At 63.8% G+C, this 56,038-nt stretch carries 54 protein-coding genes (1 of these 54 cut by a window edge); 24 read left to right on the plus strand and 30 right to left on the minus strand.

What is annotated here, in order from left to right; genetic code table 11:
• From lpdA to TRIHO_RS03430, 11 genes are all read right to left on the minus strand, one after another.
• A partial coding sequence (gene lpdA, locus TRIHO_RS03385; protein ID WP_068240420.1) for a dihydrolipoyl dehydrogenase occupies positions 1–1,349 on the minus strand: 1,349 nt, incomplete at its 3' end.
• Between the two features lie 103 nt (positions 1,350–1,452).
• Positions 1,453–1,863 (minus strand): MAPEG family protein, encoded by a 411-nt coding sequence (locus TRIHO_RS03390; RefSeq protein ID WP_068240422.1) that lies wholly within the window; start codon positions 1,861–1,863, stop codon positions 1,453–1,455.
• Between the two features lie 4 nt (positions 1,864–1,867).
• On the minus strand, positions 1,868–2,560 hold the full coding sequence (locus tag TRIHO_RS23640; RefSeq protein ID WP_131811169.1) for a hypothetical protein: 693 nt from the start codon (positions 2,558–2,560) through the stop codon (positions 1,868–1,870).
• Positions 2,561–2,562: 2 nt separating this feature from the next.
• The gene (odhB, locus tag TRIHO_RS03395; RefSeq protein ID WP_068240424.1) at positions 2,563–4,074 is read right to left on the minus strand and encodes a 2-oxoglutarate dehydrogenase complex dihydrolipoyllysine-residue succinyltransferase; all 1,512 of its coding nucleotides are present in this window, start codon (positions 4,072–4,074) and stop codon (positions 2,563–2,565) included.
• A gap of 14 nt (positions 4,075–4,088) precedes the next feature.
• Positions 4,089–7,040 (minus strand): 2-oxoglutarate dehydrogenase E1 component, encoded by a 2,952-nt coding sequence (locus TRIHO_RS03400; RefSeq protein ID WP_068240426.1) that lies wholly within the window; start codon positions 7,038–7,040, stop codon positions 4,089–4,091.
• 230 nt (positions 7,041–7,270) lie between these two features.
• Positions 7,271–8,158 carry a succinate--CoA ligase subunit alpha gene (gene sucD / locus TRIHO_RS03405; RefSeq protein WP_068240428.1) on the minus strand — a complete coding sequence of 296 codons (888 nt, stop codon included), beginning with the start codon at positions 8,156–8,158 and terminating at the stop codon, positions 7,271–7,273.
• A gap of 19 nt (positions 8,159–8,177) precedes the next feature.
• Positions 8,178–8,519 carry a hypothetical protein gene (locus tag TRIHO_RS03410; protein ID WP_131811170.1) on the minus strand — a complete coding sequence of 114 codons (342 nt, stop codon included), beginning with the start codon at positions 8,517–8,519 and terminating at the stop codon, positions 8,178–8,180.
• An 89-nt stretch (positions 8,520–8,608) separates the two neighbouring features.
• On the minus strand, positions 8,609–9,802 hold the full coding sequence (sucC, locus tag TRIHO_RS03415; RefSeq protein WP_068240431.1) for an ADP-forming succinate--CoA ligase subunit beta: 1,194 nt from the start codon (positions 9,800–9,802) through the stop codon (positions 8,609–8,611).
• Positions 9,803–10,081: 279 nt separating this feature from the next.
• Positions 10,082–10,324, minus strand: coding sequence for a hypothetical protein (locus tag TRIHO_RS03420; protein WP_068240433.1), 243 nt, complete (start codon positions 10,322–10,324; stop codon positions 10,082–10,084).
• A gap of 291 nt (positions 10,325–10,615) precedes the next feature.
• The gene (gene mdh / locus TRIHO_RS03425; protein WP_068240435.1) at positions 10,616–11,578 is read right to left on the minus strand and encodes a malate dehydrogenase; all 963 of its coding nucleotides are present in this window, start codon (positions 11,576–11,578) and stop codon (positions 10,616–10,618) included.
• A 543-nt stretch (positions 11,579–12,121) separates the two neighbouring features.
• The gene (locus tag TRIHO_RS03430; protein WP_068240437.1) at positions 12,122–12,433 is read right to left on the minus strand and encodes a hypothetical protein; all 312 of its coding nucleotides are present in this window, start codon (positions 12,431–12,433) and stop codon (positions 12,122–12,124) included.
• Positions 12,434–12,776: 343 nt separating this feature from the next.
• Between TRIHO_RS03430 and TRIHO_RS03435 the strand changes: the two genes are divergently transcribed.
• From TRIHO_RS03435 to TRIHO_RS03505, 15 genes are all read left to right on the plus strand, one after another.
• Positions 12,777–13,631, plus strand: a complete 855-nt coding sequence (locus tag TRIHO_RS03435; protein ID WP_068240438.1) for an HpcH/HpaI aldolase/citrate lyase family protein — start codon at positions 12,777–12,779, stop codon at positions 13,629–13,631.
• Between the two features lie 39 nt (positions 13,632–13,670).
• Positions 13,671–14,219: an NnrU family protein gene (locus TRIHO_RS03440; protein WP_068240440.1), complete on the plus strand. Its 549-nt coding sequence runs from the start codon at positions 13,671–13,673 to the stop codon at positions 14,217–14,219.
• Between the two features lie 3 nt (positions 14,220–14,222).
• On the plus strand, positions 14,223–14,426 hold the full coding sequence (locus TRIHO_RS03445) for a DUF1737 domain-containing protein (protein WP_068240441.1): 204 nt from the start codon (positions 14,223–14,225) through the stop codon (positions 14,424–14,426).
• Between the two features lie 2 nt (positions 14,427–14,428).
• A complete protein-coding gene (locus TRIHO_RS03450) occupies positions 14,429–15,460 on the plus strand; it encodes a MaoC family dehydratase (RefSeq protein ID WP_068240443.1) in 1,032 nt (343 codons plus the stop codon).
• A 64-nt stretch (positions 15,461–15,524) separates the two neighbouring features.
• Positions 15,525–16,103: a histidine phosphatase family protein gene (locus TRIHO_RS03455; protein ID WP_068240445.1), complete on the plus strand. Its 579-nt coding sequence runs from the start codon at positions 15,525–15,527 to the stop codon at positions 16,101–16,103.
• Positions 16,104–16,278: 175 nt separating this feature from the next.
• Positions 16,279–16,950, plus strand: coding sequence for a DUF1194 domain-containing protein (locus TRIHO_RS03460; protein ID WP_106406148.1), 672 nt, complete (start codon positions 16,279–16,281; stop codon positions 16,948–16,950).
• Between the two features lie 163 nt (positions 16,951–17,113).
• Positions 17,114–17,503: a succinate dehydrogenase, cytochrome b556 subunit gene (gene sdhC / locus TRIHO_RS03465; protein ID WP_068240446.1), complete on the plus strand. Its 390-nt coding sequence runs from the start codon at positions 17,114–17,116 to the stop codon at positions 17,501–17,503.
• A gap of 11 nt (positions 17,504–17,514) precedes the next feature.
• A complete protein-coding gene (gene sdhD, locus TRIHO_RS03470; protein ID WP_068240448.1) occupies positions 17,515–17,886 on the plus strand; it encodes a succinate dehydrogenase, hydrophobic membrane anchor protein in 372 nt (123 codons plus the stop codon).
• A 23-nt stretch (positions 17,887–17,909) separates the two neighbouring features.
• The gene (sdhA, locus tag TRIHO_RS03475) at positions 17,910–19,718 is read left to right on the plus strand and encodes a succinate dehydrogenase flavoprotein subunit (RefSeq protein ID WP_068240450.1); all 1,809 of its coding nucleotides are present in this window, start codon (positions 17,910–17,912) and stop codon (positions 19,716–19,718) included.
• Entirely contained in the window at positions 19,718–20,536 is an 819-nt protein-coding gene (locus tag TRIHO_RS03480) for a sulfotransferase (RefSeq protein ID WP_232367704.1), read from the plus strand. Before sdhA ends, TRIHO_RS03480 begins: the two co-directional genes overlap by 1 nt.
• Positions 20,533–21,468 (plus strand): hypothetical protein, encoded by a 936-nt coding sequence (locus TRIHO_RS03485; protein WP_232367705.1) that lies wholly within the window; start codon positions 20,533–20,535, stop codon positions 21,466–21,468. The genes TRIHO_RS03480 and TRIHO_RS03485 overlap by 4 nt, the downstream gene beginning before the upstream one ends.
• Positions 21,469–21,584: 116 nt before the next feature.
• Positions 21,585–22,364: a succinate dehydrogenase iron-sulfur subunit gene (locus TRIHO_RS03490; RefSeq protein WP_068240452.1), complete on the plus strand. Its 780-nt coding sequence runs from the start codon at positions 21,585–21,587 to the stop codon at positions 22,362–22,364.
• A gap of 374 nt (positions 22,365–22,738) precedes the next feature.
• Complete coding sequence (locus TRIHO_RS03495) at positions 22,739–22,936, plus strand: hypothetical protein (protein WP_068240566.1); 198 nt, start codon at positions 22,739–22,741, stop codon at positions 22,934–22,936.
• 274 nt (positions 22,937–23,210) lie between these two features.
• A complete protein-coding gene (locus tag TRIHO_RS03500; protein ID WP_232367706.1) occupies positions 23,211–24,383 on the plus strand; it encodes a type III PLP-dependent enzyme in 1,173 nt (390 codons plus the stop codon).
• A gap of 97 nt (positions 24,384–24,480) precedes the next feature.
• A complete protein-coding gene (locus tag TRIHO_RS03505) occupies positions 24,481–25,338 on the plus strand; it encodes an urea carboxylase-associated family protein (protein WP_068240456.1) in 858 nt (285 codons plus the stop codon).
• A gap of 161 nt (positions 25,339–25,499) precedes the next feature.
• Here the strand turns inward: TRIHO_RS03505 and deoD are convergent, their stop codons facing one another.
• The 3 genes from deoD to TRIHO_RS03520 all read right to left on the minus strand — a co-directional run bounded on the left by deoD (position 25,500) and on the right by TRIHO_RS03520 (position 28,674).
• Positions 25,500–26,204 carry a purine-nucleoside phosphorylase gene (deoD, locus tag TRIHO_RS03510; RefSeq protein ID WP_068240568.1) on the minus strand — a complete coding sequence of 235 codons (705 nt, stop codon included), beginning with the start codon at positions 26,202–26,204 and terminating at the stop codon, positions 25,500–25,502.
• A gap of 14 nt (positions 26,205–26,218) precedes the next feature.
• The gene (locus tag TRIHO_RS03515; RefSeq protein ID WP_068240458.1) at positions 26,219–26,539 is read right to left on the minus strand and encodes an H-NS histone family protein; all 321 of its coding nucleotides are present in this window, start codon (positions 26,537–26,539) and stop codon (positions 26,219–26,221) included.
• Positions 26,540–26,670: 131 nt separating this feature from the next.
• A complete protein-coding gene (locus TRIHO_RS03520; protein WP_068240459.1) occupies positions 26,671–28,674 on the minus strand; it encodes a protein meaA in 2,004 nt (667 codons plus the stop codon).
• 176 nt (positions 28,675–28,850) lie between these two features.
• Here TRIHO_RS03520 and TRIHO_RS03525 point away from each other — a divergent pair, with 176 nt between their 5' ends.
• The 5 genes from TRIHO_RS03525 to TRIHO_RS03545 all read left to right on the plus strand — a co-directional run bounded on the left by TRIHO_RS03525 (position 28,851) and on the right by TRIHO_RS03545 (position 35,286).
• A complete protein-coding gene (locus TRIHO_RS03525; RefSeq protein ID WP_068240461.1) occupies positions 28,851–30,305 on the plus strand; it encodes a 1-acyl-sn-glycerol-3-phosphate acyltransferase in 1,455 nt (484 codons plus the stop codon).
• A gap of 123 nt (positions 30,306–30,428) precedes the next feature.
• The gene (gene ccrA, locus TRIHO_RS03530) at positions 30,429–31,709 is read left to right on the plus strand and encodes a crotonyl-CoA carboxylase/reductase (RefSeq protein ID WP_068240462.1); all 1,281 of its coding nucleotides are present in this window, start codon (positions 30,429–30,431) and stop codon (positions 31,707–31,709) included.
• Between the two features lie 501 nt (positions 31,710–32,210).
• Positions 32,211–32,930: a helix-turn-helix transcriptional regulator gene (locus TRIHO_RS03535; RefSeq protein WP_068240570.1), complete on the plus strand. Its 720-nt coding sequence runs from the start codon at positions 32,211–32,213 to the stop codon at positions 32,928–32,930.
• A 59-nt stretch (positions 32,931–32,989) separates the two neighbouring features.
• Positions 32,990–34,549 (plus strand): ATP-dependent DNA helicase, encoded by a 1,560-nt coding sequence (locus tag TRIHO_RS03540; RefSeq protein WP_068240464.1) that lies wholly within the window; start codon positions 32,990–32,992, stop codon positions 34,547–34,549.
• A complete protein-coding gene (locus TRIHO_RS03545) occupies positions 34,546–35,286 on the plus strand; it encodes an SDR family oxidoreductase (RefSeq protein ID WP_068240466.1) in 741 nt (246 codons plus the stop codon). The genes TRIHO_RS03540 and TRIHO_RS03545 overlap by 4 nt, the downstream gene beginning before the upstream one ends.
• Before the next feature lie 138 nt (positions 35,287–35,424).
• Here the strand turns inward: TRIHO_RS03545 and TRIHO_RS03550 are convergent, their stop codons facing one another.
• The 16 genes from TRIHO_RS03550 to paaA all read right to left on the minus strand — a co-directional run bounded on the left by TRIHO_RS03550 (position 35,425) and on the right by paaA (position 49,540).
• Positions 35,425–36,231 (minus strand): TIGR02186 family protein, encoded by an 807-nt coding sequence (locus TRIHO_RS03550; RefSeq protein WP_082705007.1) that lies wholly within the window; start codon positions 36,229–36,231, stop codon positions 35,425–35,427.
• The gene (locus TRIHO_RS03555; RefSeq protein ID WP_068240468.1) at positions 36,228–37,145 is read right to left on the minus strand and encodes a sulfite exporter TauE/SafE family protein; all 918 of its coding nucleotides are present in this window, start codon (positions 37,143–37,145) and stop codon (positions 36,228–36,230) included. The genes TRIHO_RS03550 and TRIHO_RS03555 overlap by 4 nt, the downstream gene beginning before the upstream one ends.
• 215 nt (positions 37,146–37,360) lie before the next feature.
• Positions 37,361–38,368, minus strand: a complete 1,008-nt coding sequence (locus TRIHO_RS03560; protein ID WP_068240470.1) for an ABC transporter permease — start codon at positions 38,366–38,368, stop codon at positions 37,361–37,363.
• Positions 38,368–39,462, minus strand: a complete 1,095-nt coding sequence (locus tag TRIHO_RS03565) for an ABC transporter permease (RefSeq protein WP_068240472.1) — start codon at positions 39,460–39,462, stop codon at positions 38,368–38,370. Before TRIHO_RS03565 ends, TRIHO_RS03560 begins: the two co-directional genes overlap by 1 nt.
• Positions 39,463–40,992 (minus strand): ABC transporter ATP-binding protein, encoded by a 1,530-nt coding sequence (locus TRIHO_RS03570; RefSeq protein ID WP_068240474.1) that lies wholly within the window; start codon positions 40,990–40,992, stop codon positions 39,463–39,465. It lies immediately after the preceding gene.
• Positions 40,993–41,201: 209 nt separating this feature from the next.
• On the minus strand, positions 41,202–42,197 hold the full coding sequence (locus tag TRIHO_RS03575) for a BMP family lipoprotein (protein WP_068240476.1): 996 nt from the start codon (positions 42,195–42,197) through the stop codon (positions 41,202–41,204).
• A gap of 135 nt (positions 42,198–42,332) precedes the next feature.
• Complete coding sequence (gene rimI / locus TRIHO_RS03580) at positions 42,333–42,758, minus strand: ribosomal protein S18-alanine N-acetyltransferase (RefSeq protein ID WP_068240478.1); 426 nt, start codon at positions 42,756–42,758, stop codon at positions 42,333–42,335.
• Positions 42,751–43,422 carry a tRNA (adenosine(37)-N6)-threonylcarbamoyltransferase complex dimerization subunit type 1 TsaB gene (gene tsaB, locus TRIHO_RS03585; RefSeq protein ID WP_068240480.1) on the minus strand — a complete coding sequence of 224 codons (672 nt, stop codon included), beginning with the start codon at positions 43,420–43,422 and terminating at the stop codon, positions 42,751–42,753. The genes rimI and tsaB overlap by 8 nt, the downstream gene beginning before the upstream one ends.
• Before the next feature lie 19 nt (positions 43,423–43,441).
• Entirely contained in the window at positions 43,442–44,005 is a 564-nt protein-coding gene (locus TRIHO_RS03590) for a NifU family protein (RefSeq protein WP_068240482.1), read from the minus strand.
• A 171-nt stretch (positions 44,006–44,176) separates the two neighbouring features.
• Positions 44,177–44,632, minus strand: coding sequence for a universal stress protein (locus TRIHO_RS03595; RefSeq protein ID WP_068240484.1), 456 nt, complete (start codon positions 44,630–44,632; stop codon positions 44,177–44,179).
• A 105-nt stretch (positions 44,633–44,737) separates the two neighbouring features.
• A complete protein-coding gene (locus TRIHO_RS03600; protein ID WP_068240486.1) occupies positions 44,738–45,598 on the minus strand; it encodes a branched-chain amino acid aminotransferase in 861 nt (286 codons plus the stop codon).
• Positions 45,599–45,712: 114 nt separating this feature from the next.
• Positions 45,713–46,783 carry a 2Fe-2S iron-sulfur cluster-binding protein gene (locus TRIHO_RS03605; RefSeq protein WP_068240488.1) on the minus strand — a complete coding sequence of 357 codons (1,071 nt, stop codon included), beginning with the start codon at positions 46,781–46,783 and terminating at the stop codon, positions 45,713–45,715.
• A 25-nt stretch (positions 46,784–46,808) separates the two neighbouring features.
• Positions 46,809–47,285, minus strand: coding sequence for a 1,2-phenylacetyl-CoA epoxidase subunit PaaD (paaD, locus tag TRIHO_RS03610; protein ID WP_068240490.1), 477 nt, complete (start codon positions 47,283–47,285; stop codon positions 46,809–46,811).
• Positions 47,286–47,412: 127 nt separating this feature from the next.
• The gene (gene paaC / locus TRIHO_RS03615) at positions 47,413–48,174 is read right to left on the minus strand and encodes a 1,2-phenylacetyl-CoA epoxidase subunit PaaC (protein ID WP_068240491.1); all 762 of its coding nucleotides are present in this window, start codon (positions 48,172–48,174) and stop codon (positions 47,413–47,415) included.
• Complete coding sequence (paaB, locus tag TRIHO_RS03620; protein WP_068240493.1) at positions 48,174–48,458, minus strand: 1,2-phenylacetyl-CoA epoxidase subunit PaaB; 285 nt, start codon at positions 48,456–48,458, stop codon at positions 48,174–48,176. The genes paaC and paaB overlap by 1 nt, the downstream gene beginning before the upstream one ends.
• 89 nt (positions 48,459–48,547) lie before the next feature.
• Entirely contained in the window at positions 48,548–49,540 is a 993-nt protein-coding gene (gene paaA / locus TRIHO_RS03625) for a 1,2-phenylacetyl-CoA epoxidase subunit PaaA (RefSeq protein ID WP_068240495.1), read from the minus strand.
• Positions 49,541–49,876: 336 nt separating this feature from the next.
• Between paaA and TRIHO_RS03630 the strand changes: the two genes are divergently transcribed.
• The 4 genes from TRIHO_RS03630 to TRIHO_RS03645 form a co-directional block, all read left to right on the plus strand.
• Positions 49,877–51,685 carry an acyclic terpene utilization AtuA family protein gene (locus TRIHO_RS03630; protein ID WP_068240497.1) on the plus strand — a complete coding sequence of 603 codons (1,809 nt, stop codon included), beginning with the start codon at positions 49,877–49,879 and terminating at the stop codon, positions 51,683–51,685.
• Positions 51,686–51,749: 64 nt separating this feature from the next.
• Positions 51,750–53,366 (plus strand): carboxyl transferase domain-containing protein, encoded by a 1,617-nt coding sequence (locus TRIHO_RS03635; RefSeq protein ID WP_068240499.1) that lies wholly within the window; start codon positions 51,750–51,752, stop codon positions 53,364–53,366.
• Complete coding sequence (locus TRIHO_RS03640) at positions 53,363–55,417, plus strand: ATP-binding protein (protein ID WP_068240501.1); 2,055 nt, start codon at positions 53,363–53,365, stop codon at positions 55,415–55,417. Before TRIHO_RS03635 ends, TRIHO_RS03640 begins: the two co-directional genes overlap by 4 nt.
• Positions 55,418–55,512: 95 nt before the next feature.
• Positions 55,513–56,038 carry the 5' portion of a GntR family transcriptional regulator gene (locus tag TRIHO_RS03645; RefSeq protein ID WP_068240502.1) on the plus strand. The gene runs 125 nt beyond the window's last position, so only the first 526 of its 651 coding nucleotides appear in the window; its start codon is at positions 55,513–55,515; its stop codon lies beyond the right edge, outside the window.

The raw sequence follows: 56,038 nt of genomic DNA on the forward strand, positions 1-56,038 counted from the left end.
GCCTCGGAATAGGTCGGATGCGCGTGGCAGGTCAGGGCGATGTCCTCGGCGGAGGCGCCGAATTCCATCGCCACGCAGATCTCGTGGATCAGATCGCCGGCGCCGGGGCCGATGATGGCTGCGCCCAGCACCCGGTCGGTCTCGGCATCGGTGATCAGCTTGACGAAACCACCCTCGGCCTGATGCACCGCCTTGGCGCGGGCGTTGCCCATGAAGTTGAACTTGCCGACCTTGACCTTGCGGCCCTCGGCCTTCAGCGCGTCTTCGGTCTGGCCGACGGTGGCCACCTCGGGCGTGGTGTAGACGACGCCAGGAATGACGCCGTAGTTCACGTGGCCATGTTTGCCCGCGATCACCTCGGCGACGGCCATGCCTTCGTCTTCGGCCTTATGGGCCAGCATCGGCCCCTCGATGACGTCGCCGATGGCGTAGATGCCCTGGACGTTGGTGGCCCAGTGGCCGTCGGTGGCGATCTGGCCGCGTTCGGTCATCTTGACCCCCAGCGCATCAAGGCCGAGGCCCTCCGCATAGGGTTTGCGCCCGGTGGCAACCAGCACCACATCGGCGTCGAGGGTTTCTTCGTCGCCGCCCTTCTTGAGCTGGTATTTGACCTTGCCCTTGGTTTTGGTGGTCTCGACGCCCTGGACGGCGGCCCCCATGATAAAGGTGAGGCCCTGCTTTTCCAGGATCCGCTTGAAGCCACGCTGGACGTCCTTGTCCATGCCGGGGCAGACTGCGTCCATATATTCGACCACGGTGACCTCGGTGCCGAGGCGGGCATAGACCGAGCCAAGCTCAAGCCCGATAACGCCGGCGCCGATCACCACCATTTTCTTGGGCACCTTCGGCAGCGCCAGTGCGCCGGTGCTGTCCACCACGATGCCGCTGTCGTTGTCGACCTCAACACCCGGCAGGGCGGAGGGCACGGAGCCGGAGGCGATGACGATATTCTTGGCCTCATGGGTGTCGTCGCCGACCTTGACCTTGCCCGCCTCGGGGATCGAGGCCCAGCCCTTGAGCCAGTCGATCTTGTTCTTCTTCATGAGGAATTCAACGCCGCCGGTGTTCTGGCCGATGACCTCATCCTTGTAGGATTTCATCTGGTTCCAGTCGACCGAAGGAGATTTCCCCTTGAGGCCCATGGCGCCAAAATTGTGTTCTGCTTCGTGCAGCATATGGGTCGCGTGCAACAGCGCCTTGGAGGGGATGCAGCCGACGTTGAGACAGGTGCCGCCAAGGGTCTCGCGGCCTTCGACGATGGCGGTCTTGAGGCCCAGCTGGGCGCAGCGGATGGCGCTGACATAGCCGCCGGGGCCTGCGCCGATGATGATGACGTCATAGGATGCCATGGGTCATGTGCTCCTTAATGTTGGGTTGGTGGAGAGGCTGACAGAGGGGCGCTGCCCCCGGCCCTGCGGGCCTCCCCCGAGGTATTTGAGAAAAGATGAAGGGTCATAGCAGTGCCGCGATCAGCATCAGGGCGGTGGCGAGGTAGCCGACGGCCCAGATGAAGCTGCGCCAGGGCACCCAGCCAAAGGCGTAGGCGGGGATATAGGCCAGCCGCGCGGCGAGGTAGGCATAGGCGCAGGCGGTGGTAAAGGGCGCGCTGCTGTCGGTCAGGGTGACAGTGACGCAGGCGACGGTGAAGAGGATGAGACCTTCGAAGTGGTTGTTCATCGCCCGGTAGAGCCGCGCGGTGCGTCTGGAGACCTGATCCTGCAGATCGCCGCCTAGCCGGTCGCGGTCGCGCGGGCTGAGGGTCTTGCCCTGGCCGAGTTCCAGGTTGGCCGGCACCGCCATCAGGGCGATCTGGAAAACCTGCAGGAGCGCGGCGAGGGTGAGGGCGGTGAGTTCAGGGGTCATTTTTTCAGTCAACACTTGGCGGTGGGAGGCGCTTTTGAGGAGGTGGCGGAAGCTTTGGCACTGCGGGCTCGCTAGGAAGGGCTAATATTTGCAGCTTTTCCTGGTGAGCTTCTTCTTGCAAGCCGATGAGTTGCGCTATGGTTGCAATTGCGTGCGGCGCATCCGCAAGGAACGAAGTCGTCCCGACGAGCGCCGCTGCACATAAAGAGATTGCTTTAAGTGTATTGTTGTAGTCGAGTTTTTCCGCTTCGACTTCTGAACGTAGTCTTTTCAGAAGAGAAAAGACTTTCTCTTTGCGATGATCGGCTAACTCAGACTGGCGAACGATGTCGGTTAAGCGATCTACTTCAGAAATAAGCCGACCTCGCACCGCAGATGAAACTGGAAGCACATCGGCCTGCCCAGACTTACGAGGCTGAAATGATAGTTGCGCTGCCAACGCCGCCGCTTTCGCTCGGAACTCATCGAACTCGTCTAGAGCGTTGCCTACGGAAATAGCAGAGAGCGTTTCCGGCCGGATGGCTTGGGCCGTTACGCTCAGGACGTGGGAATATTCCAGCATTGCCCAAACTGGCAGCCCGCTTTCGTAGTCTTGAGAGTCTAATAGGCGCCTTTCCAATAGATCACGTAATTGCAGCCAACGAGCAATTGGCTCATTGGGTAGATCCTCATAGTCGTTGGCTGCAATTAATGCCAAGCTTACAGATCCATCAGCAACCGGCGGGGATCTTCCAGCGCTTCTTTGACGCGCACGAGGAAGGTCACAGCGCCTTTGCCGTCGACGATCCGGTGGTCATAGGACAGCGCCAGATACATCATCGGGCGGATTTCCACCTTGCCGTTGATCGCCATCGGACGGTCCTGGATCTTGTGCATGCCCAGGATACCGGACTGCGGCGGGTTCAGGATCGGTGAGGACATCAGCGAGCCATAGACACCCCCGTTGGAGATGGTGAAGGTGCCGCCTTGCATTTCCGCCATCGACAGCTTGCCGTCACGGGCGCGCGCGCCTTTCTCGGCAATTGCTTTTTCGATGTCGGCAAAGGACATCGCATCGGCGTCGCGGATGACCGGAACCACCAGGCCCGTGGGCGTGCCCGCGGCGATGCCCATGTGGACGAAGTTCTTGTAGACGATGTCGGTGCCGTCGATTTCGGCGTTGACCTCGGGGACCTCGCGCAGCGCGTGGCAGCATGCCTTGGTGAAGAAGGACATGAAGCCCAGTTTGACGCCATGCTTCTTCAGGAACAGGTCCTTGTACTCGTTGCGCAGGGCCATCACCTCGGTCATGTCGACCTCGTTGTAGGTGGTCAGCATTGCGGCGGTGTTCTGGCTGTCCTTCAGACGCCGGGCGATGGTCTGACGCAGACGGGTCATCTTCACCCGTTCCTCGCGGGCAGCGTCATCTGCGGCCACGGGCGCGCGTGGCGCGGCGGGGGCCGAGGCGGCGGCAGGTGCTGATTTCGCAGCCGCGATTGCGCTTGCGACGTCTTCTTTCATGATGCGCCCGTCGCGGCCTGTGCCTTTGACGTTGGCGGCGTCCAGCCCGGCTTCGGCCATCGCCTTTTCCGCCGATGGCGCATTGGCGACGTCCTTGGACGCGGCGGCCGGAGCCGCAGCTGCGGCTGGCGCTGTGGCCGGGGCCGCCGCTGCCGACGCCTCACCGCCAGAGATCACGCCGAGTTTGGCGCTGGCATCCACGGTTGCGCCCTCTGGGGCGGTGATCTCGGCCAGAACGCCGGCGGCGGGGCTTGGCACTTCGACCGAAACCTTGTCGGTTTCCAGCTCACAGAGCATTTCGTCCTGCGCGACCGTGTCGCCGACCTTCTTGAACCAGGTGGAAACGGTCGCCTCGGTGACGCTTTCGCCCAGGGTGGGCACCATCACATCGACAGAGGCGGCGGCGCTGTCGCCCTTGGCGGGGGCGTCTTCTGCGCTGGTCTTCGGCTCGGGCGTCTCGGGGCCTGCTTCGCCGGCTTCGGCGATATTGGCCAGCAGCGCATCGACGCCGACGGTGTCGCCTTCGTTCGCGACAATCTCGGCCAGGGTGCCAGAGGCCGGGGCGGGGACCTCGACGGTCACCTTGTCGGTTTCCAGCTCACAGAGCATCTCGTCCTGGGCCACGGGATCGCCGGCCTTCTTGAACCAGGTGGCAACCGTTGCTTCGGTGACAGATTCGCCCAGGGTGGGCACGCGCACTTCGGTGGTCATGATCTCAATCTTCCTCAGATGCTCAGCGCTTCGTCGACGAGCGCCGCTTGTTGGGCTTTATGTTCACTGGCCAGACCCGTCGCGGGCGAGGCCGATGTGGCGCGACCGACATAGGTCGGACGGGTGTGCTTGGCTTTGATCCGGGTCAGGACCCATTCGATATTGGGTTCGATAAAGGTCCAGGGGCCCTGGTTCTTGGGTTCTTCCTGGCACCAGACCATGTCGGCATCCTTGAACCGCTCAAGCTCCTTCACCAGGCTGATCGCCGGGAAGGGGTAATATTGCTCGATCCGCATGATGTAGACATCGTCGATGCCGCGGGCGTCGCGTTCTTCCAGCAGGTCGTAGTAGACCTTGCCCGAACACAGCACGACGCGCTTGATCTTCTTGTCGGCGACCAGTTTGGTGTCCGACGCGCCGGTTTCCGCATCATCCCACAGCACCCGGTGAAAGGACGACCCGGTGGTGAACTCATGCGCCTTGGAGACCGCCAGCTTGTGACGCAGCAGCGATTTCGGCGTCATCAGCACCAGAGGTTTGCGGAAGGTGCGGTGGATCTGGCGACGCAGGATGTGGAAATAGTTCGCCGGCGTGGTGCAGTTGGCGACGATCCAGTTGTCCTGGCCGCACATCTGCAGGAACCTCTCCAGACGGGCGGAGGAGTGCTCCGGCCCCTGGCCCTCAAACCCATGCGGCAGCAGGCAGACAAGGCCCGACATCCGCAGCCATTTGCTCTCGCCCGAGGAAATGAACTGGTCGAACATGATCTGCGCGCCATTGGCAAAGTCGCCAAACTGCGCTTCCCACAGGGTCAGCGCGTTGGGTTCCGCCAGCGAGTAGCCATATTCAAACCCGAGAACCGCATATTCCGACAGGGCGGAATCGATGACTTCGTATTGCGCCTGTCCCTTGCGGATGTTGTTGAGCGGATAGTAGCGCTCTTCGGTTTCCTGGTTCACGATGCCGGAGTGGCGCTGCGAGAAGGTGCCCCGCGTGCTGTCCTGCCCGGACAGGCGAACCGGATAGCCCTCGGTCAGCAGGGAGCCAAAGGCCAGCGCCTCGCCGGTGGCCCAGTCAAACCCTTCGCCGGTCTCAAACATCTTTTTGCGCGCATCCAGGAAACGCCCGATGGTCTTGTGCACCGGATAGCCCTCGGGCAGCGTTGTCAGGCCGCGCCCGACGCTGTCCATGGTTTTGGGCTTGATGGCGGTTTCGCCGCGCTGATAGTCCTCTTTTTGCTTATCGAGGTGCGACCAGCGCCCGTCCAGCCAGTCGGCCTTGTTGGGCTTAAAGCTTTTGCCCGCTTCGAATTCCTCGTTGAGCCGGGCCTGGAAGGCCGCCTTCATGTCCTCGATCTCGCCCTCGGGGATCAGCCCGTCCTTGACCAGACGTTCGGTATAGAGCGACAGCGTCGTCTTGTGGCCCTTGATCTTCTTGTACATCAACGGGTTGGTGAACATCGGCTCGTCGCCTTCGTTGTGACCAAACCGGCGGTAGCAGAAGATGTCCAGCACCACATCCTTGTGGAATTTCTGGCGGAATTCGGTGGCCACCTTGGCGGCATGCACCACCGCCTCCGGGTCGTCGCCGTTGACGTGGAAAATCGGTGCCTCGACCACCAGCGCGTTGTCGGTGGGATAGGGCGAAGAGCGCGAGAAATGCGGCGCCGTGGTAAAGCCGATCTGGTTGTTCACGACGATATGCATGGTGCCCCCGGCCCGGTGGCCGCGCAGACCTGACAGCGCGAAACATTCCGCTACCACGCCCTGGCCGGCAAAGGCCGCGTCGCCATGCAGCAGGATCGGCAGAACCGTGGTCCGGTCGGAATCGTTCATCTGGTCCTGCTTGGCGCGGACCTTGCCGAGCACAACCGGGTTCACCGCCTCCAGGTGAGAGGGGTTGGCGGTCAGGCTGAGGTGCACCTTGTTGCCGTCAAACTCCCGGTCCGACGACGCCCCGAGGTGGTATTTCACATCGCCGGACCCATCGACGTCCTCGGGTTTGAAGCTGCCGCCCTGGAATTCGTTGAAGATCGCCTTGTAGGGCTTTTGCATCACATTCGCCAGGACCGACAGACGGCCCCGGTGGGGCATGCCGATGACGATATCCTTGATGCCGAGGTTGCCGCCCCGCTTGATGATCTGCTCCATCGCAGGGATCAGGCTTTCGCCGCCGTCCAGGCCAAACCGCTTGGTGCCCATGTATTTGACATGCAGGAACTTTTCAAAGCCCTCGGCCTCGACCATCTTGTTCAGGATCGCCTTGCGCCCCTCGCGGGTAAAGCGGATTTCCTTGTCGTAGCCTTCGATCCGTTCCTTCAGCCAGGCGGATTGCTCGGGGTCGGAAATATGCATGTATTGCAGCGCGAAAGTGCCGCAATAGGTGCGTTTGACAATGTCCACGATCTGGCGCATCGACGCCACCTGCAGCCCCAGAACGTTGTCGATGAAGATCGGGCGATCCATGTCGCTGTCGTTGAAGCCATAGCTCTTTGGGTCCAGCTCCGGGTGCGACGCGGCAGAGCGCATGCCCAGCGGGTCCAGATCCGCCGCCAGGTGGCCGCGAATACGGTAGGCGCGGATCAGCATGATCGCACGGATCGAGTCCAGAACCGCGCGCTGGATCTGGTCGTTGGAAACCGCAACGCCCTTCTCAGCGGCCTTTTCCTTGATCTTCTTGCCGGCCGCCTTGGTTTCCACCGGGGCGGGCCATTCGCCCGTCAACGCACAGGTCAGATCATCCTCGGGGGCGGGCGGCCAGTCGGCGCGCGCCCAGGACGGCCCGGCGGCCTCGTTCTTCACATCCTGATCGGCATCGCCCATGGCGCGGAAAAATTCCGCCCAGGCGGCATCGACCGCATTGGGATCATTGGCATACTGGGCGTAAAGCTGCTCCAGGTATTCCGCGTTATGCCCCTGCATGAAGGAGGACGCATGAAAAGTGTCGTTGGGGCTTTGGTCGGTCATGGGGGGGTGCCTCTTGTGCGTTTGGACCGTAAGCAATCAGCCCCGTCGCCTAGGACTGAAAGCCCGAAAAGGGCGAAATGTTTCGTTTCAATACAGTGGCGGATCCTGCGGCGAAGGCGGCCATTCGGCCGCATCGGCAACAGCATCCATAGGGTGTCCGGGGGCGGGCGCAAAACGCCCACCCCGCAAGGTTCTGACCGACCCGAGCGTTGTCTTGGGTCGCTGTGGCATCAGCCCTTCGCGATGGCGGCCTGAACCGCTTCGCCGAGGGTGGCCGGGCTGTCGGCAACGACGATGCCTGCGGCTTTCATCGCTTCGATCTTGTCCTCGGCACCGCCTTTGCCACCGGCGACAATCGCGCCCGCGTGACCCATGCGGCGGCCCGGAGGCGCCGTGCGGCCGGCGATGAAACCAGCGATTGGCTTCCAGCGGCCTTTTTTCTTCTGCTCGGCGATGAATTCCGCCGCTTCTTCCTCGGCAGAGCCGCCGATCTCGCCGATCATGATGATCGACTGGGTTTCCGGATCGTCGAGGAACATGTCCAGCACGTCGATATGCTCGGTGCCCTTGATCGGGTCGCCGCCGATCCCGACAGCGGTGGACTGGCCAAGACCGATGTCGGAGGTCTGCTTCACCGCCTCATAGGTCAGGGTGCCGGACCGGGACACAACACCGACCGAGCCACGCTTGTGGATGTGGCCGGGCATGATGCCGATCTTGCAGGCATCGGGGGTGATCACGCCGGGGCAGTTGGGGCCGATCAGGCGCGATTTGGAGCCTTCCAGCGCCCGCTTGACCTTCATCATGTCCAGCACCGGAATGCCTTCGGTGATGCAGACGATCAGTTCCATCTCGGCGTCGATCGCCTCCAGGATGGAATCGGCGGCAAAGGGCGGCGGCACGTAGATGACCGACGCATTGGCTTCGGTCACATGCTTGGCTTCATGCACGGAGTTGAAGACCGGCAGGTCCAGGTGGGTTTGCCCACCCTTGCCGGGGGTCACGCCGCCAACCATCTTGGTGCCATAGGCGATGGCCTGTTCTGAGTGGAAGGTGCCCTGCGAGCCGGTGAGGCCCTGACAGATGACTTTGGTGTTTTCGTCGATGAGGACTGCCATTTTATTGGTTCCTTCTGTGCTATCTGGATCGTACGACGGCTACGTCGAATGTATTCGAATTCAGACGAGCACTTTTGATTTCGGGGTTCCCCGGCTTGGCGCCGGGTTTGATCATCTCTGCTGTCGATTCCGCAAATTCCGCGCCAGGCAATTCGTCGCGCCCCTTACGGGCCACGAAGCGCGCACTGCAGACCTTGGAATTGATGCGCAGATGGATCGCGAATTTGGGGTGCTCGTGAAGGCCAGTCGCTTGGTCGAGTACGAAGCTGTTGGCTTCGGCCGTTGCGATTGCAGCCTTCACGTTAGGGTAGGCGTTTTGGCAAATACTTCCGTAGAGTTGCCCCGCCATCTTCAGGGTCACCTTCTGCCCTCCCGGAGCATCCGCATGCGCGGGAAGAGCAGCGCCCAAGGCGACAGCAACACATGAAAGTTTAAGCCAACGCATCCCGCTTAGCCCTTGACCGCTTTCACGATCTTCTGGGCACCGTCGGACAGGTCATCCGCCGCGATCACGTTCAGGCCGGAATTCGCGATGATCTCCTTGCCCTTCTCGACGTTGGTGCCCTCAAGGCGCACAACCAGCGGAACCTTCAGGCCGACTTCCTTCACCGCGGCGATCACGCCCTCGGCGATGACGTCGCAGCGCATGATGCCGCCGAAGATGTTCACCAGGATGCCTTTGACGTTGGGGTCAGAGGTGATGATCTTGAAGGCCTCGGTCACTTTCTCCTTGGTGGCGCCGCCACCCACGTCGAGGAAGTTTGCAGGCTCCGCGCCGTAGAGTTTGATGATGTCCATGGTGGCCATCGCCAGACCCGCACCGTTCACCATACAGCCGATCTCACCATCAAGCGTGATGTAGTTCAGGTCGTATTTGGAGGCTTCCAGTTCCTTGGGGTCCTCTTCCGAGGTGTCGCGCAGTTCGGCGATATCGGCGTGGCGGTAGATCGCGTTGCCGTCAAACCCGACCTTGGCGTCCAGCACCTTGAGGTTGCCGTCGTCCGCGACGATCAGCGGGTTGATCTCCAGCATCTCCATGTCCTTCTCGGTGAAGGCTTGGTAAAGCTGACCCATCAGTTTGACGCATTGTTTGATCTGCGCGCCCTCGAGGCCGAGCGAGAACGCAACGCGGCGGCCGTGGTAGGGCTGATAGCCGGTGGCCGGATCAACAGAGAAGGACAGGATCTTCTCCGGGGTCTCTGCTGCGACCTCTTCGATGTCCATGCCGCCCTCGGTGGAGCAGACAAACGACACGCGCGAAGTGACGCGATCGACCAGCAGCGCCAGGTACAGCTCTGTCTGGATGCCGGACCCGGCTTCGATATAGATCCGGTTGACCTGTTTGCCCGCCGGGCCGGTCTGATGCGTGACCAGGGTGCGGCCGAGCATCTTCTTGGCTTCCTGGGCGGCCTCTTCGACCGATTTGGTCAGGCGCACACCACCTTTTTCACCGGCATCGGCTTCGGTAAAGGACCCTTTGCCGCGGCCCCCTGCGTGGATTTGGGCCTTTACAACCCAGAGCGGGCCGTCAAGCTCCCCTGCGGCGGTTTTGGCCTCGTCTGCTTTCAGCACAACCCGCCCGTCGGAAACCGGCGCACCATAGCTGCGAAGGAGGGCCTTGGCCTGATATTCGTGGATGTTCATGAGAAACTGTCCCGTCTGGCTACATTTGTCCCTTTCTAATACGCCTTGATCAAACAGGAGGTTAAAGGGTTTTCTGCCGCGTGAGCGCTAAATGATGGAGTTTTTGTGCATTTGTGATCACGGGTTTGTGGCGTGTGATCACATATTGAAAACGACTAAAATGCTGCGATTCGCGCTGTCCGTTGTCAGCGAATTCCCGTTTGGCAAGCATTGGGTTTACAGCACATGAGGCGGAGTGCGGGCGCCCCGATGGGCCTGCTGGGGCGCCCGTCGGCGGCGTTATTCGGCCGGTGGTTTGACCTCGGTTTCCGGTTTGTGCGGCCGTTTGCCGAGCGGCATCAGGCGCCGCAGGCCATACCAGGAAATGCGCACGCGGACCTCTTTCTGGGTCGACCGTCGGGCCTGCGCGCGCGTCACATTGATGGCACCGCCGCCCATCAATACGATCAGTACTGCGACAGCCGTTCCCACCATGATCAGGGTCTTTGCCCACAGGGGGGCAGACGACAAAATGTCGGTCATAGGATCCTCCTACCGGATTGAAGATGAACAGGAATTTTGGCTGCGGTAGACCCGCGCTTCGTAGCAAGAGGATGCAATACCGTCCGCTGTCCTCTCTAGAAAGGCGCTGTTGGCCCCCTTCGCATCACAAAGGTTATGTGATTCCACGCCGCCTTTTGTGACGAATGTGAAACAGTTTTATGACATGGATTTGCGCCCTGTTTGCGCTGGGGGGCCAGATCTGGCGAGGCGGACACAAAAAAGGCGCTCCAACAGGAGCGCCTTTCGAGATCACAGAATGTCAGCTTGGGCTTACGCCAGCGAGCTGTCGATGCCTTTGCAGGCTTCGACCAGGCCCTGAACCGCTTTGACCGACGCGTCGAACATGGTCTGTTCTTCGGCGTTCAGCTTGATGTCGACCACACGCTCCACGCCGCCGGCGCCGATCACGGTTGGCACACCGACATACATGCCGTTCAGGCCGAGGGCCCCGTCCACATAGGCCGCGCAGGGCAGGACGCGTTTCTGGTCTTTCAGGAAGGCTTCGGCCATCTCGATCGCCGAGGTCGCCGGGGCGTAGAAGGCAGAACCGGTTTTCAGCAGGCCAACGATCTCGGCGCCGCCATCACGGGTGCGCTGCACGATCGCGTCGAGCTTGTCCTGGGTGGTCCAGCCCATCTCGACCAGATCGGGCAGCGGGATGCCGGCCACGGTGGAATACCGCACCGATGGCACCATGGTGTCGCCATGGCCGCCCAGCACGAATGCGGTGACGTCCTTCATGGAGACCTTGAATTCCTCGGCCAGGAAGTGGCGGAAGCGTGCGGAGTCCAGAACCCCTGCCATGCCGCAGACTTTTTCATGCGGCAGGCCGGAGAATTCGCGCAGCGCCCAGACCATCGCGTCGAGCGGGTTGGTGATGCAGATGACAAAGGCGTCGGGGGCGTTGTCGCGGATGCCTTCGCCGACGGATTTCATCACCTTGAGGTTGATGCCCAGCAGGTCATCGCGGCTCATGCCGGGTTTGCGCGGCACGCCGGCGGTGACGATGCAGACATCTGCGCCTGCGATATCGGCATAATCCTGGGTGCCTTTGAGGCTTGCGTCAAAGCCTTCTGACGGACCGGATTCGGCAATGTCCAGCGCCTTGCCTTCAGGGGTGCCTTCGGCAATGTCGAACAAAACGACGTCGCCAAGTTCCTTGAGGGCTACAAGATGCGCGAGGGTGCCACCGATCTGACCTGCGCCGATAAGGGCGATTTTGGGTCGTGCCATGGGATAATCTCTCCGGTCCGGTTGATTTCTGAACCGATGCCTAAGACGTTCGGCCCCGGCGCGCAAGTGTTCTGCAATGCAGCACATCCCGGGCCGCAGCCTATGTGGTTTGAAAAAGCGTATGAATTCAGCGGCTTTGAGGGTCGGCCTGACCGGCGAGGCGAGGGGCCCGCGCCCGTCGGGTGCGGGGCGGGCCCTGTCAAGTGGGGCAACGAATCATTTTCATGGGCCCTTGAATATGACCGGAAGCAGACGGGACCAGACCGGAAGCAGACGGGCCCCAGACCGGAAGCGGTCGGGCCCCAGACCGCACCCAGAGCCGAGCCTGACCGGGGATCGACCAGAGCTTGGCTCCGGGCGGTCCCTATTCTGGACCTGCGAGGCTTGGACCAGCGCATGTTGGACCAGCGCGTGTTGGGCAGGCGGGTCCGGGGCAGGCAAGTCCGGGATCAACCAAATCTGAGCCTGCCAAACCTGAGCCTGCCAGACCTGGATTTGCCAGAAGTGAACCTGCGTGGCCAGCGGTGTTCCGGCCCGCGGTGGTCAGGCGTCGGTGTCCAGTGTCGGCAGCGCCTCGGCGAGAATCTCATAGGATTGCCCGGACGCCACCAGGCAGGTCATGCCATTGGGGGTGGTCACCGTGATGGTCCAGGAGCCGGACTCGCCCGAGGCGAAGGTCTCCATCACCATGCCCTGCTGGCCCATGCCGATGCTTTGGCGGCTTTCGCCGTATTTCTCGGCCAGCCGTTTGACAACAAGGTCACGGGGCGCGCAGTTCTGACCCTGCGCGGCGGCGGATTGTGCGGAAACTGCCAGAGCAAGGCCCGCTAACAGTGAAAAAAGCGTCTTCTTCATTGGTTTTACCCCTTTCGGAACGGCTCCCTCAGCGGGGCCCGAAAGAGCGCCCCGGGTTCCGAGGGGGGACCGGTTTTCTGGTGACGTAATCATGACTGCGGGCCTAAGGCCCACCGGGCGCCAGGAGGGAACAAGTCCAACGGAGGAGAGCGCCAGTACAGATAAGATTGGCACAGAGGTCCAAATAAGTGGTTAACATAGCGTTCATATTTAATTTCAAGAGCTTAGGCTCATATTTTTTGGGGAATACACGCTTCTTTCTGCATTGCGGCGCGATTTCTCTTGAAAATATTTGGTCCAGATTGTAGCGATCTGGGTAACTTTATGACCTGGAGGATGCCTCATGGACCCGCGCTCCCGTCCCTACCGTTCGGTTCTTTATATTCCCGGCTCCAAGCCGCGGGCGCTCGACAAGGCCCGCAGCCTGCCGGTTGATGCGATCATTTTCGACCTCGAAGACGCCGTCGCGGCCGAGGAAAAGGACAGCGCCCGCGCCACCCTGGCCGATGCGCTGCAGCAGGGCGGCTATGGCGCGCGGGTGCGGATCGTGCGCATCAACGGGCTCGACACGGCCTGGGGGCGCCAGGATGCCGAGGCTGCCGCGAAAATGGACTGTGACGCCATCCTCGCGCCGAAGGTGTCTTCGCCTGCTGATCTGGAGGCGCTGGCAGAGATCACCGCCGACCGGCCGCTCTGGGCGATGATGGAGACGCCGCGCGCGATGCTGAATGCCGCCGCCATCGCGGCGCATCCGGCGCTGCAGGGCATGGTGATGGGCACCAATGACCTGGCCAAGGACATGCAGACCCGGTTTCGAGCCGACCGCCTGCCGTTGCTCAGCGGCCTCGGTCTGTGTCTGCTCGCGGCCAAGGCCGAGGGCAAGGTGATCGTCGACGGGGTCTATAATGCCTTCAAGGACGACGCCGGGCTGGAGGTGGAATGCCGTCAGGGGCGCGACATGGGGTTCGATGGCAAGACGCTGATCCACCCGGCGCAGGTGGATATCGCCAATGCCGCCTTTGCCCCCTCCGAAGATGAAATCGACCTGGCCCGCCGTCAGATCGCCGCCTTTGAGGCCGCAGAGGCAGCAGGGCAGGGGGTGGCCGTGGTCGATGGCAGGATCGTCGAGAACCTGCATGTGGTGACCGCGCGCGAAATCCTCGCAAAAGCGGATGCAATCGCCGGGATCTCGGGCTAGTCCTTAACGCAGGCACCCGTCTCGCGTTGGAGTTTAGACATGGCACTTTTGATTCTCGGCATCGTTCTGTGGTGGGCCGCCCACCTGTTCAAACGCCTCGCCCCGGCGCAGCGCGCCGCCCTCGGCCACAAGGGCAAGGGGCTGATGGCGCTGGTTCTGCTGGGCGCGGTGGCGCTGATGATCGTCGGCTTTCGCGGCGCGGAGTTCATCCACGTCTGGGCGCCGCCACCGACCTTTGTGCATGTCAACAATGCGCTGATGGTGCTGGCGCTGTTCTTCACCAGCCCCGGCCCGCGCAAGGGCACGCTGTTTTACAAGATGCGCCACCCGCAGCTCTTTGGCTTCTCGCTCTGGGCGGTGGCGCATCTGCTGGTCAATGGCGATCTGGCCGCGATGCTGCTGTTTGGCTCGATGCTGGCCTGGGCCGGGGCCGAGGTCGTCCTGATCAACCGGGCCGAACCGAACTGGACACCGGGGCCGCGCGGCAGCGTCGCCAAGGGGCTGATGTTCCTCGTCATTTCCATCCTGCTGGTCGGTGTGATCGGCTATATCCACGGGCTGATCGGGCCCTCACCATTTCCGGGGTAAGACATGAAACTCTATCGATTCCTGAGCGAGGATGACACCTCTGCCTTTTGCCACAAGGTGACAGAGGCGCTGAACAAGGGCTGGGAGCTTTACGGCAGCCCCACCCAGACCTTTGACCCGGTCAAGGGCATCATGCGCTGCGGCCAGTCGGTGGTGAAGGAGGTCGACGGCACCTATACCCCCGACACCAAGCTCGGGGCGCACTGATCATGACCAAGACCAACCGGGGGCGGTTTTTCGAGGATTATCGCATCGGCGAGGTGATCCACCACGCGGTGCCGCGCACTGTGTCGGGCGGCGAACGGGCGCTCTATCATGCGCTCTACCCCGCGCGCCATGCGCTGCATTCCTCGGATGAATTTGCCCGCTCGGCGGGGCTGGCCCAGGCGCCGCTTGACGATTGGGCGGCGTTTCACCTGGTTTTTGGCAAGACGGTGCCGGATGTCTCGCTCAATGCGGTGGCCAATCTCGGCTATGCCGAGGGGCGCTGGCATCTGCCGGTCTATCCCGGCGATACCCTGCGCGCCACCAGCGAGGTGATCGGGCTCAAGCAGAACTCCAACGGCAAGACGGGGGTTGTCTGGGTGCGCACCCGCGGGCTCAACCAGCGCGACGCCTGTGTGCTGGACTACGTGCGCTGGGTGATGGTGCGCAAGGGCAACCCCGACGCCGATGCACCGGAGACCCGGGTGCCGGACCTCAAGCCGGTTTTGGCAGCGGAGGATCTGGCGCTGCCTGCGGGGCTTGATTTCACGGGGTATGATTTCACCCTCGCGGGCGAACCGCATCGCTGGGGCGATTACGCCATCGGCGAGCAGATCGACCACGTTGATGGCGCGACCGTCGAAGAGGCCGAGCATATGCTCGCCACCCGTCTCTGGCAGAACACCGCCAAGGTGCATTTCGACACCTCCGCGCGCCCCGATGGTCGCCGCCTGATCTATGGCGGGCATGTGATCTCGATGGCGCGGGCGCTGTCCTTCAACGGTCTGGCCAACGCACAGATGGTGGTCGGGTTGAACGGCGGTGCCCATGCCAACCCCTGTCTGGCGGGCACCACCCTCCGCGCCTGGTCCGAGGTGCTGGACAAGGCCGAAACCGCCGCGCCGGGTGTGGGCGCGATCCGCCTGCGGCTGGTGGCAACCTCCGGCGGCGCACCGTTCCAGCTGAAGGGGGCGGATGGCAAATACCTGCCCGAGGTGCTGCTGGATCTCGACTACTGGGCGCTGATGCCGCGCTGAGCCTGCGCACCCTGCGGGTGTGGCAGGATCCGCACCGCTTCGCTCTGTTTCAGGAGATTTCATCATGGCCCGTGCGATTTACCTGACCCACCCGGAGGTGGTTATCGACCCTGATGTGGCGGTGCCCGACTGGGGTCTGAACGCCGCAGGCGCTGCGCGGGTGGCGGCCCTGGTGGCACGCGGCGTGGCGCGCACGCTCTATGTGGTCTCCAGTGCCGAACGCAAGGCGCTGGAAACGGCCTGGCCCCTCAGCGCTGCCACCGGCCATGCGCTGGAGGTGCGTCCGATGATGCATGAAAACGACCGCTCCGCGACCGGGTTTCTCAAGGGGCCGGCGTTTGAGGACATGGCGAACGCCTTCTTTGCGGCGCCCGACACGTCGGTCAAAGGGTGGGAGCCGGCCCGTGCGGCGCAGGCGCGCATCCTGGCAGAGGTCAAACGGGTGCTGGCGGCCCAGCCTGATCGGGATGTGCTGTTTTGCGGTCATGGCGGGGTCGGAACGCTGCTCTATTGCGCATTGGCAGGCGAAGAGATTTCGCGCCGTTGGGATCAGCGCGGGGGCGGCCATTGGTTTGCCTTTGACACCACGCATCTGCGTCCCGCCGGACATTGGGCGCCGATGGAAACCCTCGCCCTGGCCTGATCTCTCTCCGGCACGTGTGGTCGCGCGCCGCGCTGACAAATGCGCGAGGCTGCAGGTGCGGCGTGGGTTTGACCTTGCCCGGACACGGAGCGCGCCGCACTGTTGTGATATGCGCCAGATGCCCCGCCTTCCGCCCGCCCTCGTGCGGATCCTGTGTGCTGGCCTGCTGGCCGCGATGCTGCCGGCAGGCCATGCGCGGGGCTGCGATCTGGCGCTGGTGCTGGCGGTCGATGTCTCCGGCTCGGTCGATCCACAGGAATACCGGCTGCAGATGGACGGTCTTGCCGCCGCCCTCTCGGACCCGCTGATCAGCGAGGCATTGGTGCAGGCCGAGGCGCAGCTGGCCCTGGTCCAGTGGAGCGGCAAATCGCGACAGGCCCTGTCGCTGCCCTGGACCGGGATCACCGATTTCGCGGCCCTTGCCGCCTTTGCCCAGCGGGTGGGGGCGGCAGAGCGGCACTGGCGCAACTACTCCACCTCGATCGGCGAGGTGCTGCGCTTTGTGCTGCCGCTGTTTGACCAGGTCCCGGCCTGCCGTCGCCGGGTCATCGACCTGTCCGGTGATGGCCCCTCGAACGAAGGCGCGGCGCCGGAGGCGGTGAAATCCGCGCTCGCCACCGCCGGCGTGACGGTCAATGCCATCGCCATCGAGGCCAGCGAAGACGGTCTTGCCGCCTATTTCTTTGACCATGTGATCCACGGTCCCGGCGCCTTTGTGGTCTCTGCCCGAAGCTTTGCCGACTATCCCGACCAGATCCACAAGAAGCTGCTGCGCGAGGTCGTTAAACAGACAGCAACCCATATGTCCGAGCCTGAGGCGAAGAGTCCGGTCGTTGATTCTGACTGATCTGCTAGGGATTTCATTTGTGATCACACCATTCCGGGATGTGATCACATAGGCCAAAAATTAGATCAAACGTCAGCGATAACAGGCAATTTTTACCACTCGTTTGCGTGACAGCGCCTTAAAATAGGGTAGAACACGCTCAGCAACCGGAAAAGGAGCCAACATGGCCGATGTCAATCGGGGAAACCGCCCGCTTTCGCCCTTTATGATTGGGCCGTACTACCGGCCTCAGCTTACCTCCATCTCCTCCATCATGGTCCGGATTACCGGCATCGCTGCACTGGGTGCGGCGCTTCTGGTGGTGTGGTGGTTGCTGGCGGCGGCCACCTCTGCAAATTCTTTCGCCCTGATCGACGGGCTGCTGCGCAGCATTCTGGGCGATCTGGTCCTGCTGGCCGCGACCTGGGCGATCTTCTACCACATGCTGGGCCGTCTGCGTCACGTGATCTGGGATTTCGGCTATTGCCTTGAGGTCGCCGTATCCGAGACCATGGCCAAGGGCATGTTCATCGGGGCCACCGTCCTGACCGTCCTCGCGGCGATCTTGGTATAAGGAGCAGGGACATGAGATTTCTGACCGACCGTAAACGCGCCGAAGGTCTGGGCGCAGGGGGCACCGGCACCCATCACCACTGGCAGATGATGGTCACCTCCATCCTGCTGGTTGTTCTTGTTCCCGCCTTCGTGATCACCTTTGGCCTCGGGCTGGGCGGCACCTACGAAGAGGTGCTGGCCTATTACAGCCGCCCGCTTCCCGCGATCATCACCGGGCTGACGCTGGTGGTGGTGGTGATCCACCTGATGCGCGAAACCCAGGTCGCGGTCGAGGACTATGTGCACGGGATCGCAGGCAAGCTGACGCTGATCGCGGTGCAGGCCTTTTCCTACACTCTGATTGCTGCGGGCCTGTTTGCGCTCGTCAAGCTCGCCCTCTGACCCGCCGCTAAGGAATTCAAACGATGACAGCAGCATATGAATATGAAACCCACGACTATGACGTGGTGGTTGTCGGTGCCGGCGGCGCGGGTCTGCGCGCCACTCTCGGCATGGCGGAACAGGGTCTGCGCACCGCCTGCGTGACCAAGGTGTTTCCAACCCGGTCGCATACCGTGGCCGCCCAGGGCGGCATTGCCGCCTCGCTGGGCAACATGGGGCCGGACAGCTGGCAGTGGCATATGTATGACACCGTCAAGGGCTCCGACTGGCTGGGCGATACGGATGCGATGGAATACCTCGCCCGCGAAGCGCCCAAGGCGGTTTACGAGCTGGAGCATTACGGCGTGCCGTTCAGCCGCACCGAAGAGGGCAAGATCTACCAGCGTCCCTTTGGCGGTCACACCACCGAATTTGGCGAAGGCCCGCCGGTGCAGCGCACCTGTGCCGCCGCCGACCGGACTGGCCACGCGATCCTGCACACGCTCTATGGTCAGAGCCTGAAGAACAACGCCGAATTCTACGTTGAGTACTTCGCCATCGACCTGATCATGTCCGACGACGGGCAATGTCAGGGCGTGGTCTGCTGGAAGCTGGATGACGGCACCATGCATGTCTTCAACGCCAAGATGGTGGTGTTGGCGACAGGCGGCTATGGCCGGGCCTATTTCTCCGCGACCTCGGCCCATACCTGCACCGGCGACGGTGGCGGCATGGTGGCACGCGCAGGCCTGCCGCTGCAGGACATGGAATTCGTGCAGTTCCACCCGACCGGCATCTACGGCTCCGGCTGTCTGATCACCGAGGGTGCGCGCGGCGAGGGCGGGTATCTGACCAACTCCGAAGGCGAGCGGTTCATGGAGCGCTATGCGCCCAACTACAAGGACCTCGCGCCGCGGGACTATGTCAGCCGTTCGATGACGATGGAGATCCGCGAAGGGCGCGGTGTGGGCGAACATGGCGACCACATCCACCTGAACCTCTCCCACCTGCCGTCCGAGGCGCTGGCCGAACGTCTGCCGGGGATTTCCGAATCCGCGAAGATTTTCGCGGGCGTGGATGTCACCAAGGAGCCGATCCCGGTGCTGCCCACCGTGCACTATAACATGGGCGGTATCCCCACCAACTATTGGGGCGAGGTGCTGAACCCGACCGCCGAGAACCCGACCGGCATCGTTCCGGGCCTGATGGCCGTGGGCGAGGCGGGCTGTGCCTCGGTGCATGGTGCCAACCGTCTGGGGTCGAATTCGCTGATCGACCTCGTGGTCTTTGGCCGGGCCGCCGCGATCCGCGCGGGCAAGGTGGTCGACCCCGAAGCCGCCAATCCGGTGCTCAACCAGGCCTCTGTCGACAAGGCGTTTGACCGCTTCGACGGGCTGCGCAACGCCAAGGGTGGCACGCCGACGGCGGAGCTGCGTCTGGAAATGCAGCGCACCATGCAGGCGGATGCGGCGGTGTTCCGCACCGACAAGACCCTGAAGGAAGGCGTCGGGAAAATGGAGGCGATTGCCGCCAAGCTCGACGATCTGCACGTCACCGATACCTCGCTGGTGTGGAATTCCGACCTGATGGAGACGCTGGAGCTGACCAACCTGATGCCGAACGCATTGGCGACCATCGTCGGGGCCGAGGCGCGCAAGGAAAGCCGGGGCGCCCATGCCCACGAGGACTACGCGACGCGGGATGACGAAAACTGGCGGGTGCACACCGTGGCGCGGGTGGAGGGCAACAAGACCAGCCTGAGCTTCCGTCCGGTGATCACCGAGCCGCTGTCGACCGAGGCAGAGGGCGGTATTTCGCTGGCCAAGATCGCACCCAAGGCCCGCACCTTCTGATGAGCTCTGCGCCGCCCCGGATCCTGTGCATCGGCACGCATCACAAGACGGGTACCGTCTGGATGCGGCGTGTCTGGCGCCTGATCGGGGCGGCGCTCGATATTCCGTTTGTGCCGGTGCACAATCCGGCCAAATGGACCAAGATCCCGCCCACGGGCCGGGTGATCGTGGTCAATTGGGCGGCCGCCTTTGCGCCGGAGCTGTTTGACCAGCCCGACGCGCGCTTTGTGCATATCATCCGCGACCCGCGCGATGTCCTGCTGTCGGGCGCGCGCTATCACGAGACCAGCCCCGGCCGTCAGGAGCGGTTCCTGCACGGCGCCCGCGACGACCTCGCCGGCAAGAGCTATCAGGAGCACCTGCAGGCGCTGGACAGTGCCGAGGCAAAGCTGGCCTTCGAGATGCAGAACATGCATCAGAAAACCCTGACCGAAATGCTGGCCTGGCCCTATGGTCATCCCCGTGCGCTGGACCTGCGGTACGAGGATCTGATCGCCGATACGGACTGCAACCAATTCGTCGCGGCGCTGCAGTTCTTCGGTTTCGATCAGGCCGAGATCGCGACCGCCCGCCAGATCTATCACGACAATTCGCTGTTTGGCGGTTTGCGCACCGACAGCGGCACCGGGCGCACGGCGACCCATGTGAATTCCGGCGCCGCGCGACAATGGCCCGAGGCCCTGCCGGCGGCGACCGCGGCGCTCTATCTGGAGCGGCACGGCGCGGATCTGATCACGCTTGGCTATGAGACGGACAAGAAATGGCTGAGCCGGGTGGCGCCGGTCCCTTTGGCCCTGGCGGCAGGGGGGATGGCATGACCTCTGTCGCAATGCTGCCATCTGAGGCCGATGCGCCCCACCACGCCGAGACGGTCGCGCAGACCGATGCCGCGGGTCCAGATGCAGGCGCGCAATGGCGCGACCTTGGCCTGATCCCGGCGCGCGTGTTGCGTCTGGTGGGGATGCGCCGGTCGGGCAATCACGCGATCTGCAACTGGCTGCAACGCAACGCGCCGCAGGGGCGGGCGCTGTTTCTCAACAATTGCCGGCCCGGTGCCAATCCGCTGCGCAGCCACAACGGAATCGAAGTGTCGGGCCAGCCGCAGGGCAGCAGCGATCTGCAGGCGGCGGCACGTCTGGCCGGCGATGGCGCGCTGGTGCTGGTCTCTTACGAGGATACGCTGCATGGCCGCTACAACGCGGCGCGGCCGATGTCGCCACCCCATGGCGATGCCGCCTTTGATTGCGATCTGCTGATCTATCGCAGTTTTTGGAACTGGAGCGCCTCGCTGCTGAAGAAACTGCAGGCCAATCCGGACTATCGTTCTGGCGACCGGATGGCCGTGGCCGCGCGCGCCCTGGCGACCTATGGCGATCTGCTGGCCGAGGTGCAGGCCGCAGCGGAAACCGGTCGTGTGGCGATCTGCTATGACCGCTGGTGCCGGGACGAGCTGTATCGTGCCCGGCTGCTGGCGGATCTGGGCCTGCCGATGACGGACAATGCGCTGGGCCCGGTTCAGGCCTATGGCGGCGGGTCGAGTTTCCAGAAAGACGCGGACCGGGCCGAGGATCTGGCCTCGCAGGACCGCTGGCGGCAGATGCTGGGCGACAGCGAATATCAGGCGCTGTTGCGGCTGGCCGCGCTGGATCCTGTGCTGCGGGCCCGGATCGGCGCGCAGTTCCCCGAAGATGCCGCACGGCTGGCCCGCATCGCCGCCTTGCCCGGTTTTGACGCGGAGGATCTGACGTGATCCGCCGCCCCCGTTTCACGCGCGCCTGTCGCGCCCCGAATGATGTCCGGAGGTTTCCGGGCCCAGCCCTCTTCCCGCGCCGACTGGCGTCGGGCAGCTAAGCAAGGAGACAGATCATGGTCGAATTCGCACTTCCGAAGAACTCCCGGATTACCACGGGTAAGACCTGGCCCAAGCCTGAAGGCGCGACCAATGTCCGCAAATTCCAGATCTATCGCTGGAACCCGGACGATGGCAAAAACCCGCAGGTGGATACGTATTTCCTCGATATGGACAAATGCGGTCCGATGGTGCTGGACGCGCTGATCAAGATCAAGACAGAGGTCGACCCGACCCTGACCTTCCGCCGGTCCTGTCGCGAGGGGATCTGCGGCTCTTGTGCGATGAACATCGGCGGCATCAACACGCTGGCCTGTATCTACGGGCTGGACGAGGTCAAGGGCGACGTGAAGATCTATCCGCTGCCGCATATGCCGGTGGTCAAGGACCTGATCCCCGACCTGACGCATTTCTATGCGCAGCATGCGTCGATCATGCCCTGGCTGGAGACCAAGACCAACCGCCCCGCCAAGGAATGGAAACAGTCCATCGAGGACCGCAAGAAGCTGGACGGGCTTTATGAATGCGTGATGTGCGCGTCCTGCTCCACCGCCTGCCCGAGCTACTGGTGGAACGGCGACCGCTACCTCGGCCCCGCCGCCTTGTTGCATGCCTATCGCTGGATCATCGACAGCCGGGACGAGGCCACGGGTGAGCGTCTGGACGAGCTGGAAGATCCGTTCAAGCTCTACCGCTGCCACACCATCATGAACTGCGCCAAGACCTGCCCGAAGGGTCTGAACCCAGCCAAGGCGATTTCGCATATCAAACAGATGATGGTCGAACGGACCGTTTGATCCGCCCGCCACATGCGTTTTGGAGACCCCGCACCGGATGGTTGCGGGGTTTTCTGTTTGCGGTCTTTGCCGGTCGGCGCCTGATCTGGGCAGGGGGCGTCTGCGCGGGCAGGAATAACAATAGGCGGCCGCCCATCGGGCGGAGGGTCGGAAGGGGTGGAAAGCCCCCTGTCCGGGTCAAGATCTCGGTTCGGACCCTGCCTGCACCCAATGAGGGGGTGGTCTCGGGCGGGCCGTATCTCCTGGTTGTCATGTCGCGACGCCGCCAGTCTGCCAGACGCTGGTGAAATCTCCGCCAATGGCGCGTACGCCGGGGGCGCAACAGCTGGCAGCGCCCCCTTGCGGTGGGGCAAGGCACTGGCTAGATGCGGAGCATGCCGGTCCTATTGATCCTTTTGCTGCTGGGCACGCTGGCCTATCTGTACTGGCGTCGCAAGACGACGACGCTGACGCGCGCCTGCCGGTGGCGCCAGGATCGCCCTGCGGGCGGCTGGCGCTGTGCTTTTTGCGGCGCAGTCGAGACGGGGCAGGCGCAGCCCAAGCGGTGCAAGCGCGCAGGGCAGGGCGGCTAGGTTCTGAATTTTTCATTTAGAATCAATGCTATGTTCACCGTCACGCCGCCTGGAAATCCAACCGGCGGCCAGCCCGCCAGCCATGCAGAAAAGAAATATCTCCCCTGCGAAAAAAGAGGCTTGATCGACTCGGGGTTTTGCCTGATATGCCGCGATAAGACGCCAACGCACGCGCCTCTGTCGAAAGGGTTAAGGTCCCTAGGGTTACGTAGCGACGGTAACGTCTCTGATGGAACTGAGCGGTCATATATGGCCGAGTCTTTTGGAGATGACGATGAACGCCAACGTAACCGGGCCCTCGGCCCGCCAAGACGTGACTTTTGTCCCGCGCCACCTGCAATACATTGCACACACCCGTTTTGACCGGCCGACGCTTGTCATCGACAGCGAAGCCGTTGCCCGCCAGTACATGGGTCTGGCCCGCGGCCTGGGTCGTGCGCGCATCCACTATGCCGTGAAGGCCAACCCGGCCCCGGAAATCCTGCGCCGTCTGGTTGCGCTGGGCTCCAATTTCGATGCCGCCAGCCGGGTCGAGATCGAAATGTGCCGCGCCGCCGGCGCCAGCGCCGATCGCATCACCTTTGGCAACACGATCAAGAAAACCACCGATATTGCCTATGCTCATGCCATTGGCATCACCCATTTCGCCGCCGATGCGGTGGAAGAGCTGGAAAAGCTGGCCGAGCACGCGCCGGGCGCCCATGTCTGCATCCGCATTCTGGTTGACGCCTCCAGCGCCGACTGGCCGCTGAGCCGCAAATTCGGCTGCACCCCGGACATGGCGCTGTCGCTGATGGACCGGTGTGTCGCGCTGGGGCTGATCCCGCATGGCCTGTCCTTCCACGTCGGCTCGCAAACCCGCGAACCGCAGATGTGGGCGCCGATCCTCGATCAGGTGGCGGATGTCTGGACCCGGGCCCGTGCCGCCGGTCATGACCTCAAGCTGCTGAACATCGGCGGCGGGTTCCCGGCCGGTTATCGCAATGCCGTCATGGCGCCCGAAGCCTATGCGGCCGAGGTCATGGCGCAGGTCGATGCCCGTTTCGCCGATGTGGATCACATCATGGCAGAGCCGGGTCGCGGTCTGGTGGCGGAATCCGGGGCCATTGCCGCCGAGGTGATGCTGGTGTCGCGCAAGGACGACAACGATCTGCACCGCTGGGTGTATCTGGACATCGGGAAATTCTCCGGTCTGGCCGAAACCATGGACGAGGCGATCCGCTACCGGATCACCACCGACCGCGATCTTGAGCCGATGGGCACCTGCGTTCTGGCCGGTCCCTCCTGCGACAGCGCCGATGTGCTGTATGAAAAGCAACCGGTGCAACTGCCGTTGGGCCTGAAATCCGGTGACCGCGTGGTGATCCACTCCTGTGGCGCCTACACGACCACCTATGCCTCTATCGGGTTCAATGGCTTCCCGCCGCTGGATGTTGTGGTGCTCTGACAGGATCGATCTGATCGGTTTGCCAAAGGCGCTCGGGACTTGTGCCCGGGCGCTTTTGCGCGTTTGACTGGCGGCCTATGCCACAGCGGAGCGCGCCATGACCGAGAAGACCCCTGCCATCCCAGACGACGCCGACGCCCGCCGCGCGGTGGCTCCGGTGATCTGCTATCCGACCGAAACCCTGCCGCGCCCGGATCTGGATCTGTACCAGCGCGCGCGCGCCGGGGCGGAAAAGATCGCCGAGGTGATCGTGCCCGCGCGCGAGGCGGCCACGTTCGAGGTGGCGGCGGGGCAGGTGTTTCGCATCACCTCGATTGAGGGGCCGCAGGTCGGTGACCTCAACCTGTGGAACGCTGCGGATCTGGACGAGCGGTTTTTTTCGGGCAAGACGCGGGCGCTGCATGGCACCCATGTCAGCACCGGCGCGCGGCTGTGGAGCAGCCTGCCGCATCTGCGCCCGATGGCGACGATCATCGCCGATACGCTGGGCTGGTACGGCATCGACGGGTTCGGCGGCTCGGTGCATGACGTGATCGGCACGCGCTGTGATCCCTATACCGGCAACCTGCTGTCGGGCGCGCCCTATCATCACTGCTGTCATTCCAACCTGACCCGCGCGCTGGCGGATCATCTGGACCTGCCCCTGAGCGCGGCGGAGCGCCATGTGCATGATGTGCTGAACGTGTTCATGTGCACCGGGTTTACCCGCGACACGGGCCAATACTTTATGAAGGCCAGCCCGGTGCGGCCCGGTGACTATCTGGAGTTCTTTGCCGAGATCGACCTGCTGGGGGCGCTCAGCGCCTGTCCGGGGGGCGATTGTTCGACGGTGCATTCCAGCGATGCGGCGGCCTGCTACCCGATGCGGGTCGAGGTTTTTGCGCCGCAACCGGGGGCGCTGGGGGATTGGACGCCGCCGCCGCGCAACGGCTATGACGGCAGCCACGGGCGCTGAAAGGGCCGCACCACTCGGATCATCGACAAGGACACGGGCCGCCCCAGAGGAGCGGCCCGTTTTGTGTGTTATGGTTCCCGGATCACAGTTCGGGTCTGACGCGGCGGGGTCTGGGCGCGGCTGGTTGGTGAGCGTGCCGCGCCGATCAATCCCGCCCCTGGTCAGGCGAAGGCGGCGGCGAGGGCGATTTCCACCATCTCGCCAAAGCTGCGTTCGCGATCCTCGGAGGGCAGAGCCTCGCCGGTCTGCAAGTGGTCAGAGACGGTCAGAACCGCCAGCGCGCGCCGGTTGAAGCGGGCGGCGACGGTATAAAGCTCTGCCGCCTCCATCTCGACCCCCAGAACGCCGTGTCGGACCATCTGTTCGTTCAGGTCCGGGCGTTCGTCGTAGAAGGTGTCGGAGGAATAGATGCCACCGACATGCGGTGTGATCCCCTGCGCCTCTGCGGCGGCAACGGCGTTGCGCAGCAGGGTCCAGTCGGCGGTGGGGGCAAAGTTCACATCCCGAAAGATGGTGCTGGAGGGCGTGGTGACGCTGGTCGCAGTCATTGCAATGATGACGTCACGCACCTTTACACTGGGCTGCATGCCACCACAGGAGCCGATACGGATCAGGGTCTGGGCATCGAAATCCCGGATCAATTCGTTGGCGTAGATCGACAAGGACGGCATCCCCATGCCGCTGCCCTGGATCGAGACCCGGTGCCCGTTCCACGTTCCGGTAAAACCAAGCATTCCGCGCACCTCATTTACAAGACGCACATCGCTTAGAAAAGTTTCGGCGGCCCATTTCGCACGATAAGGGTCGCCGGGCATCAGGACGGTTTCAGCGAAATCGCCTTTTTTTGCTCCGATATGAACTGTCACCAATGCGCTCCGGTTCAGATTTCGAGATCAGAGATATCGGCGCCATTGCTCAGCGCGGCATGGACCCAATGCGGTTTTCGGCCACGGCCGGTCCATGTTTCATCCGGGTTTGCCGGGTTGCGATATTTCGGTGCCGCTTTTGTCTTGCGGGCGCCGACCTTGGAGGGAGAGGTCAGAACTTCGTCCAGGGAGAAGCCGTATTCCGCGGCCGCTTTTTCGGCGGCTTTCAGCGCTTCGGTGCGTTCGCGTTGTTCCGCGTCTTTCAACGCTTTTTCGACGTCGGTCTGAAGCTGTAGCAGCTCTTTGCGCGACATTTCTGTCAAGTCGAGTGACATTTTATTACTCCATTGAATTCAGCCGGTGGATCGTTTCCTCGGGCTATTTCGTTTATTGCCCGAATGCCAGATGCTCTTCAGCAACTAATTTGTGTTTGACCCATTTTTAGCGGAATTCAGCAAATCGTGAATTAGGGCGGAGTGTTTGTTTTTGCCAGCTCGACGATGTCCTTCATGATTGAATTCAGTTCAAAGTTTTTCGGCGTATAGACTCGCGCGACACCAAGGTCGCGCAATTTTTTTGCGTCCTCTTCGGGAATAATTCCCCCGACAACCACCGGGATATTTCCAAGCCCTGCGTCGCGCAATCGCGTCAATGTGTCTTCAACCAGCGGCAGATGGCTTCCGGACAGAATCGAAAGACCTACAACATGCGCCTCGTCCTGACGCGCAGTGGCGACAACTTCTGCGGGAGTGAGGCGAATACCGTCATAGGTGATGTCCATGCCGCAGTCGCGGGCGCGAAAGGCGATTTGCTCGGCGCCGTTGGAATGGCCGTCCAGACCGGGCTTGCCGACCACGAATTTCAGCCGCCGCCCCAGCTGATCGGAGACCGCGTTGACCGCCTCGCGCAGTTCGTCCAGCCCGTCGGTGCGGTTCGACATTGACGCAGAGACACCGGTGGGGCCGCGATAGGTTCCGTGGACTTTGCGCATCTCTTCGGCCCATTCGCCGGTGGTGACCCCTGCGGCGGCGGCGCGAATCGATGTGGGCATGATGTTGGCACCGCTTCGGGCGGCGGCGCGCAGGGCGGCCAGCGCCTCGGCCACGGCGGTTGCATCCCGGTTCTGGCGCCATTGCTCCAGGCGCTGGATCTGCTCGGCCTCGGTCGCCGGGTCCACCACCATGATGCCGCCATCTGCGGTCTGCAGCGGCGAGGGCTCTCCCTCGATCCATTTATTGACGCCGACCACCACGGTTTCGCCGGCCTCGATGCGGTTCAGCCGGTCGGCGTTGGACTCGACCAGGCGGGATTTCATGTATTCGATCGAGGCGACGGCGCCGCCCATGCCATCGAGGTTGGCCAGTTCGGCGCGGGCGCCGGCTTTCAGCGCCTCAACCTTGGCATCGACCACCGGGCTGCCATCAAAGAGGTCGCCATATTCCAGCAGGTCGGTCTCATAAGCCAGGATCTGCTGCATCCGCATCGACCATTGCTGATCCCAGGGCCGGGGCAGGCCGAGTGCCTCGTTCCAGGCGGGGAGCTGCACGGCGCGGGCGCGGGCATTCTTGGACAGGGTCACCGCGAGCATTTCGATCAGGATGCGGTAGACGTTGTTTTCCGGCTGCTGTTCGGTCAGCCCGAGCGAGTTCACCTGCACACCATAGCGGAAGCGGCGGAACTTGGGGTCGGTCACGCCATAGCGGTCGCGGCAGATCTCGTCCCAGAGATCGACAAAGGCGCGCATCTTGCACATTTCGGTGATAAAGCGGATGCCGGCATTCACAAAGAAGGAGATGCGCCCCACCATGGCCGGGAAATCCGCCGCCGGAACACGGGGGCGCAGCTCGTCCAGCACCGCCTGGGCAGTGGCGAGGGCAAAGGCCAGTTCCTGCTCCGGCGTCGCCCCGGCCTCTTGCAGGTGATAGGAACAGACGTTCATAGGGTTCCATTTCGGCACGTTCTCGTAGCAATATTCGGCCACATCCGCGATCATCTTCAGGCTGGGCGCGGGCGGGCAGATATAGGTGCCCCGGCTGAGGTATTCCTTGATCAGGTCGTTCTGCACCGTGCCTTGCAAGCCGGAGATATCGGCGCCCTGTTCCTCGGCCACCGCAATATAGAGCGCCAGCAGCCAGGGGGCGGTGGCGTTGATCGTCATCGAGGTGTTCATCTGGTCCAGCGGGATCTGGTCGAACAGGCTGCGCATGTCGCCGAGGTGGCAGACCGGCACGCCGACCTTGCCCACCTCGCCGCGCGCCAGCACGTGATCGCTGTCATAGCCGGTCTGGGTCGGCAGGTCGAAGGCCACCGACAGGCCGGTCTGCCCCTTGGCGAGGTTGTCGCGATAAAGCGCATTGGAGGCAGAGGCGGTCGAATGCCCGGCATAGGTGCGGATCAGCCAGGGGCGATCCCTGACCGGTGTTTCGGCCGGAGCGGGAGCCGTGGGGCGATCATTCTGCGCAAGCGACATGGCGAACCTCGTGAATCACGTTTCGGTAATTTTATTTCGTCATGGCGATATAAACTGGAATTTTGGAACCTTGTCAATTCGCCGCATTGCGGCAATTGACCGGCTGAGGGCCTGTGCCTGCTTCTGTGGCATCGCGCTGGCTTGTCTTGGTCGGGGGGCTCGGCCAATGTGCGGGCATGACGCAGACCGTGGAACTCCCCCTTTGGGCCTTTGTGCTGATTCTGCTGTTCGCGGCGGTCACCTTTGCCTCGCATTTCCTGTTTCCCTCCGTGCGCTGGTTCTTTCGGCGGCGGCTGGAGCGTGCGGTGGAGCGGCTGAACCGGCGGTTGGAGCGGCCGATCGAACCCTTCCGGCTGGCGCGACGCTATGACATGATCCAGCGGCTGATCTATGATCCGCAGGTGGCGCAGGCGGTGTCGGATCACGCGATGGCGCGGGGCATCCCGGAAAACGTCGCTTTTGAGGACGCCCGCCGTTATGCGCGCGAAATCGTGCCGTCGTTTTCCGCCTTTACCTACTTCAGCTTTGCGATCCGGGCGGCGCGGTTCCTGTCGAATTCGATCTATCGGGTGCAGCTGGGCAGCTATGACGAAGGGCTTTTGAAGGTCATCGACCGGGATGCCACCGTGGTCTTTGTGATGAACCACCGGTCGAACATGGACTATATCCTGGTCACCTATCTGGCGGCGCAGCGCTCTGCATTGTCGTATGCGGTGGGCGAATGGGCGCGGGTCTGGCCGCTGAGCAGTCTGTTTCGCGCCATGGGGGCCTATTTCATCCGCCGCAAATCGCAGACCGAGCTTTATCGCAAGGTGCTGTCGACCTATGTGCGGCTGGCGACGCGGGGCGGGGTGACGCAGGCGATGTTCCCCGAGGGCGGGCTGAGCATGACGGGGGCGCTGTCGCCGCCGAAACACGGGCTGCTCAAATACATCGTCGAAGGGACCGAGGCGGCCGGCAAGGATGTGGTCTTTGTCCCGGTGGCGCTGAACTATGACCGGGTGCTGGAGGACAAGATCCTGACCCGCGCTGCCCGCGCCGGAGAGCGGCGGTTCCGTGCCCGGATCGGCGTGGTGCTGTTGCGGGGGCTGCGGCAGCTCTGGCTGTGGATGACCGGGCGCTATCGCCGGTTCGGCACCGCCGCCGTGACCTTTGGCCGGCCGCTGAGCCTGAGCGAAGTGCCGGCCGAGACGGGGCGCGATCAGTCGCGTGACCTGGCCTCGGAGCTGATGCGGCGCATCGGCGAGGTGGTGCCGGTGCTGCCGGTGCCGATGGTGTGCTACCTGCTGTGCACCCGCGGCACCATGAGCGAGGCGGCGCTGGTGCATGCGCTGACGGAGACCACCGCCCGGATGCCGCTGGCGCGGATCCATATGCCGGCCCATGGCCATGACATCGCGGTCCAGGGCGCGGTGCAGCATCTGCGCCGCCGGGGATTGGTCCGGCTGACGGCGGGGCTGGTGACGCCAGAGCCCGGCGCCCGCGATCTGTTGCAGTTCTACGCCAATTCGCTGGCGCATCTGGTGCCTGCGGCACTGGCCCCACCGCGCGCCGACACCCCCGGCACCGCACCGGAAACGCCGGGGAATGCCGCAGCAGCAAAAGGAAATTCTGCGTCCGCTGGGTCATAAAATTTCAAACATGTGACGATTATGGTTGCAATATTACCTCGCCGTTTCTAATCCTAGGGTCAGACAGCGCGATTCTGCATTGCAGAATGCTGCGCGCATTGGATGATACCAGGGGAGGCCACCATGGCTTTGGACACGCAGGACGGCATCATGAGCTACGACGCACCGCAGAAAGACCTCTATGAAATGGGGGAAATCCCGCCCATGGGCTATGTGCCCAAACAGATGTACGCCTGGGCGATCCGCAAGGAACGCCACGGCGAGCCGGATACTGCGATGCAGCAGGAAGTGGTGGATGTGCCCAGCATCGACAGCAACGAGGTGCTGGTTTTGGTGATGGCGGCCGGCGTGAACTACAATGGCGTCTGGGCGGCGCTGGGCCAGCCGATCAGCCCGTTTGATGGCCACAAGGCCCCCTATCACATCGCCGGGTCCGATGCGGCCGGGATCGTCTGGGCCGTCGGCGACAAGGTGAAGCGCTGGAAGGTCGGCGATGAGGTGGTGATCCACTGCAATCAGGACGACGGCGACGACGAGGAATGCAACGGCGGCGATCCGATGTATTCCTCCAGCCAGCGGATCTGGGGCTACGAGACGCCGGACGGGTCGTTTGCCCAGTTCACCAATGTGCAGGCCCAGCAGCTGATGCCGCGCCCCAAGCACCTGACCTGGGAAGAAAGCGCCTGCTACACGCTGACGCTGGCTACCGCTTACCGGATGCTGTTCGGCCATGAGCCGCATGACCTGAAGCCGGGCCAGAACGTGCTGGTCTGGGGCGCTTCGGGCGGTCTGGGCTCCTATGCGATCCAGTTGATCAACACGGCCGGCGCCAATGCCATCGGGGTGATCTCGGACGAGAGCAAGCGCGATTTCGTGATGTCGCTCGGCGCCAAAGGGGTGCTGAACCGGCGCGATTTCAAATGCTGGGGCCAGCTGCCAACGGTGAACACGCCGGAATATGACACCTGGTTTGCCGAGGCGCGCAAGTTCGGCAAGGCGATCTGGGACATCACCGGCAAGGGCAACAACGTCGATATGGTGTTTGAACACCCCGGCGAGGCGACGTTCCCGGTGTCCACCTTTGTGGTGAAAAAAGGCGGTATGGTGGTGATCTGCGCCGGCACCTCCGGGTTCAACTGCACCTTTGACGTGCGCTATATGTGGATGCATCAGAAGCGCCTGCAGGGCAGCCACTTTGCCCATCTGAAGCAGGCCTCGGCCGCCAACAAGCTGATGATCGAACGCCGTCTGGATCCCTGCATGTCAGAGGTCTTTGCCTGGGCGGATCTGCCCTCGGCCCATATGAAGATGCTGCGCAACGAGCATAAGCCGGGCAATATGTCGGTTCTGGTGCAGGCCCCGACAACCGGGCTGAGAACACTGGAAGAAGTCGTGCAGAGCTGATCCAGCGCGCCGCTCTGACGTTGGATCTGGCAACAGGCATCTGACCTCTGTCTGGTCGGGTGCCTGTTGGTGCGCGTAAAACCGCGCGGCGGCGCGCGGCTGTCTGCCGACCCAAGGGCGGGTCCGCTTGACATCCCGCGTGTTCAGCGAAAAACTGCCCCTCGCACTGAACAGAATGTTTGTGGATCACGCGCGTAAATGGCCGATTGTCCTCCCTTGTGGGGGGGGGTGGCTCTGTCCCGGAACACTGTCCCTGACCAAGGTCTGGACCACCGCAATCTGGAGGGGCCATCTGGACGGGACTGCAATCTGGATGGGGACGACGGTCCGGCCGGTCGGGCCGGGTACCAACCCCCCGTCGAACGCGTTCAATTCCAAAGAAACACGCGCCGCCCCCGCGCCGTCCGGTTTGAACCGGCAAGCGGCGGACCCGGGGCCGGATCGCCAAACGGGATGCGCTGTCGGATGCAGCGTCAGAACCGAAAGGACGCAGAGGACTGGATGTCGAGACCGCAAAAACTGAACGCTCTTCTCCAACAGATCGAAAAGGCCCAAAGCCTGGGCGAAATCGGCGCGGTCCTGGCGCAGTTTCAGACCCTGATTGAGGTCGCCCATGTGAACTACAGCTGGCTGGACCATTCCGACGGAATTATCGGCTGTTCGACCCTGCCCGAAGCCTGGCTGGCGCGCTATGCGGCGCAGCGCTATCACCGGATCGATCCGGTTGTGCTGGGCTGCTACACTGCGTTTTACCCGGTGGACTGGCGTGATTTGGACTGGTCGTCCCGCGTCGCCTCGGCGTTTCGCAAGGATGCGCTGGCGCATGGGGTCGGCCCGCAGGGGTTCAGCATCCCGGTGCGGGGGCCAAGCGGCCAATACGCGGTGTTCAGTGTCTACAGCGCCTGTGACGATGCGGAATGGAGCCGGTTCACCCGCAAGATGAGCCGGGATCTGATTCTTGTGGCGCATTATGTGAACCGCCGGGCGCTGGCGCTGGAGACCTCCTTTGAGCCGCTGCCGGAGCAGCCGCTGTCGGCGCGCGAAGCGCAGGCGCTGAGCCTGCTGGCAGAGGGGCACAGCCGCGCCCATGTGGCGCAGATGCTGGACATCTCGGAACACACATTGCGGGTCTATATCGAAGGCGCGCGCGACAAGCTGCAGGCGCAGAACACCACCCATGCGGTGGCCCGGGCCATCGCGATCGGGCTGATTGCCGTCTGACGCCTGGCCCCTGCGCGATCCTGCTGGTGCCCTGCGCGCGGCGGATGTAGGGTCGCGCCATGACAGAGACCCCGCTCCCGGCGCCCGCGCTTCAATTCTCCGACGATCAGGCGCAAGCCTATGACAGCCTGACCGAACAGCTGCGCCAGGCGGGTGTCGATCTGGGCGAAGACCTGCTGCATCCACCGCGCGGCGACACCGGGGTCACCGCTGTGATCGGCAAGGCCGGGTCGGGCAAGACGCTGCTGCTGGCGGAGTTCTACAAGGCGCTGGCTGCGGCGGGGGTCGATGTGGTTTCCGGCGACTATGAAAGCCGCAAGAAAAACGAGGACAAGCGCACCCTTGCGATTCTGGCGCCGACCAACAAGGCCGCCAGCGTGCTGCGTCTGCGCGGCGTGCCGGCCACCACCATTCACCGGATTCTGTATACGCCGGTCTATGATCCGGAATACGAACGCATCGCCGAATGGCTGACAGGCGAGGGCGAGCGCCCCGAAATCGAAGGCATCACCGAAGAGGCCCTGAGCCGCGCGGCGGCGTTCTTCCAGAAGAATAAATCCATCCCCGGCGCGCTGGCCTCTGCCGGGCTGCGGGGGTCGGATTTCATCACCGGCTGGAAACGGCGCGAGGAACCGCTGGACATCGGTTTTGTCGATGAGGCCTCGATGCTGGACAATCGCCAGTTCGAGGACCTCAAGGAGATCTTTCCGACGCTGGTTCTGTTTGGCGACCCGGCGCAGCTGGCGCCGGTGAACCAGTCCGGCTCGATGGTGTTCGAGGGGCTGCCCAAGGAGCGCCAGCTGATCCTGAACCGCATACACCGGCAGGAGGCGGACAACCCGATCCTGGATCTGGCCCATGCGCTGGCCGATCCGCAGCTGGGGTTCGAGGATTTTGAACGCATGGTCGAGGACAAGGCCCGTCAGGATGACCGTGTGGTCTGGGGCCAGCGGGTCGAGGTCGATCTGATGGCGCGCTCGCCGGTGCTGGTCTGGCGCAACAACACCCGCATCCGGCTGATCAACGCGTTCCGTGCGGTCTATGGCGCGCCCGAGGATGCGCTGTTGCCGGGCGAGCCGCTGATCTGCGACGGGTTGGAGCTGCCGTTGAAACACCGCAAGAAGCGGCTCGACCTGGAGGCGCGCGGGCTGATCAAGGGGGCGCAGGTGATTTACCTTGGCCCCGGTCGCAAGCCCGGATTTTCGCGGCTGCACGTGATGGGGGCCGAAGATCCGCAGGTCTCGGCCGCCTCGATCGTGAAGATCGAGAAACCCGACGAGGAAGAGCCGTTCATTCCCTTTGCCGCGCGCATGGGCGCGACCTTTCTGCATGGCGCGGCGGTGACGATCCACAAGGCGCAAGGCTCGCAATGGGACACCACGCAGGTGTTTGCGCCCGACATCTATGCTGCTGCCCGCATGGGCCGGGTGGAGGCGGGGCAACCGCTGTGGAAACGCCTGGCCTATGTGGCGATCACCCGCGCTCAGGAGCGGCTGATCTGGGTGGTGCGCAACCGGTTGGCGAAACCCAGCGGCGTGCTGCCGATTGACGATTTGCGGGCGGCCCCGGCTGCTGCATTGACCTTGGAACTTCAGGAGGAGGAGGAGGCCCCCGTATGACAACCCGCACAATTCTGGTGACCGGTGCCAGTTCCGGCATTGGCCGCGCGGTGGCAGAGCGGTTCCTGGCCGAAGGCTGGACCGTCGGCCTGTTGGCACGGCGCGCGCCCCTGTTGGCAGAAATCGCCGAGGGTCATCGCCGTGCCGTGGTGCTGCCCTGCGATGTGACCGACCCGGAGGCGGTGACAGCGGCCTTCGCGCAATTCAGTTCCGAGGCCAGGCGGCTGGATGTGTTGTTCAACAATGCCGGGATCTTCACGCCGCCGGGCACCATCGATGAAATCGCGCTCGAGGATTGGTTCACGGCCGTGAATGTGAATCTCAACGGTATGTTCCTTTGTGCGCGGGCGGCCTTTGCCCAGATGCGGGCGCAGGCGCCGCAGGGCGGGCGGATCATCAACAATGGCTCCATCGCCGCCCATGTGCCACGGCCGCAGAGCGCGCCCTATGCGGCGACCAAGGCGGCGGTGACCGGGCTGACCAAATCCCTGTCGCTGGATGGCCGCGCCTTTGACATTGCTTGCGGCCAGATCGACATCGGCAATGCCCGCACGTCGATGGTGGCGGATCTGGCGCAGCGGCAGGCAGAGGCCGACCCGGATGGACCGGCGCTGGACAGTTTTGATGTCGCGGATGCGGCGGCCTCGGTGCTGCATATGGCGCAGTTGCCGCCAGAGGCCAATGTGCAGTTCATGACCTTGATGGCGACCAAAATGCCCTATATCGGACGCGGATAGCAGCGCCTAGATCGCTGGGGGGGGGCTCCCGCCCGGACCCAGTCCAATGTGACCCTGCCCAGTTGGGCTGGGTCATATTGGACCTTGTCCGGTTGGGCGTGGCGCCGCGCTGGTGCGCGGCGCCGGGCGCGTCCGGGATCAGCTGTTGCGCAGCATCTGGAAGAGCGCCGCCGCCCCCCAGCCTGACAGCGCCGCAATCACCAGGGCCAGCAGGCCATAGAGCGGCGGCTGGTCCTGTGACAGGTTGTAGAGAAACCGCTCCAGCCCGACCTTGTTCACCTGGATCACGGTCTCGTATCGCGAGACCACCCGGCCAGCGCGGGTGAGGAAAATCCGCGTCTCATATTCACCCTCGATCAGATCCGCCGGCATTTGCAGGGCGGTGCGGAACAGGGTCTGTTCATCAAGCGTGACCGCGTTTTCCTGCAGGGAATAAAAGCCCTTTTCCTCGCGAATGCGCATCAGCGCGTTGGAGAAATCCTGCGCGCCCTGCAGCGTTGAGCCCACTGAACGGATCGCGCGGCGGATGGAGATCTTGTGGCGCAGATCCTCGGTATCGCGCAGTACGGCGCCGAAGGGCGCACTGGTGGCCACCGCGTAAAAGCTCGGCGCCGAATCCACCGACACACTTGCCGTATTGACCCAGATCCCCATGCTGCGGTCCTTGCGGCGCACGATGACCGGCTCCTTGGGGCCGGAGACGGTGACGATCACCTCCAGCGGGGCCGTGGTCGGGATCGGGGTTTCGCGTTTGACCGCGCCGAAGATCAGGATCTCGGAGCCATCGAAATTGGCGGTGATGGCGACGCGGTCGTGGCTGAGGCCCAGCACGACCTCCTCGGCCTGGGCGGGTGAGGTGACTGAGGCGAATGGGGCGACCAAGACCAGGACACAGGCCGCACAGAGGGAGGCCAGCAGGGCGTGCAGGGACCGCAGGATCCTCATTTCGTCACCCGGACCGGGCTGAGCGAGTAGATCTCGCTGGGTTCCAACAAGAGGTCGAGCGCCAGTTTGGCGCAGACCAGCAGCACCAGCAGCGCCAGGAGGATCCGCAGTTGCTCTGCCTTCAGGCGCATGCCGATGCGGGTGCCGAACTGGGCCCCGACCACACCGCCCACCAGCAGCAGCACCGCAAGCACGATATCGACTGTCTGGTTGGTGATCGCATGCATCATGGTGGTGGCGGCGGTGACGGTGATGATCTGAAACAACGAGGTGCCGACCACCACCTTGGTGGGCATGCCGAGGAGATAGATCATTGCGGGCACCATGATAAAGCCGCCGCCGACGCCCATGATCGCGGTGAGCATACCAACAAAGAGGCCAACCGCCACGGGAGGCAGGATCGAGATATAGAGCCCGGAGGTGCGAAACCGCATCTTGAACGGCAGGCTATGGACCCAGCCGCGTTGCTTGCGCTTGGGCGGGGTGCCGCGTCTGGATTTGCGCAGGGCGTTGACGCTTTCGATGAACATCAGCCCGCCGACGATGCCAAGGAAAACCACATAGCACAGGGTGACGAACAGATCGACCTGACCCAGCGATTTCAGGTAGTTGAAGATCGCAATGCCAAGGACCGCGCCGATCATGCCGCCGACCTGCAGCACCACCCCCATCTTGAGATCCACCGAGCGGCGGCGCAGGTGGGCCAGCACGCCAGAGACCGAAGAGGCGACGATCTGATTGGCCCCGGTGGCAACCGCGACGGCGGGCGGGATGCCGATAAAGAACAAAAGCGGCGTCAGAAGAAACCCGCCGCCGACGCCAAACATCCCCGACAGCACCCCCACCATGCCGCCAAGTCCCAGAACGAGGAACGCGTTCACGGAGACTTCGGCGATGGGAAGATAGATGTTCATATCCGTGACGGGTCTTTTATTGTGCGTTCGGTCAATAAAATACCGCGCGGCAGAGGATGCGGCGCTGGTTTGGACCAACTGTAGTGCAGGGAAATTTCGAAAGCGACTGCCAGTCTTGGAAAAACGCCCCCGCGCTCGGAACTGAGGCGGGGGCGCTACAGGCGCGGGCGGATGCCCGCTGATGGGATGGCCTGTTGGCCGGGGCTGGCGTGGCCCTAGCGTTCCTTCACATAGGGTTGGCCGCCGGCACGGGGCGGGATCGCCTTGCCGACAAAACCGGCGAGGATCACCACGGTCAGGATATAGGGCAGGGCGTCCATCACCTGCACCGGGATGGTAAAGCCGCCGAACTGGATGCTCTGGAATCGCAGGGCGATGGCCTGCAGCAGACCAAAGAGCAGACAGGCCCCCAGCGCATGCCAGGGCCGCCATTTGGCAAAGATCAGTGCCGCCAGCGCGATATAGCCGCGCCCGGAGGTCATCTCGCGCACGAAGCCGGCCTGCAGGCCAGTCGCCAGATAGGCGCCGGCAATGCCGCAGAGCAGGCCGCAAATGCCCACTGCCGCAAACCGAAGCCCCTGCACGGAAACACCTGCGGTATCCACCGCCGCCGGGTTTTCCCCCACCGCCCGCAGCCGCAGGCCAAAGCGGGTGCGAAACAGCACCCACCAGGTCAGCGGCACAAACAACAGCGCCACATAGACCAGGATGGAATGGCCGGAGATCAGCTCGGAGTAGAGCTGCTGGATCGGGCCTGCTTCCTTGATCAGCTCGTTCAGGGGACGGTCGGCGGCCGCCGCATCGGCGGGGCCGATGGCAAAGGGCAGCTCGATCCCGTTGAACCGCCCGTCGGTGAGCAGGGACGGCGTGCGCCCGCCCTGCCGGAACCAGCTTTCGGCGATCAGCACCGTCAGACCAGAGGCCAGGAAATTGAGCGCCACGCCGGAAATCAGCTGATTGCCGCGAAAGGTGATGGAGGCAAGCCCATGCAGGCCCGAGAGCACCAGCGAAGAGGCGACACCGGACAGCAGGCCGAGCCAGACATTGCCGGTGGCCGCCGCAACCGCAGCGGAGAAGAACGCCGCCATCAGCATCTTGCCCTCAAGGCCGATGTCAAAGATGCCCGCGCGTTCCGAGAACAGACCGGCCAGGCAGGCCAGCAGCAGCGGGGTTGCCATGCGCATGGTGCTGTCGAGCACCTGAATCAGGGTGAGGAAATCCATCAGGCGTTCTCCTTCCTGAGGGCGAGGAATATCTTTTCAATCGGCATCCGCACCATATTGTCGAGCGCGCCGGTGAACAGGATCACCAGGGCCTGGATGACCACGATCAGTTCCGACGGGATATTGGTCCAGAGCGCCAGTTCCGCGCCGCCCTGATAGAGAAAGCCGAACAGGATTGCCGCGAGGAAGACGCCGAAGGGGTGGTTGCGCCCCATCAGGGCCACCGCGATGCCGATAAACCCGGCTCCCTCTGTCGCGTTCAGCACCAGCCGTTCGGCCTCGCCCATGACGTTGTTGGTGGCCATCAGGCCGCAGAGCGCGCCGGAGATCAGCATGGTGATCATCACGGTCCGTACCGGTGAAATCCCGGCATAGACCGCGCCGCGTTCGGATTTGCCAAGCGCGCGGATCTCGTGTCCGAGCGGCGTGTGCCAGATCAGGCCCCAGACCACAACGCAGGCGGCAATGCCGACAAACAGCGTCACATTGGCGGGCGAGGATTTGGAAAACTCGATGCCGATGGGGGCGAGGATGTCATGCAGCGACGGCAATTGTGCGCTTTCGGGGAAGCGGCCGGTTGCGGGTTCCATCGACCCTTTGGGTTTCAGGGTGTTCACTAGCATATAGTTCAGCACCGCGGCGGCGATGAAGTTGAACATGATGGTGGTGATCACGATATGGCTGCCGCGTTTGGCCTGCAGATAGGCGGGGATCGCCGCCCAGGCCGCCCCGAAGAGCCCGGCCCCCAGGCCCGCAACGAGCAGGGCAATCGACCAATGGGGGAAGGGAATATAAAGGCAGACAATCGCCAGCCCCAGCCCGCCGAGCATCGCCTGACCTTCGCCGCCGATGTTGAACAGCCCGGCATGGGCCGCGACCGCCACCGCAAGTCCGGTGAACAGGAAATTGGTGGCATAATAGAGCGTATAGCCCCAGCCATTGGTGGAGCCCAGTGCGCCTTCGACCATCAGGTCCAGCGCCTCGATCGGGCTTTCGCCGATCAGCAGGATCACAATTGCGGAGATCAGGGCGGCCAGCAGCAGGCTGATCACCGGGATCAGAACCACATCGGCCCATTTTGGCATTTTTTCCATTTACGCGGCCTCCCCCGCGACGCCGGCCATCATCAGGCCGAGTTCTTTTTCATCGGTTTGATCTGCGGGGCGTTCGCCCATGATCTTGCCGTCAAACATCACCGCAACCCGATCGCTGAGCGACAGGATCTCTTCCAGTTCCACCGAGACCAGCAGGATCGCCTTGCCCTGGTCGCGCAGGGCGACGATCTGCTGGTGGATGAATTCAATCGCCCCGATGTCGACGCCGCGGGTGGGCTGGCCGATCAGCAGCAGGTCGGGGTTGCGTTCGATTTCGCGTGCCACAACGAGTTTTTGCTGGTTGCCACCGGAAAAGCTTTTGGCGGCAAGCCAGGGGTTGGGGGGGCGGACGTCGAACTTTGCCATCTTGGCCTCGGTGTCGGCGCGCAGGGCGGCGTTGTTCAACAGGACGCCCTTGCGATAGATTTCCTCGCGGTGGTAGCCAAAGCCGATGTTTTCCCAGGCGTGGAAATCCATGATCAGGCCTTCGCGCTGGCGGTCTTCGGGGACATGGGCGATGCCTGCGTGCCGGCGCGACCGGGCGTCCGATCCGCTGCCCGAGAGGGGCAGGGGGGCGCCGTTGACGCGAATGGTGCCGGTGCCGACACGCATGCCGCCCAGCACTTCGAGGAGTTCCGACTGGCCATTGCCGGCCACCCCAGCCAGACCGAGGATTTCGCCGGCGCGCACGGTCAGGTCGATGCCCTTGACCCGCTCTACCCCGGCGCTGTCGACGACAGAGAGGTTTTCGATTTCCAGAACCGGTTTGCCGGGACGCGCGGGCACTTTGTCCACCCGCAGCAGAACCTTGCGGCCCACCATCAGCTCGGCCAGCTGCTCGGGGCTGCTTTCCGAGGTTTTCACGGTGGCGTTCATCTCGCCCCGGCGCATCACCGATACCGTGTCGGTATATTCCATGATTTCACGCAGCTTGTGGGTGATCAGGATGATCGTCTTTCCCTCGCTGCGCAGACGGTCCAGAATGCGGAACAGCTGGTCCGCTTCGGGCGGGGTCAGCACGCCGGTGGGTTCGTCCAGGATCAGGATGTCGGCCTTGCGATAAAGCGCCTTGAGGATCTCCACCCGCTGTTGCAGGCCAACGCCGATCTCGTCGATGCGCTTGTCGGGGTCGACGTAAAGTTCGTATTCTTCCTCCAGCTCCTTCAGCTCCTTGCGGGCGCGCGAAAGGGAGGGCATCAGAAGACCGCTGTCTTCGGCGCCGAGGACGATGTTTTCCAGAACGGTGAAATTCTCGACCAGTTTGAAGTGCTGGAACACCATGCCGATGCCGGCTGAAATGGCGGCCTGGCTGTCGGGGATCTCGGTCTTGGTGCCCTTGATCCAGATTTCGCCTTTGTCGGCCTTGTAGAACCCGTAGAGGATGCTCATCAGCGTGGATTTGCCGGCGCCGTTTTCGCCGATGATCCCGTGGATCGTACCGGGCTGGACGCTGATCGAGATGTCCTTGTTCGCCTGGACCGGGCCAAAGGCCTTGGAAATGCCTTTGAGTTCGATTGCTGGTGCCGTCATGCGGGCTCCCCTGTTCATCTCACCGCCGGTTGCTGCGGGGGCGGCCCCGAAGGCCGTCGTTCATGTTCTTGTCACCAAGAGGACCGGCACGGGAAAAACCAAACCCGGAGGGCAGCTGAAAGCGACCTCCGGGCCAAATTGGACCGCCCCGTCCCCGGCGCGACCGCAAAAGGCGGGTCGCTGTGGGCACGGGGCGCAGATCACATGGATCAGAAGCTGAGAGCCGGGCAGCTGTCGTCGCTGGTGTAGTCATGCACGACCACATCGCCGGCAACGATGGCGGCGCGGGCCGCTTCGACGGAGGCTTTCATCTCGTCGGTGACCAGAGCTTCGTTATGCTCGTCGATCGCAACGCCAACACCATCGGCCGCGAGGTCGAGGTTCTGGAAACCGGTTTCCAGATCGGCGCCGTCCTTCAGCGCGTTGTAAACGGCCACGTCCACGCGTTTCATCATGGAGGTCAGGACCTTGCCGGGATGCAGGTGGTTCTGGTTGCTGTCGACGCCGATGGACAGAACGCCCTCATCCGCAGCGGTTTGCAGAACGCCAACACCGGTGCCACCTGCCGCGGCAAAGACAACGTCAGAGCCTTGCGAGATCTGCGCCTTGGCCAGTTCGGAGCCTTTGACCGGATCGTTCCAGGCATCCGGCGTGGTGCCGGTCATGTTGGAGACGACAGTGGCGTCCGGGTTCACCGACTTCACACCCTGGGCATAGCCACAGGCGAATTTGCGGATCAGCGGGATGTCCATGCCACCGATAAAGCTGACGGTGCCGGATTTGGAGGCTTCGGCGGCCATGACGCCCGCCAGATAGGAGCCTTCATGCTCGGCAAAGGAGATGGTCTGCACGTTCGGCAGATCGGCCCAGCCGTCGATGTTGACGAATTTGGTGTCCGGGTAGTCCGGCGCCACGTTTTCGATCGTCGAGGTCATGGCAAAGCCCATGGTGATGATCGGGTTCGCGCCGCGCTCTGCAAAGCGGCGCAGGGCCTGTTCGCGCTGGGCGTCGGATTTCAATTCGATTTCCAGGTATTCGCCACCTGTTTCTTCAACCCAACGCTGGGCGCCGTTATACGCCGCTTCGTTGAAGGATTTGTCGAACTTGCCACCAAGGTCGAAAATCAGGGCCGGGTCGGCCAGTGCGGCGCCAGCCGACAGCGCGACCGCAGCCGCCGCGCCCATGAGCGATTTCATCAGGGTCATTCAGGTACTCCCAGTTGGTCTTTTTTTTCCCGCGGGGCGGGCGTGTCCATTCAAAAAGGTGGAGCGATTTAGCCTGCTGCGTTGGGTCGGGGTCAACATTTTTTTGACCACCCGGTCCAAAAACACCTGTTTCCCTTAGGGAAACAACCGTTTCATGAGCAATGCGTCTGCCGCTGCTGCCTTTGGGCGCGGATAATAGGCCTTTCGAATCCCGACAAGCCCGAATCCGCAACTTGAGTATAGCGCCTGGGCAGCGCCATTGTCTGCTGCGACCTCGAGAAAAGCTGTCGTGACACCACGTTGTGCAGCCTTTCTCATCCAGTCCTGCATAATGCGGGTGCCGTGACCCTGCCGTTGATGGTCTGGATGGGTCGCGATGGTCAGCAGTTCCGCCTCGTCGGTGATCTCGCGCACCAGCGCAAAGGCGCGGCCATCGCCGGTCAGATGGGTGAAGCGATCCGCCAGCAGATCGGCGAATTCCTGCGTGGTCCAGGGGCGCGATTGGGTGAAGGCCGCGGCATGAGTCGCGGCCAGCGCCGACGGGCTCTGGTCTTCAGTCATCCAGAAGCACGGGCGGCTGGTCGCGCGACGGGGCTGCATCTGCCGGGCGCAGATAGAGCGGCGCAGGGGGCGGCAGGTCGGTGCGGCCAATCCGGCTGGCGGCGACGCGGGCGATGGCCTCTGCCACCGGGTAGCGGGCGGCAGTCACTGTGCCGCCACATCGGGCGGCGATCTCGTCGGCGCGGTGGCCGATGCAACGTGGCGCGGCACCGGTGGTCGGCAGATCGGCGGGCAACGTGTCGAGCGTGCAATGGCAGGGCGCCGACGCGGGAGCTGCTGAACTGATCACCTGCACATAAAGCCCCTCGCGCCGCGCATCGAGGCTGGAGACCACCAGGCCGTCGGTGCCAAAAGCCTGTGCGTCCAGGCTGGAGACGCCGATGGCCGGCACCTCCAGCCCGAGCGCGAGGCCCCGCGCCGCCGAGACGGAAATGCGGATGCCGGTGAAATTGCCCGGACCAATGCCGACGGCCAGCGCCGACAGCGCGCCAAAGCTGGCGCCGCCCTCGGCCAGGATCTCTTCCAGCAGCGGGATCAGGCGTTCGGCCTGTCCCTTTGCCATGTCTTCTTGTCGCTGGGCGAGGATCTGCGGGCCGCGCAACAAAGCGGCCGCGCAATGCGCGGCCGATGTGTCAAACGCCAGGATCAGCGGATCGTCTGTCATCTGCTCAGGCGGCAAAGAGTCAGACCGCAACCGGGCGCACTTCGGTCACCTCGGGGATGTAATGCCGCAGCAGGTTCTCGATCCCCATCTTCAGGGTCAGTGTCGAGGACGGGCAGCCGGCGCACGCGCCCTGCATGTGGAGGTAAACAACGCCGCGATCAAACCCGTGAAAGGTGATGTCGCCACCGTCCTGTGCCACCGCCGGGCGCACGCGGCTGTCCAGCAGTTCCTTGATCTGGTTGACGATTTCGCCATCCTCACCGGTGTGTTCGGCATGGCCGGAGGCTTGCTGGCCGCCTTCGTCGATGACCGGCTGGCCGGATTGGTAATGTTCCATCACCGCGCCCAGTACGGCGGGTTTGATGTGGTCCCATTCAACGGTGTCATCCTTGGTGACAGTGACAAAGTCATTGCCAAAGAACACGCCGGTGACGCCCCCAACCGCAAAGATGCGCTGGGCGAGCGGGGATTTTCCCGCCGCCTCGACGGTGGGGAAATCGGCCGTGCCCGCATCCAGAACAGTCTGGCCGGGCAGGAATTTCAGGGTCGCCGGGTTCGGCGTGGATTCGGTCTGGATAAACATCTCGGCTCTCCGTCAGGCTGGCCCGGTCAACATGGTCTGCATATGCGACCTGCCCGGTGGCCTGTCAAGTTTTGGAATGATTCTAAATTAGGGGCTGCGGCGCGAAATGCAAGGCTTTCAGCAAGCGCCTTGCAAGGGCGGCGTGGCGGGCGGGTGAGCTGCACGGGGCCGTCAGGTGATGGCCTCGAGCCTTTCCTTGGACATATCACCGGGCACGATGGTGATCGGCAAGGGCAATGTGCCGGCGGTGCGGGTCAGTTGGGTGACGATGGGGCCGGGGCCCTTGCGGTCGCTGGCGGCGCCAAGCACCAGCACGCCGACCTCCGGGTCCTCTTCGATCTGGGCGAGGATTTCCGGCACGATGTCGCCCTCGCGGATCATCAGCTCGGGGTCCACGCCCTGACGGTCGCGCATCCATTTGGCGAAAACTTCGAAATGGGCATGGATGCGTTCGCGGGCTTCTTCGCGCATGACCTCGCCGACGCCGATCCAATGGTTGAATTCATCCGGCGGGATCACCGAGAGGATCAGCACGCCGCCGCCGGTCTTTGCCGCGCGCATGGCCGCGAACCGCATGGCGTTCAGGCATTCGCGGCTGTCATCCAGCACCACTAGAAACTTGCGCATCCTACCCCCTGTCGTCCTTGCGGCATATTGGCCGAAGCAACCGGGCGACGCAATAGAACTGTGGGGGCTCCTGGGTGCGGCGCCCGGCGCGGGGCGGTGCCGGGATCAGGCGGATTTGGCCCAGTCCCAGTACATTTCGCGCACCCGGCGGGTCACCGGACCGTGCTGATAGCTGACATCGTCAAAGGCGGTGACGGGGGTCACCTTGGCCATGTTGCCAGACAGGAAGACCTCGTCCGCGGCCTCGAAATGGGCGTAGCTCAGCACCGTTTCATGCACCTGAATACCGTCGGCGCGCATGTTCTCGATATGGCGGGCACGAGTGATCCCGGCCAGGAAGGTGCCATTGGCAATCGGGGTGAAGACCTCGCCATCCTTGACCATGAACACGTTCGAGGTCGCGGTTTCGGCCACGTTGCCCATCGCGTCGCAGGTCAGCGTATTGGTGAACCCCTTGGCGCGGGCTTCGCGCAACATGCGGGCATTGTTGGGATAAAGGCAGCCGGCCTTGGCATTCACCACAGCGGATTCCAGCACCGGACGGCGAAAACTGGTGCGGGTCAGGGTGGCCGAGGCGGCCGCTTGCGCCATCGGGATTTCCTCAAGGCAGAGGGCGAATTTGGTCGCTTCGGGGGCGGGGGCGATCATGGTCTGGTCGCCTTCGGTGGCCCAGTACATCGGCCGGATATAGACCGCGCTGTCGGGCGAGAAGGCGCTGAGCCCCTCGCGCACGATCTCGACCATCTGGTCGGCCGGCACGGTCGCGGCCATCATCAGCGCCTCGGCCGAGGCATTGGCGCGGGCGCAATGTTTGTCGAGGTCGGGGCTGACCCCGTCGAACCAGCGCGCGCCGTCAAAGACGGACGAGCCAAGCCATGCGGCGTGATCGGCGGCGGACATGATGGCGACATCGCCGTCATGCCATTGGCCGTTGAAATAGGTGCGGATGTTTTTGCCGACAGCCATGGGGAAACCTCGGGTCTTGGAAATCTGGATAGGGGGTGACGTTAGGCGGCGGGCCGGGCAAGGTCCAGTGCGAAAGGCCGCGGCAAACGGATGGAATTTGACCAGCGGCCGGGGTCAGGCATCGTAGCTGATCACCAGCCGGTCGCTGAGCGGGTAGGACTGGCAGGACAGCACAAACCCCTTGGCGACCTCGTCATCCTCCAGCGCGTGGTTGGCGGCCATTTCGACATCGCCCTCGATCACCCGGCAGCGGCAGGTGGAGCAGACCCCGGCGCGACAGGACCAGGGCGCGTCCATCGCGTTCTCCAGCGCGGCCTCCAGCACGGTGGTGTTGCGGTCGAGCGTCACGGTGCGGGTGGCGCCGTCGAGCGTGATCGCGGCCGTTACCGGCGCGCGGGCGGCGAGCCCGGTCGCGGCGGCCTGTTGCGTCACGCGGCCGGGCTGGTTGGAGGCGAAGAGTTCAAACTTGATCTGGTCATCTGCCAGACCGGCGCTGCGCAGGGCGGCGGCAATGCCGAGCATCATCGGTTCCGGCCCGCAGATAAAGGCGGTGTCGATCGCGCCAATAGGGATCCAGCGTTCAAACAGCTGGGCGCATTTCTCTTGCGTGACGCGACCGGTGAACAGGTCCACCTCCTGCGCGTCGGTTTCCAGCACATGGATCACCGACAGACGGCCCATGTAGCGGTTCTTCAGGTCCTCGATCTCCTCGCGGAACATGATCGAGTTCACGCCCTTGTTGGCATAGACCAGCGTGAAACGTGACCGGGGTTCGGTCTGAAGCGTGGTTTTCAGGATCGACAGCACCGGCGTGATGCCCGACCCGCCGGCAAAGCCGAGGTAGTGTTTTTCGGCGCTCGCATCGAGGGGGGTAAAGAACCGCCCCTGCGGGGGCATCGCCTCGACCGTGTCGCCGACCTTGAGCTCCGTATTGGCCCAGGTGGAAAAGGCACCGCCCTCGACCCGTTTGATGCCCACCTTCAGGAGGCCGTCGTCGCGGCCGGCACAGATCGAATAGCTGCGGCGCAGTTCGGTGCCGTCAAACGTGCGGCGGAAGGTCAGGTATTGGCCTTGGGTAAAGTCGAACGCCGCCGCAGCACCATTGAGCGGTTTCAGCGTCACCACCACCGCGTCGCGGATGGTGTGTTTGATCTCGGTGACTTCGAGCGGGTGAAAGCGGGCCATCGGGCTGGTCAAGGGGCGGGCCTCCTCAGATACACTTGAAATAGTCGAAGGGTTCCAGACAGGCGTCGCAGCGCCAATGGGCCTTGCAGGGGGTGGAGCCGAACTGGCTGACGCGGGTCACCTTTGGGCTGGCGCAGCGCGGGCACTGGTCGGGGCCACCGGCCGGGGAGGGCGGCGCGATGCCGTAGTCGGCCAGCCGCGCGCGGCCCTTGTCCGACAGCCAGTCGGTGGTCCAGGGCGGCGCGATCTGGGTCTTGATCGTGAGCCGGTCGATGCCGTGGGCGGCGAGTGCGGTTTTCACGTCGAGGCGAATGACCGAAGTGGCGGGGCAGCCGGAATAGGTCGGCGTCAGGGTGACGATGAGGCCGTCGTCGCTCCACTCAACATCGCGCACGATGCCGAGGTCGACGAGGGAGATCACCGGGATTTCCGGATCGGGCACCGCGTCGAGCCAGTCCCAGATCTGCGCGAGGGAGGGCTGGTTGGATTGGGTGTCGGTCACAATGAACCTCCGGTCCGGCCGATAGGCCGGGCCACGCCCGTCCCGCCCCTCACGGGGCGGGCGCTCCACGCCCCCCCCGCCGGGCCGGACGCGGCCCTCAGGGCAATAGGACAGGGCAAAGCAAACATCACCACGTCGCTCCCGGATAGGCGCGCTGCATCCACTGCATGGTGGTCAGCAGATGGCCGAGATGCTCGGTGTGCATCTTGCCATCGCGGCCACCGCCACGGGCACGCCGGGCCGCCGGTAGGGTCAGCGTCGCCTCGCCCAGCACGCGGGCGAGGGTGGCGTCAAACTCCGCCCGCAGGGAGGCCGGATCGGGGGCGATGCCGGCCTCGACCAGCGCGGCATCCACCGCGTCGCTGAGGAACATCTCGCCCACGTAAGGATAGAGGTAATACAGTGCCGCCTGCATGCGCGCGTGGCTTTCCTCGGTGCCGTCGCCAAGGCCGATCACCGTCTCGGCGGAGCGGTCCAGATGGTAGGTCGCTTCCTTCACCGCCTTGGCGGCGATGGCGGCGACACGCGCGTCAGAGGAGGAGGTCAAGGCCCGCAGTTGCAGGACGTGCCAGGCATCAAACAGGAATTGTCGCATCAGGGTCTGGCCAAAATCGCCATTCGGCATCTCGACCAGCAGCAGGTTGCGAAACTCCCAGGCATCGCGCAGAAACGCGAGGTCATCGGCGGTCTTGCCCTGTCCCTGCACCTCGGCGGCGAGGCCAAGCCACATCTGGGTCTGGCCGATCAGATCCAGCGCGGTATTGGCCAGCGCGATGTCTTCCTCCAGCGCCGGGCCATGGCCGCACCATTCGCTGGTGCGATGGCCGAGGATCAGCGTGTTGTCCCCCATCCGCAGGAGAAATTCAGCGAGCGCCTGATCCTGCGACATCACATCGCCCCCACGTCATCGGGAATGTCGAAAAAGGACGGGTGGCGGTAGACCTTGCTTTCGGACGGGTCGTACATCGGCCCCTTGTCCGAGGGGGAGGAGGCGGTGATCGCCTCCGCCTCGACAACCCAGATCGACACCCCTTCATTGCGGCGGGTGTAGACGTCGCGGGCGTTCTTGATCGCCATTTCGGCGTCAGCGGCGTGCAGGCTGCCAACGTGACGGTGGCTGAGGCCATGCTGGCCGCGGATGAAGATTTCCCAGAGGGGCCATTCGGTTTTCATGGTCTGTCCTTTCGGTGCTGAGACAGGCCGCGCCCCAGTGAAGAAGGCGCGCGGGGCTGCCGCAGGGCATGTCAAAACGTGACGGGCGCCTATTCCGCCGCCGTCTTGCGGGCGCGTTTCTTCTCGGCATGGGCCATCAGCCCGTCGCGCACCCAGGCGCCGTTGTCCCAGGCGGCGTTGCGGGCCGCCAGGCGGTCCACATTGCAGGGACCGTTGCCCTTGAGCACCTCGAAGAACTCTTCCCAATCGGGTTCGGAGAAGTCGTAGCCGCCCTTGTCCGCGTTCCATTTGAGGTTTTCATCCGGCACCCGGAGCCCGAGGTAATCCGCCTGCGGCACGGTCTGGTCGACGAATTTCTGCCGCAGCTCGTCATTGGTGTTCATCTTGATTCGCCAGGCCATCGACTGCGCCGAATGGACTGAATCCTTGTCGGAGGGGCCGAACATCATCAGCGAGGGGAACCAGAACCGGTTCAGCGCATCCTGCGCCATCGCCTTTTGCTGGGGCGTGCCCTTTGCCATCTTCATCATGATGTCAAAGCCCTGACGCTGGTGAAAGCTCTCTTCCTTGCAGATGCGGATCATGGCGCGGGAATAGGGGCCGAAGGAGGTCCGTTGCAGCGGCACCTGGTTCATAATGGCGGCGCCATCCACCAGCCAGCCGACCGCGCCCATATCGGCCCAGGTCAGGGTCGGGTAGTTGAAGATCGACGAATATTTCATCCGCCCGTCCAGCAGCATCCGGGTCATCTCGTCGCGGGAAATACCCAGCGTTTCGGCGGCTCCATAGAGATAGAGCCCATGGCCGGCCTCGTCCTGCACCTTAGCCAGCAGGATCGCCTTGCGTTCCAGCGTCGGCGCGCGGGTGATCCAGTTGCCCTCGGGCAGCTGGCCGACGATTTCGGAATGGGCATGCTGGCCGATCTGGCGGATCAGCGTCTTGCGATACCCCTCGGGCATCCAGTCCTTCGGCTCGATCTTCTCGCCCGCGTCGATGCGATCCTGAAAGGCGGCGTCTTCGGGCGACATATCCGCCCGCGACATCACGCCCTTGCCGGTCGATTTGACCATTTGCGCGTACATGGCTGGTTCCTCCGGTGCGGTCAGGGGAGCAGCAGCCGTGGCCCCTGAACAGGCTCAGTCCCGCGCAGTCTAGGCGCGGCTTTGATTCGGCTCAAGATGAAATGTAACAGAAATAGATGTTTTCTGAATTTTGTGTAACGTAAATTGCGATACCTCCCACGGCCGGCGCGTCGCAACCGATAACCCACCGTAAAAATAAGAAAATTGTGACAGTCCCGAGACTCAGGCGCATAGTCTGCGGCATGATAGCTGCACTGGAAACCGAGTCGCTGTGGCTCGGCTGACAGGTCAGACTGAAGAAACCCTGAGGATAAGAGGAAGAACAGGCTGCCCGAATTGAGTAACGTTCTGCGTATCGGCGGCGCCTGCGGATATTGGGGCGACGCCGCGCATTCAACCCCGCAACTTTTGGCGACGGGCCAGATCGACGTTTTGGTCTATGACTACCTGGCCGAGATCACCATGGCGGTGCTGGCGCGGGCGCGGGCCCGCGATGCGAAGGCCGGTTTCGTGCCGGATTTCCTGCATGACGCGTTGGTGCCGAACCTGAAACGCATCTCCGATCAGGGGGTCAAGGTGATCACCAATGCCGGCGGGGTCAATCCGGCGGCGCTGGCCACCGCGACGCGGGAGGTGATCAAACGGGCCGGGCTGTCACTGCGGGTGGCGGTCATCGCGGGTGACGATCTGATCACCCAGGCGCCGGAGTTGGTCAAGCGCGCGCCCATCGACATGTTCACCAAAGCTCCCTTTCCACAGGCCGAGGCGATCGTCAGCATCCATGCGGAAATCGGCGCCAAGGCCGTCGCGGCGGCGCTGGAAGAGGGGGCCGATATCGTCATTACCGGCCGCTGCGACGAAACCGCCCTGACGCTGGGGGCCGCCATCCACCGGTTCGGCTGGCATATCCGCGATCACAACTACCTTGCCGGTGGCGCGTTGGCGGGGCATGTGCTGTCGGGGAGCGTCCAGGCCACGGGCGGCAATTTCACCGATTGGGACGCCGTCACATCCGGCATCGACACGCTGGGCTACCCGATCGCCGAGATCGCCGGCGATGGCAGCTTTGTGCTGACAAAACCCGAAGGAACCGGTGGACTGGTCAGTCGCGGCACCGTCAGCGAGCAGATTCTCTGCGAGATCGACAATCCGCAGTCCTATGTGGTGCCCGATGTGGTCTGCGATTTCTCCGAGGTCAAGGTGGAGCAGATCGGCCCCGACCGGGTGCAGGTGCGCGGCGCCCGTGGCAATCCCTCGCCCGACCACTACCGAACCTGCGTGAGTTGGGCCGACGGGTTCAAGGTCGGCCAGTATTTCCCCTTTTACGGTCAAGGGGCGGAGCAAAAGGCCGAGCGGTTCGCCGAGGCGGCCCTGGCCAAGGCCTCGGCCATTCTGGAGTCCCGTAAAATGCAGGGCTTCAGTCACAGCAGCGTTGAATTCCATGGCAGTGAAGCCCAATTCGGCGCGCTGCGGGCCACTGACGCCGTGCGCGATGTGGTCGTCAAAATCGCCGTGCGCCATGCCGAGGCCGCCGGGGCCATGACCTTTCTCAAGGCCGTGAATGGTCTTGCAATGGCCGCGCCGCCCGGACTGTGCGGCTATGCCGGGTCGGCGCCACGCCCGACGTCGGTGCTGTCGCTGTTTTCCTTTCTGATGCCCAAATCCGAGGTGCCGCTGACGGTCCAGGTCGGAACCGATTTTGAGCGCAAGCTGACCAGCCCCAGGACCGCCCTGCCAGAAGAGCCAAAGCCGCCGAAATCACATGTTCCGCCGCGCGCGCCGATGTCGCGGGGGGCGGTGGTGTCGGTGCCGCTGTCGCGTCTGGCCTGGGCGCGCAGTGGCGATCTGGGGGATACCGTCAATCTCGGCGTGATCGCACGCCAGCCGGAGCAGCTGCCGTGGATCTGGGCCGGGCTCAGCATCGGACATCTGGAACGTGTCTTCGGGCACCTGATGGAAGAGGGCAGCATGACCCGCCATTTCGTTCCCGGCATGGCGGCCGTAAATATTACCCTGACAAAGGCGCTGGCCGGCGGGGGCACGTCCTCCCTGCGCAGTGACCCGCAGGGCAGAGGGTTCGCGCAGCTGCTGCTTGCTGCGCCGATATCGGTGGATTGGTCGCTGCTGGGGAGTAGCGAGCAATGAGGGTAACGAAGCTGTCAGCGGCAGCTCGGTGGGGGCCGAGTTTCAGATCTGAAAGGAGACTGTTATGAATGCCGTCTACAGCAGGATTACCCCCACGGACACCGGCCTGTCGCACAATCGTGCCGAGATGGAGGCGCTGATCGCCAGAATGCGCCGACTGGAGGCGCGGGCGGCGGCCAAAAGCGCAGAAAAACACCAGTTATATGAACGACGCGGCCAGCTCTCACCCCGGGACAGGCTGGCCGCGCTTCTGGATCCCGGGCTGCCGTTTCTCGAACTTTTCAACATGATTTCCTATCTGGTCGACGACCCGGACCCGGCGACCTCGGTGCCGGGGGCGTCGATGATCGCCGGCATCGGGTTTGTCGCTGGGGTGCGGGTCATGGTCTGCGTCGATGATGCTGCCATCATGGGTGGCGCGCGAACGCGGAAAACGGCGGACAAGTTGCTGGGGCTTGTGACCATCGCAGGGCGGCAGAAACTGCCCTTTCTCTTTCTGATGGACAGCATCGGCACGGACCCGATGCGCGACGGAGTGGAGAGCTGGGCCCGCGCCGGGGACTGTCTTGGCGCCTTTGCGCGGCTGTCGGCTGCGGGCGTTCCGGTGGTCACGGTCCTGCATGGTGTGGCAACGGCGGCAGAGGCCTGTCTGGCCGGGGGCGCGGATCATGTGATTGCCGTTCGTGGCCGGGGCCAGGCGATGCTGGCCGGGGCCGCCGCGGTTCAGGCGCTGACCGGCGAAGAGGTCGGCGGCGCGGCTCTGGGTGGTGCGCAGATGCATGCGGAGGTCACCGGGCTGGTCGATGATCTGGCCGCCAGCGATGCCGATGCGGTGGCCATCGCCCGCCGCTGGGTCGAGGGCCTGCACTGGCAGACCTGTACCGGCCCGCGTGCGCCTTATGCGGCGCCGGCCTACCCGCCGGATGACATCCTGAATGTGGTCAGCGCGGATTACCGCAATCCGTTTGACATGACAGAGCTGGCGCTGCGGCTGGTGGATGGCGGATCCCTGCGGCGTTTCAAGCCGGAATACGGCATGGCCCTGCCGTGCTGGCAGGCGCGGATCATGGGGCATGATGTGGGCCTGCTTGGCAACAACGGACCGCTTGACCCGGAGGGGGGCCGCAAGGCCTGCCAGTTCCTGCAGGCCATGGAGCGCGCGGATACTCCGATGATTTTCCTCAACAATACAACAGGCACCGCGCTTGGCTCCCGGTCGGAGCGGGCGGGGATGATCCCGCAAGCCGCGCGTATGATACGGGCCGTGGCCACCCTGAGTGTGCCCAAAATCGCGCTTCTGGTCGGCGCCAGTTTCGGGGTGGGCAATAGTGGCATGGGGGGGCAGGGCGCGGGGGCGGATTTTCTGTTCTCCTGGCCGAATGCCCGCAGCGGCGCCCTGGCCAGCGGCCACGCGGCCCTGACCATGGAACAGGTCGCCCGCCGCACTGCCGCCCGCTGTGGCCGCGGCATTGACGAGGCGCGCCTTGGTCGCCAGCGCGACGCGGTGCTGCGCCATTTTGACCGGCAGTCGGAGGCGTTCTTCACTTCCGGTCAGGGGTTGGACATGGGGATGATTGACCCGCGCGACAGCCGCCGGGTGATCGGGATCTGTCTGGACACCTGCCAGGAGGCGCGGGCGCGACAGCTGCGCGCTGGAGGGGACCGGAGTGTGCGGGCATGACGAGACCGCCGAAAACCGGCCCTTTCACCCGGCTTCTGATCGCCAATCGGGGCGAGATCGCGCTGCGGATCCTCCGGTCGGCGCGGGCGATGGGGATCACATGCGTCACCGTCCATACCCGTGCCGACGCCGATAGCCCGCATGTGCGGCTGGCGGATGACAGCCTGTGCATCGGCGAGGGGCCGCCGGCCGACAGCTACCTGTCGATTGCGGCGCTGATCGCGGCGGCCCGCACCTGTGGGGCGCAGGCGATCCATCCCGGCTATGGTCTCCTGTCGGAGAACGCGGGCTTTGCCACCGCCTGCGACCGGGCGGAGCTGATTTTCATCGGCCCCTCTGCCGAGGCGATCGCCCGGATGGCCAACAAGTCGGGGGCCCGCCAGCATATGGCGGCGGCGGGTCTGCCCTGCGTGCCCGGCTATGACGGCGCCGATCAGGCCCCCGGACGGCTGGCGGACGAAGCGGCCCGGATCGGCTACCCGGTGATGATCAAGGCCTCCAACGGCGGCGGTGGGCGGGGCATGCGACTGGCCGAAGGTCCCTATGCCTTTGACACCGCGCTCCGGCAGGCGCAGGCCGAGGCGGCGACGGTGTTCGGCTCCGGTCATGTCCTGCTGGAAAAGGCGCTGGACGACCCGCGCCACGTCGAGGTGCAGATCCTCGCGGATGCCCATGGCACCCTGTTGCATCTGGGCGAGCGGGATTGCTCGGTGCAGCGCCGCCATCAAAAGGTGATCGAGGAAGCCCCGGCGCCGGGGGTCACGCCGGCCCTGCGCGCCGAGATGGGCGCGGCCGCCATCACCGCCGCACGGTCGATCGGCTACGTCGGCGCGGGGACGGTGGAATTCCTGCTCGACAGCAGCGGCCGGTTTCATTTCATCGAGATGAACACCCGGCTGCAGGTGGAACATGCGGTGACGGAGGCGATCACCGGGGTCGATCTGGTGCAGGAACAGCTGCGCATCGCGCAGGGGTCGCCGCTGGGGCGCGCCCAGGACGACATCCGGTTTGAGGGCCACGCCATCGAGGCGCGTCTGTATGGCGAGGACCCGGCAGAGAATTTTGCGCCCCAGGCCGGTCGGTTGGCGCTATGGCAACCGGGCGAGGGGGTTCGCGTCGATGCAGGCGTCGAAAGCGGCCAGGTGCTTTCGACGCATTTCGAGCCGCTTCTGGCCAAGCTGATCGCCCATGGCCGCACCCGCGACGACGCCCGCCTGAGCCTGCGGCGTGCCCTGCAGCAGACGCTGGTCTTTGGGGTGACCTCCAACCGGGACATGCTGATCGACGCGCTGGGCCATCCGGCCTTTGCCAGTGCTGCGGTGCACACCGGATTTCTGGCAGAGCATTTCCCGCGGATCTCGGCCATGACCCTGTCTGCGGGCGAGATCGCCGTTGGCGCTGCCCTGTTCTACTGGCGCGCGGCAGAGGAGGCCGCCGCGCAGACCCCGCATGTGCCGCCTGAACTGCGGAGCTGGTCGAGCCAGGGCGCATTGAACCGGCAGCTGCGCCTGCGGGCGACCCAGGGCGTGCTGCCGCCCGGTCTGGCTGAGGCGGATGGGGCGGTGATCCTGCGGGTCGAGGATCAGGGGGACCAGCTGCAGATCCGGGTCGGGGTCCTGACCTTGACGCTGGCCCGCGACCGCGACGCAAAGGGTCAGATGCGCATCTTGCTCGATGGGGCGCCGGTGCGGCTGCGGGCGCAGGTGTTTGACGGCGCACAGCTGCATCTGGCGACCGAACAGCGGATCTTTGCCCTGATGCTCTGTCCGAAGTCGTCGCCGGACCGGTCGCAGGTGGCGCGCGGCGAACTTCATGCCCCGCACAGCGGTCGCCTGCAGGAACTGCGCCGGGGTGTCGGCGATCTGGTGCAGGAGGGGGAGGTGCTGTTGGTGCTGCACGGGGTATCGGGGCCGCAGGACATTCGCGCGGGCCAGACAGGGCGCATCGTGGCGCTGCCGGTGGTGGCGGGCGATCAGGTTCTTCGGGGTGATCTTCTGTGCCGGATCGTGGCCAGCGAAGGCGCGGTTGAGGCGATCCCGGCCGCGGTGTAGCGCCACTTGCATCAGGGGTCCGGTTGGCCGACACGAGTTGCCAAGCGCAGGGCGGCTGCCGTAAGCAGGTCCGGACGCAGCAGCAGGAGACCGAAATGGCCGGGCAGACCGAGACGCTGATTGCCTCGATCCTTGCGGATATCGACGCGGGCCGCCTGGCGCCGGGCCAGGAAATCGACGAGCCGACATTGGCCAGTCGCCACGGCGTGTCGCGCACACCGATCCGCGAGGCCTATATCCAGCTGGAGGCCACCGGCCTGATCCGCCGTCTGCCGCGTAAGGGGGCGGTGCTGTTCAAGCCGACGCTGGAGGAGTTCCTCGCCATTCAGGAGGTGCATGCGCAGCTGGAGGGGCAGGCGGCCGGGCTGGCCGCGCGCCGGATCTCTGCCGCGCTGCGCGCCCGACTGGAGGCCGCGACCCGGGCCTGCGAGAGCCACGCGCAGACCCATGGCGACGCGGACCCGGACGGCTACTACCAGTTGAACCTGGTGTTTCACGAAACCGTGGCGCTGGGCGCGGCAAACCCGTTTCTGGTGGAGATGATCAAGACCAACGCGCGCAAGCTGATGGCCTATTACCGGGCGCGCTATCGCTATCCCGGTGCGATTGCGCAATCGGCGC

The organism is Tritonibacter horizontis (assembly GCF_001518015.1).
Lineage (GTDB): Bacteria > Pseudomonadota > Alphaproteobacteria > Rhodobacterales > Rhodobacteraceae > Epibacterium > Epibacterium horizontis.

Bases quoted from the DNA above. Each gene is read 5' to 3' on its own strand.
- TRIHO_RS03390 (WP_068240422.1), bottom strand. From the start codon at position 1,863: ATGACCCCTGAACTCACCGCCCTCACCCTCGCCGCGCTCCTGCAGGTT.
- odhB (WP_068240424.1), bottom strand. From the start codon at position 4,074: ATGACCACCGAAGTGCGCGTGCCCACCCTGGGCGAATCTGTCACCGAA.
- TRIHO_RS03400 (WP_068240426.1), bottom strand. From the start codon at position 7,040: ATGACCGACCAAAGCCCCAACGACACTTTTCATGCGTCCTCCTTCATG.
- sucD (WP_068240428.1), bottom strand. From the start codon at position 8,158: ATGGCAGTCCTCATCGACGAAAACACCAAAGTCATCTGTCAGGGCCTC.
- sucC (WP_068240431.1), bottom strand. From the start codon at position 9,802: ATGAACATCCACGAATATCAGGCCAAGGCCCTCCTTCGCAGCTATGGT.
- TRIHO_RS03420 (WP_068240433.1), bottom strand. From the start codon at position 10,324: ATGACCGACATTTTGTCGTCTGCCCCCCTGTGGGCAAAGACCCTGATC.
- mdh (WP_068240435.1), bottom strand. From the start codon at position 11,578: ATGGCACGACCCAAAATCGCCCTTATCGGCGCAGGTCAGATCGGTGGC.
- TRIHO_RS03430 (WP_068240437.1), bottom strand. From the start codon at position 12,433: ATGAAGAAGACGCTTTTTTCACTGTTAGCGGGCCTTGCTCTGGCAGTT.
- TRIHO_RS03435 (WP_068240438.1), top strand. From the start codon at position 12,777: ATGGACCCGCGCTCCCGTCCCTACCGTTCGGTTCTTTATATTCCCGGC.
- TRIHO_RS03440 (WP_068240440.1), top strand. From the start codon at position 13,671: ATGGCACTTTTGATTCTCGGCATCGTTCTGTGGTGGGCCGCCCACCTG.
- TRIHO_RS03445 (WP_068240441.1), top strand. From the start codon at position 14,223: ATGAAACTCTATCGATTCCTGAGCGAGGATGACACCTCTGCCTTTTGC.
- TRIHO_RS03450 (WP_068240443.1), top strand. From the start codon at position 14,429: ATGACCAAGACCAACCGGGGGCGGTTTTTCGAGGATTATCGCATCGGC.
- TRIHO_RS03455 (WP_068240445.1), top strand. From the start codon at position 15,525: ATGGCCCGTGCGATTTACCTGACCCACCCGGAGGTGGTTATCGACCCT.
- TRIHO_RS03460 (WP_106406148.1), top strand. From the start codon at position 16,279: ATGCTGCCGGCAGGCCATGCGCGGGGCTGCGATCTGGCGCTGGTGCTG.
- sdhC (WP_068240446.1), top strand. From the start codon at position 17,114: ATGGCCGATGTCAATCGGGGAAACCGCCCGCTTTCGCCCTTTATGATT.
- sdhD (WP_068240448.1), top strand. From the start codon at position 17,515: ATGAGATTTCTGACCGACCGTAAACGCGCCGAAGGTCTGGGCGCAGGG.
- sdhA (WP_068240450.1), top strand. From the start codon at position 17,910: ATGACAGCAGCATATGAATATGAAACCCACGACTATGACGTGGTGGTT.
- TRIHO_RS03480 (WP_232367704.1), top strand. From the start codon at position 19,718: ATGAGCTCTGCGCCGCCCCGGATCCTGTGCATCGGCACGCATCACAAG.
- TRIHO_RS03485 (WP_232367705.1), top strand. From the start codon at position 20,533: ATGACCTCTGTCGCAATGCTGCCATCTGAGGCCGATGCGCCCCACCAC.
- TRIHO_RS03490 (WP_068240452.1), top strand. From the start codon at position 21,585: ATGGTCGAATTCGCACTTCCGAAGAACTCCCGGATTACCACGGGTAAG.
- TRIHO_RS03495 (WP_068240566.1), top strand. From the start codon at position 22,739: ATGCCGGTCCTATTGATCCTTTTGCTGCTGGGCACGCTGGCCTATCTG.
- TRIHO_RS03500 (WP_232367706.1), top strand. From the start codon at position 23,211: ATGAACGCCAACGTAACCGGGCCCTCGGCCCGCCAAGACGTGACTTTT.
- TRIHO_RS03505 (WP_068240456.1), top strand. From the start codon at position 24,481: ATGACCGAGAAGACCCCTGCCATCCCAGACGACGCCGACGCCCGCCGC.
- TRIHO_RS03515 (WP_068240458.1), bottom strand. From the start codon at position 26,539: ATGTCACTCGACTTGACAGAAATGTCGCGCAAAGAGCTGCTACAGCTT.
- TRIHO_RS03520 (WP_068240459.1), bottom strand. From the start codon at position 28,674: ATGTCGCTTGCGCAGAATGATCGCCCCACGGCTCCCGCTCCGGCCGAA.
- TRIHO_RS03525 (WP_068240461.1), top strand. From the start codon at position 28,851: ATGACGCAGACCGTGGAACTCCCCCTTTGGGCCTTTGTGCTGATTCTG.
- ccrA (WP_068240462.1), top strand. From the start codon at position 30,429: ATGGCTTTGGACACGCAGGACGGCATCATGAGCTACGACGCACCGCAG.
- TRIHO_RS03535 (WP_068240570.1), top strand. From the start codon at position 32,211: ATGTCGAGACCGCAAAAACTGAACGCTCTTCTCCAACAGATCGAAAAG.
- TRIHO_RS03540 (WP_068240464.1), top strand. From the start codon at position 32,990: ATGACAGAGACCCCGCTCCCGGCGCCCGCGCTTCAATTCTCCGACGAT.
- TRIHO_RS03545 (WP_068240466.1), top strand. From the start codon at position 34,546: ATGACAACCCGCACAATTCTGGTGACCGGTGCCAGTTCCGGCATTGGC.
- TRIHO_RS03550 (WP_082705007.1), bottom strand. From the start codon at position 36,231: ATGAGGATCCTGCGGTCCCTGCACGCCCTGCTGGCCTCCCTCTGTGCG.
- TRIHO_RS03555 (WP_068240468.1), bottom strand. From the start codon at position 37,145: ATGAACATCTATCTTCCCATCGCCGAAGTCTCCGTGAACGCGTTCCTC.
- TRIHO_RS03560 (WP_068240470.1), bottom strand. From the start codon at position 38,368: ATGGATTTCCTCACCCTGATTCAGGTGCTCGACAGCACCATGCGCATG.
- TRIHO_RS03565 (WP_068240472.1), bottom strand. From the start codon at position 39,462: ATGGAAAAAATGCCAAAATGGGCCGATGTGGTTCTGATCCCGGTGATC.
- TRIHO_RS03570 (WP_068240474.1), bottom strand. From the start codon at position 40,992: ATGACGGCACCAGCAATCGAACTCAAAGGCATTTCCAAGGCCTTTGGC.
- TRIHO_RS03575 (WP_068240476.1), bottom strand. From the start codon at position 42,197: ATGACCCTGATGAAATCGCTCATGGGCGCGGCGGCTGCGGTCGCGCTG.
- rimI (WP_068240478.1), bottom strand. From the start codon at position 42,758: ATGACTGAAGACCAGAGCCCGTCGGCGCTGGCCGCGACTCATGCCGCG.
- tsaB (WP_068240480.1), bottom strand. From the start codon at position 43,422: ATGACAGACGATCCGCTGATCCTGGCGTTTGACACATCGGCCGCGCAT.
- TRIHO_RS03590 (WP_068240482.1), bottom strand. From the start codon at position 44,005: ATGTTTATCCAGACCGAATCCACGCCGAACCCGGCGACCCTGAAATTC.
- TRIHO_RS03595 (WP_068240484.1), bottom strand. From the start codon at position 44,632: ATGCGCAAGTTTCTAGTGGTGCTGGATGACAGCCGCGAATGCCTGAAC.
- TRIHO_RS03600 (WP_068240486.1), bottom strand. From the start codon at position 45,598: ATGGCTGTCGGCAAAAACATCCGCACCTATTTCAACGGCCAATGGCAT.
- TRIHO_RS03605 (WP_068240488.1), bottom strand. From the start codon at position 46,783: ATGGCCCGCTTTCACCCGCTCGAAGTCACCGAGATCAAACACACCATC.
- paaC (WP_068240491.1), bottom strand. From the start codon at position 48,174: ATGTCGCAGGATCAGGCGCTCGCTGAATTTCTCCTGCGGATGGGGGAC.
- paaB (WP_068240493.1), bottom strand. From the start codon at position 48,458: ATGAAAACCGAATGGCCCCTCTGGGAAATCTTCATCCGCGGCCAGCAT.
- paaA (WP_068240495.1), bottom strand. From the start codon at position 49,540: ATGTACGCGCAAATGGTCAAATCGACCGGCAAGGGCGTGATGTCGCGG.
- TRIHO_RS03635 (WP_068240499.1), top strand. From the start codon at position 51,750: ATGAATGCCGTCTACAGCAGGATTACCCCCACGGACACCGGCCTGTCG.
- TRIHO_RS03640 (WP_068240501.1), top strand. From the start codon at position 53,363: ATGACGAGACCGCCGAAAACCGGCCCTTTCACCCGGCTTCTGATCGCC.